This window comes from Miniphocaeibacter massiliensis, from assembly GCF_900232905.1.
Lineage (GTDB): Bacteria > Bacillota > Clostridia > Tissierellales > Peptoniphilaceae > Miniphocaeibacter > Miniphocaeibacter massiliensis.
Map to the genome: position 1 here is coordinate 1 of NZ_OCTQ01000007.1, position 47,211 is coordinate 47,211.

Annotated in this window: 47 protein-coding genes, 2 pseudogenes and 1 other annotated feature; of the genes and pseudogenes, 21 read left to right on the forward strand and 28 right to left on the reverse strand. The window is 28.1% G+C overall.

Features of this window, described 5'->3' with window-relative positions; all coding sequences use genetic code 11:
• From CS899_RS11180 to CS899_RS10160, 4 genes are all read left to right on the forward strand, one after another.
• Positions 1–158 (forward strand): cell wall-binding repeat-containing protein (locus tag CS899_RS11180; RefSeq protein WP_129582304.1); only part of this gene is annotated, 158 nt, incomplete at its 5' end.
• A gap of 492 nt (positions 159–650) precedes the next feature.
• Positions 651–1,127, forward strand: coding sequence for a MarR family winged helix-turn-helix transcriptional regulator (locus tag CS899_RS10150; protein WP_100066091.1), 477 nt, complete (start codon positions 651–653; stop codon positions 1,125–1,127).
• 13 nt (positions 1,128–1,140) lie between these two features.
• Entirely contained in the window at positions 1,141–1,872 is a 732-nt protein-coding gene (locus tag CS899_RS10155; RefSeq protein WP_100066092.1) for an ABC transporter ATP-binding protein, read from the forward strand.
• Positions 1,873–1,874: 2 nt separating this feature from the next.
• Complete coding sequence (locus CS899_RS10160; protein ID WP_100066093.1) at positions 1,875–2,792, forward strand: SufB/SufD family protein; 918 nt, start codon at positions 1,875–1,877, stop codon at positions 2,790–2,792.
• 165 nt (positions 2,793–2,957) lie between these two features.
• On the opposite strand, the gene CS899_RS10165 is transcribed toward CS899_RS10160, so the two are convergent.
• The 11 genes from CS899_RS10165 to CS899_RS10215 all read right to left on the reverse strand — a co-directional run bounded on the left by CS899_RS10165 (position 2,958) and on the right by CS899_RS10215 (position 13,063).
• Entirely contained in the window at positions 2,958–3,182 is a 225-nt protein-coding gene (locus CS899_RS10165; RefSeq protein WP_100066094.1) for a DUF951 domain-containing protein, read from the reverse strand.
• Between the two features lie 23 nt (positions 3,183–3,205).
• Positions 3,206–4,045 (reverse strand): mechanosensitive ion channel family protein, encoded by an 840-nt coding sequence (locus CS899_RS10170; protein WP_100066095.1) that lies wholly within the window; start codon positions 4,043–4,045, stop codon positions 3,206–3,208.
• Between the two features lies 1 nt (position 4,046).
• Positions 4,047–4,298, reverse strand: coding sequence for a putative Se/S carrier protein (locus CS899_RS10175; RefSeq protein WP_100066096.1), 252 nt, complete (start codon positions 4,296–4,298; stop codon positions 4,047–4,049).
• Positions 4,298–4,891 carry a sulfurtransferase-like selenium metabolism protein YedF gene (yedF, locus tag CS899_RS10180; protein ID WP_100066097.1) on the reverse strand — a complete coding sequence of 198 codons (594 nt, stop codon included), beginning with the start codon at positions 4,889–4,891 and terminating at the stop codon, positions 4,298–4,300. The genes CS899_RS10175 and yedF overlap by 1 nt, the downstream gene beginning before the upstream one ends.
• On the reverse strand, positions 4,878–5,942 hold the full coding sequence (locus CS899_RS10185) for a DUF5711 family protein (protein WP_100066098.1): 1,065 nt from the start codon (positions 5,940–5,942) through the stop codon (positions 4,878–4,880). Before CS899_RS10185 ends, yedF begins: the two co-directional genes overlap by 14 nt.
• Positions 5,943–6,086: 144 nt before the next feature.
• A complete protein-coding gene (locus CS899_RS10190) occupies positions 6,087–6,929 on the reverse strand; it encodes an AraC family transcriptional regulator (RefSeq protein ID WP_100066099.1) in 843 nt (280 codons plus the stop codon).
• 153 nt (positions 6,930–7,082) lie between these two features.
• Positions 7,083–7,667, reverse strand: coding sequence for a rubrerythrin (gene rbr / locus CS899_RS10195; protein ID WP_100066130.1), 585 nt, complete (start codon positions 7,665–7,667; stop codon positions 7,083–7,085).
• Positions 7,668–7,783: 116 nt separating this feature from the next.
• Positions 7,784–9,526: an NADH-dependent [FeFe] hydrogenase, group A6 gene (locus CS899_RS10200; RefSeq protein WP_340637869.1), complete on the reverse strand. Its 1,743-nt coding sequence runs from the start codon at positions 9,524–9,526 to the stop codon at positions 7,784–7,786.
• 13 nt (positions 9,527–9,539) lie between these two features.
• Positions 9,540–11,024, reverse strand: a complete 1,485-nt coding sequence (gene nuoF / locus CS899_RS10205; RefSeq protein WP_242491904.1) for an NADH-quinone oxidoreductase subunit NuoF — start codon at positions 11,022–11,024, stop codon at positions 9,540–9,542.
• Between the two features lie 386 nt (positions 11,025–11,410).
• Positions 11,411–11,911, reverse strand: a complete 501-nt coding sequence (nuoE, locus tag CS899_RS10210; RefSeq protein ID WP_100066101.1) for an NADH-quinone oxidoreductase subunit NuoE — start codon at positions 11,909–11,911, stop codon at positions 11,411–11,413.
• A 444-nt stretch (positions 11,912–12,355) separates the two neighbouring features.
• Positions 12,356–13,063 (reverse strand): Crp/Fnr family transcriptional regulator, encoded by a 708-nt coding sequence (locus CS899_RS10215; protein WP_164995914.1) that lies wholly within the window; start codon positions 13,061–13,063, stop codon positions 12,356–12,358.
• Between the two features lie 226 nt (positions 13,064–13,289).
• Between CS899_RS10215 and CS899_RS10220 the strand changes: the two genes are divergently transcribed.
• Entirely contained in the window at positions 13,290–14,123 is an 834-nt protein-coding gene (locus tag CS899_RS10220; protein WP_100066103.1) for a prephenate dehydratase, read from the forward strand.
• On the opposite strand, the gene CS899_RS10225 is transcribed toward CS899_RS10220, so the two are convergent.
• On the reverse strand, positions 14,124–14,996 hold the full coding sequence (locus CS899_RS10225; protein WP_207204785.1) for a prephenate dehydrogenase: 873 nt from the start codon (positions 14,994–14,996) through the stop codon (positions 14,124–14,126).
• Between the two features lie 162 nt (positions 14,997–15,158).
• Here CS899_RS10225 and vanR point away from each other — a divergent pair, with 162 nt between their 5' ends.
• From vanR to alr, 6 genes and pseudogenes are all read left to right on the forward strand, one after another.
• A complete protein-coding gene (gene vanR / locus CS899_RS10230) occupies positions 15,159–15,851 on the forward strand; it encodes a VanR-ABDEGLN family response regulator transcription factor (RefSeq protein ID WP_100066104.1) in 693 nt (230 codons plus the stop codon).
• 76 nt (positions 15,852–15,927) lie between these two features.
• On the forward strand, positions 15,928–16,767 hold the full coding sequence (locus CS899_RS11185) for a sensor histidine kinase (protein ID WP_479724605.1): 840 nt from the start codon (positions 15,928–15,930) through the stop codon (positions 16,765–16,767).
• Positions 16,746–16,937 (forward strand): annotated as a pseudogene (locus tag CS899_RS11190) (ATP-binding protein); the annotation flags it as partial. The gene CS899_RS11185 and the pseudogene CS899_RS11190, both read left to right, overlap by 22 nt.
• A gap of 123 nt (positions 16,938–17,060) precedes the next feature.
• Complete coding sequence (locus CS899_RS10240; protein WP_100066105.1) at positions 17,061–18,095, forward strand: D-alanine--D-alanine ligase family protein; 1,035 nt, start codon at positions 17,061–17,063, stop codon at positions 18,093–18,095.
• A gap of 1 nt (position 18,096) precedes the next feature.
• A complete protein-coding gene (locus tag CS899_RS10245) occupies positions 18,097–18,888 on the forward strand; it encodes a D-alanyl-D-alanine carboxypeptidase family protein (protein WP_100066106.1) in 792 nt (263 codons plus the stop codon).
• Positions 18,875–20,005, forward strand: coding sequence for an alanine racemase (gene alr, locus CS899_RS10250; protein ID WP_100066107.1), 1,131 nt, complete (start codon positions 18,875–18,877; stop codon positions 20,003–20,005). Before CS899_RS10245 ends, alr begins: the two co-directional genes overlap by 14 nt.
• Positions 20,006–20,185: 180 nt before the next feature.
• Here the strand turns inward: alr and ileS are convergent, their stop codons facing one another.
• The 10 genes from ileS to ilvA all read right to left on the reverse strand — a co-directional run bounded on the left by ileS (position 20,186) and on the right by ilvA (position 33,268).
• On the reverse strand, positions 20,186–23,284 hold the full coding sequence (gene ileS / locus CS899_RS10255) for an isoleucine--tRNA ligase (RefSeq protein ID WP_100066108.1): 3,099 nt from the start codon (positions 23,282–23,284) through the stop codon (positions 20,186–20,188).
• 61 nt (positions 23,285–23,345) lie between these two features.
• Positions 23,346–23,552: a binding site (T-box leader), on the reverse strand.
• A gap of 192 nt (positions 23,553–23,744) precedes the next feature.
• The gene (locus CS899_RS10260) at positions 23,745–24,200 is read right to left on the reverse strand and encodes a YehR family lipoprotein (RefSeq protein WP_100066109.1); all 456 of its coding nucleotides are present in this window, start codon (positions 24,198–24,200) and stop codon (positions 23,745–23,747) included.
• A 203-nt stretch (positions 24,201–24,403) separates the two neighbouring features.
• Positions 24,404–24,868 carry a GAF domain-containing protein gene (locus tag CS899_RS10265; protein ID WP_100066110.1) on the reverse strand — a complete coding sequence of 155 codons (465 nt, stop codon included), beginning with the start codon at positions 24,866–24,868 and terminating at the stop codon, positions 24,404–24,406.
• Between the two features lie 8 nt (positions 24,869–24,876).
• Positions 24,877–26,169, reverse strand: a complete 1,293-nt coding sequence (locus tag CS899_RS10270) for an NAD(P)H-dependent oxidoreductase (RefSeq protein WP_100066111.1) — start codon at positions 26,167–26,169, stop codon at positions 24,877–24,879.
• A gap of 10 nt (positions 26,170–26,179) precedes the next feature.
• Positions 26,180–27,394, reverse strand: coding sequence for a BaiN/RdsA family NAD(P)/FAD-dependent oxidoreductase (locus CS899_RS10275; RefSeq protein ID WP_100066112.1), 1,215 nt, complete (start codon positions 27,392–27,394; stop codon positions 26,180–26,182).
• 240 nt (positions 27,395–27,634) lie between these two features.
• Positions 27,635–29,089 (reverse strand): ABC transporter ATP-binding protein, encoded by a 1,455-nt coding sequence (locus tag CS899_RS10280; RefSeq protein WP_100066113.1) that lies wholly within the window; start codon positions 29,087–29,089, stop codon positions 27,635–27,637.
• Positions 29,089–29,778, reverse strand: a complete 690-nt coding sequence (locus CS899_RS10285) for a CbiQ family ECF transporter T component (RefSeq protein ID WP_100066114.1) — start codon at positions 29,776–29,778, stop codon at positions 29,089–29,091. The genes CS899_RS10280 and CS899_RS10285 overlap by 1 nt, the downstream gene beginning before the upstream one ends.
• An 8-nt stretch (positions 29,779–29,786) precedes the next feature.
• Positions 29,787–30,335, reverse strand: a complete 549-nt coding sequence (locus CS899_RS10290) for an MptD family putative ECF transporter S component (RefSeq protein ID WP_100066115.1) — start codon at positions 30,333–30,335, stop codon at positions 29,787–29,789.
• A gap of 237 nt (positions 30,336–30,572) precedes the next feature.
• On the reverse strand, positions 30,573–32,033 hold the full coding sequence (locus CS899_RS10295) for a UDP-N-acetylmuramoyl-L-alanyl-D-glutamate--2,6-diaminopimelate ligase (RefSeq protein ID WP_100066116.1): 1,461 nt from the start codon (positions 32,031–32,033) through the stop codon (positions 30,573–30,575).
• 8 nt (positions 32,034–32,041) lie between these two features.
• Entirely contained in the window at positions 32,042–33,268 is a 1,227-nt protein-coding gene (gene ilvA, locus CS899_RS10300) for a threonine ammonia-lyase (RefSeq protein WP_207204786.1), read from the reverse strand.
• 163 nt (positions 33,269–33,431) lie between these two features.
• On the opposite strand from ilvA, the gene CS899_RS10305 reads away from it, so the two are divergent.
• Both CS899_RS10305 and CS899_RS10310 read left to right on the forward strand, forming a co-directional pair.
• Complete coding sequence (locus CS899_RS10305; protein WP_100066117.1) at positions 33,432–33,677, forward strand: glutaredoxin family protein; 246 nt, start codon at positions 33,432–33,434, stop codon at positions 33,675–33,677.
• Positions 33,678–33,694: 17 nt separating this feature from the next.
• Positions 33,695–33,937, forward strand: coding sequence for a glutaredoxin family protein (locus CS899_RS10310; RefSeq protein ID WP_100066118.1), 243 nt, complete (start codon positions 33,695–33,697; stop codon positions 33,935–33,937).
• Positions 33,938–33,960: 23 nt separating this feature from the next.
• Here CS899_RS10310 and CS899_RS10315 read toward each other — a convergent pair whose 3' ends face one another.
• Genes CS899_RS10315 through CS899_RS10320 form a run of 3 tightly spaced genes read right to left on the reverse strand, consistent with a single transcriptional unit; the run spans position 33,961 to position 35,346 of the window.
• The gene (locus CS899_RS10315) at positions 33,961–34,173 is read right to left on the reverse strand and encodes a hypothetical protein (RefSeq protein WP_100066119.1); all 213 of its coding nucleotides are present in this window, start codon (positions 34,171–34,173) and stop codon (positions 33,961–33,963) included.
• Between the two features lie 32 nt (positions 34,174–34,205).
• Positions 34,206–34,337 carry a hypothetical protein gene (locus tag CS899_RS11095; protein WP_277985540.1) on the reverse strand — a complete coding sequence of 44 codons (132 nt, stop codon included), beginning with the start codon at positions 34,335–34,337 and terminating at the stop codon, positions 34,206–34,208.
• A 7-nt stretch (positions 34,338–34,344) separates the two neighbouring features.
• Positions 34,345–35,346, reverse strand: a complete 1,002-nt coding sequence (locus CS899_RS10320; RefSeq protein WP_100066120.1) for a pyridoxal-phosphate dependent enzyme — start codon at positions 35,344–35,346, stop codon at positions 34,345–34,347.
• Positions 35,347–35,609: 263 nt separating this feature from the next.
• On the opposite strand from CS899_RS10320, the gene CS899_RS10325 reads away from it, so the two are divergent.
• The 3 genes from CS899_RS10325 (at position 35,610) to CS899_RS10335 (ending at position 39,107) form a co-directional block, all read left to right on the forward strand.
• Complete coding sequence (locus tag CS899_RS10325) at positions 35,610–36,659, forward strand: DNA polymerase IV (RefSeq protein ID WP_100066121.1); 1,050 nt, start codon at positions 35,610–35,612, stop codon at positions 36,657–36,659.
• A gap of 147 nt (positions 36,660–36,806) precedes the next feature.
• Positions 36,807–38,189: an NCS2 family permease gene (locus CS899_RS10330; protein ID WP_100066122.1), complete on the forward strand. Its 1,383-nt coding sequence runs from the start codon at positions 36,807–36,809 to the stop codon at positions 38,187–38,189.
• A 159-nt stretch (positions 38,190–38,348) separates the two neighbouring features.
• On the forward strand, positions 38,349–39,107 hold the full coding sequence (locus tag CS899_RS10335; protein ID WP_207204787.1) for a copper homeostasis protein CutC: 759 nt from the start codon (positions 38,349–38,351) through the stop codon (positions 39,105–39,107).
• Between the two features lie 57 nt (positions 39,108–39,164).
• On the opposite strand, the gene abc-f is transcribed toward CS899_RS10335, so the two are convergent.
• Entirely contained in the window at positions 39,165–40,652 is a 1,488-nt protein-coding gene (abc-f, locus tag CS899_RS10340; protein ID WP_100066123.1) for a ribosomal protection-like ABC-F family protein, read from the reverse strand.
• A 521-nt stretch (positions 40,653–41,173) separates the two neighbouring features.
• Here abc-f and CS899_RS11100 point away from each other — a divergent pair.
• The 5 genes and pseudogenes from CS899_RS11100 to CS899_RS10365 form a co-directional block, all read left to right on the forward strand.
• Positions 41,174–41,572 (forward strand): annotated as a pseudogene (locus tag CS899_RS11100) (M81 family metallopeptidase); the annotation flags it as partial.
• 5 nt (positions 41,573–41,577) lie between these two features.
• Entirely contained in the window at positions 41,578–42,174 is a 597-nt protein-coding gene (locus tag CS899_RS11105; protein WP_100066125.1) for an MlrC C-terminal domain-containing protein, read from the forward strand.
• Positions 42,175–42,185: 11 nt separating this feature from the next.
• Positions 42,186–42,458: an MlrC C-terminal domain-containing protein gene (locus CS899_RS11110; RefSeq protein ID WP_100066126.1), complete on the forward strand. Its 273-nt coding sequence runs from the start codon at positions 42,186–42,188 to the stop codon at positions 42,456–42,458.
• A 199-nt stretch (positions 42,459–42,657) separates the two neighbouring features.
• Positions 42,658–44,142, forward strand: a complete 1,485-nt coding sequence (locus CS899_RS10360; RefSeq protein ID WP_100066127.1) for a M81 family metallopeptidase — start codon at positions 42,658–42,660, stop codon at positions 44,140–44,142.
• 139 nt (positions 44,143–44,281) lie between these two features.
• Positions 44,282–44,857 (forward strand): TetR/AcrR family transcriptional regulator, encoded by a 576-nt coding sequence (locus CS899_RS10365; RefSeq protein WP_100066128.1) that lies wholly within the window; start codon positions 44,282–44,284, stop codon positions 44,855–44,857.
• A 37-nt stretch (positions 44,858–44,894) separates the two neighbouring features.
• Here the strand turns inward: CS899_RS10365 and CS899_RS10370 are convergent, their stop codons facing one another.
• Both CS899_RS10370 and CS899_RS10375 read right to left on the reverse strand, forming a co-directional pair.
• On the reverse strand, positions 44,895–45,800 hold the full coding sequence (locus CS899_RS10370; protein WP_100066129.1) for a YitT family protein: 906 nt from the start codon (positions 45,798–45,800) through the stop codon (positions 44,895–44,897).
• 148 nt (positions 45,801–45,948) lie between these two features.
• Positions 45,949–47,211, reverse strand: a 1,263-nt coding sequence (locus CS899_RS10375; protein ID WP_129582305.1) for a cell wall-binding repeat-containing protein, incomplete at its 5' end; no start/stop codon positions are given.

Here is a 47,211-nt window from a genome sequence, read left to right on the forward strand (position 1 = left end):
ACCCTAATCATGTAGTAGTAGCAAGAGGAGATATGTTCCCAGATGCAATAGTAGGAGCACCATATGCAGCTAAGAACAAATATCCAATAGTATTATCTAGACCAACAGAAGTACCTAAAGTAGTTTTGGATTATATTAATGTTGCACTATCAAAATAAAAATAAAAAAAGCAATTTAGAAATTTCTAAATTGCTTTTTTATTTATCTAAACATTTACTTTTTCTTTCTAAATTGAAATGCTCCCAATCATATAATTCCCTTTAATAATACACTTAGTTCAAATATTGCAACTATTCAAGCTTTAGATAAATTATAATTTTCTGGTTCTGTTGTAGATACTGGTAATGTAAGTTTACCATTCTCACTATACCTGTTTTTATTTTATAGTATATACTATTTTTTCATAATTTATATTTTCTAAGTTATCAAATTTATAGATAAAGTACTAAATAAATAAAAAATAGTTACTTAATTAAGTTTTATTTATTTTACAAGAATAATCTTTTAATATTCTAAAATTAAATGAACTTCTACTAAAATATACTTTTAAACTATTTTCTGTATTATATACTGTGTTAATTTGTTTAGTTGCTAAACAATCTTGACTTATTTCTATTATATAGCTATACTTTTTAAATGGGGGAAATTATATGCAATGTGAAATAATAGATAAATTTTTTATTACTTTCGATAAAATTTTAGAAAATGATAAACTTCCTAAAGACTATGGTTTAGGAGTTTTATTGCACAATTCAGAATTAAATTTCTTGTATACTATCAACCAAAATCCTGATGCTAATGTAAAAGATTTATCCAATATATTAAATATAACTAAGGGTGCTGTTACTCAGTTTGGAAATAAGCTAGAAAATAAAGGATTGATTTTACGTTATTTTAAAAACGGAAATAAGAAAGAAAAATTTTTTAAACTTACTGAGCTTGGAGAAAGTATAAGTATTAAACATATTAGTTTTCGCAATGATGCAAATAGAAAAGTATGTAGTTATTTATCAACTTTATCTGTACATGAGCGAGAAACTATTTCAAAATTTTTAGATAAAATATCTATGCTTCCTATTAGTAGGTTTGAATGTGAATGTGGTTGTTACTATACAACCACGCTTTAAAAAGGGGGAAATAATGCTAGAACTTAAAAATATAAGTTTTGACGCTATAGAAGATAGCGGTAGTGTAGAAAAAGAAATCTTAAGAAATGTTAATTTAACTGTTGATACAAATAGTTTTGTTGTTATAACAGGACCTAATGGTAGTGGAAAATCAACTTTAGCAAAAATAATTATGGGATTAAAAAAACCTACAAGTGGGCAAATACTATTAGATGGTATAGATATAACTAATTATAGTATTACAGAAAGAGCAAAAGTTGGAGTTGGATTCGCTTTTCAACAGCCTGTACGTTTTAAAGGTCTTACTGTTAGAGATTTATTAAATTTCTCTTCAGGTAAAAAACTAGATACTCATTTAGCTTGTAATTATTTAGCAGAGGTTGGTCTTTGTGCTGCTGATTATATAAATAGAGAATTAAATGATAGCCTTTCTGGTGGTGAAATGAAAAGAATTGAAATTGCTATGTTAATGGCTAGAAAAGTTAAACTTTCAATTTTTGATGAACCTGAAGCTGGCATTGATTTATGGAGTTTTAACAATTTAATAGATGTTTTTAAAAAATTAAGAATTGAAACTAATGGTTCCATAATAATTATTTCTCACCAAGAACGTATTTTGGATATTGCTGACAAAGTAGTTGTCCTTGACAATGGTACTGTTACTAGCGTTGGTACTAAAGAAGAAATTTTGCCAGATTTATTAGGTGCTCCAGATTTATGTGAATTTTACAAGGAGAGAGTGTAGTTATGGATAATACAAAAAAAAGCTTGTTAAATACAGTAGCTGATATAAATGAAAAACCAGAAGGTGCTTATAATATAAGAGTTAATGGAAAAAGTGAAGGAAGAGCTAGTACAAAAAATATTAGAATTGAAAGTCGTGATGATGGAAAAGGAATTAATATTTTTGTAGCACCCGGTACAAAAAACGAATTTGCTCATATTCCTGTTGTTATTGATAATAGTGGACTTATAGATGAAGTATATAATGATTTTTATATTGGAGAAAACTGTGATATTCAAATAGTTGCAGGTTGTGGTATACACAATGATGGTGAGCACTTAACCCAACACGATGGTATTCATACATTCCATATTGGAGAAAACTCAAAAGTTAAATACATTGAGAAACATTATGGTGAAGGTGGTGGAAGCGGAGAAAATATCCTAAATCCAATTACTATTCTACACCTAAAAAAGGGAAGCTTTTTAGAAATGGAATCTATGCAAATAGAAGGAGTTAACTCTACTAAAAGAGTTACTCAAGCAGATATTGCCGATGATGCTTCATTAGTTATAAAAGAAATTATAATGACTAGCGGTAAGCAAACTGCTATTACTGACTTTAAAGTTGACTTAAATGGCGAAAACTCAAGTGCTACTGTTGCTTCAAGATCTGTCGCAAAAGATGATTCAAAACAATATTTTTATTCGGAAATTTCTGGAAATAATGCTTGTACTGGTCACTCAGAATGTGATGCCATCATTATGGATAATGCCATGGTTAAAGCCGTTCCAGATGTTACTGCAAACCATGTAGATGCTTCATTAATTCATGAAGCTGCCATTGGAAAAATAGCTGGGGCTCAGATAACAAAATTAATGACTTTAGGATTAACTGAAGAAGAAGCTGAAAAAGAAATAGTAAGTGGATTTTTAAGATAAATTAAAAGAAGCATATGTAAAATATATGATTCTTTTTTAATAACATATTATTGTATATCCTATTACTCTAATGTTATTTATATCATTTTCTTTTCATATTTTTACCTTTCTAATTATTCCCGATAATTTTGTTTACAAATTTAAAAAGAGGCTATTTTTAGCCTCTTAGTTTTCTTCAGGTTCATAATGTATTATCGATATAAATTTACCTTCGTTAGTCTTTATTCTTCTTATTCTTTTTTCAAAATCTACTCTAGACAACCACACAACTCTATTACAGCCCTGACACTCTAATTTTATATCTAATCCCGTTCTTAATATCTTCCAACTATTTTCTCCACAAGGATGACCTTTTTTTAAAGTTACTATATCATCTACTTTATATTTCATATAATCTCTCCAAAATACTTCTTCTAATTTTCTACTTCTATTTCTTTTTTTAATGCTTCTTTTATAAATAATTCTCTGATTTGAATTTCCACAGTTGCTTGTTTTCCTGGTTTTGTCCAAGCTATTATAGCTATTTTTATACTATTTGAAATCCCAATATCTGTTATTCCTAATAAGTATGGTTTTACAGTTACGTTTTTATCTTTTCCAATTTTTTCAGTAATACTATTTACAATATTTTCAACTTCATTAATATCTTTAAACTCTGGTACAGTTATTTCTACATATGCTCTCTGATTTCCTTTTGACATATTTTTTACTGTAGTTATATTTCCATTCCCTATTGTTGTAATGGATCCGTCAAATCCTTTGATTTTAGTAGTTTTCATTCCAAATTCTACTACATTTCCAGATATTATATTATTGATTAAAATATTATCTCCTATTTCATACTGCCCTTCAAAAATTATAAATATACCTGATATAACATCTTTTACTAAAGATTGAGCTCCAAAACCAAGAGCTACCCCTCCTATTCCTGCTGCTCCTACTATATATCCTGTATTAAACCCAAATTTATCTAGTACTTGCATAATTGCAAAAAAATAAATTATATATTTTAAAGCATTATTTATTACTGATGTGATTGTCATACTTTTTTTCACATCTATTAATTTATTTTCCAATTTACTTGAATTTTTTTCTAGAACTTTTTTAAATACTTTATGAATTAATTTAACTATAATAGTTGCGATAATAAAAACAACTAGAGCATATGTCAATTTCCCAAAAATATTTAGAGTATTATTTTCAGTATAAAATATACTTTTTATCTTCTCTATTATTGTAATAATTTTTTCCATATTAATATGCTCTTTCTACTTCAACAATTCCTTCTTCTTTCTTGTATTTCCAAATATATCCTATTGGAAGCTCTTTTTTTAATTCAATCATTTCTTCTAAGAATTCTTTATTAAGCATTATAGAAAGTCCACAGCTCCTACTTATTTCTCTGGGAGTTGGTATAGTCTTTATTGTATATCCTTTTTCTATTAATTTACTTTCTGTCATCATTGTATAATTTACAGAATCAAATGTTAATAATATTACATCCATTATCTTATTATCACATTCCTTGAAGCTTCTTTCAATTTTTCATAAATAGTGTACATATTTGAAATTTCTCCAACTTTTAATTTATCTTTTAAATTATAGAAATCTAAACATGTTCCACATGAATATATTTCTACTCCTTGTTCTGATAATTTTTGCAAATCATCTAATACTGGTGAATTTTCACAAGTTAAAAATACTCCACTATTGTAAAATATCAAAGTATTTGGTAAAGGCTTTGTTTCTGTGACTGTGTATATGTATGATTTCATAAGAATTTCTCCTAATTTATCATCTCCACCACCCATTTTGTTTGAAGCTATAGCTAAGGTCAATTCTCCATTATCTATTATTGTCAATTCTTTTCCATTATCTTCTACTGCAACTTTTTTAATAGTTACATCAAACTCATTATCTGAAATAGTCTTTACACTATATTCAAAGCCTTGACCTTTTGCCAATTTTGATAAGTTTTCTACTGCAATTTTATTATCCACTTTAACTTCAACTTCACCTTCATTTAATTTGTCCAATTCATTTTTTGTTAATATCACAGGTTTTGGACACGTTAATCCCATTGCATTAATTTTCTTCATTATTTCCTCCTACGCTTAATTTTGCCTTAGTAACTGTATCTGTATGCAATAAATATAAACCATTATTGTTTATAATATACCCTTGTATATCTTCTACACTATACAGTTCACTTATTTTATCACCTTTATGTTTATAATAACCATAGTTGTTACCACCTATTAATGCCGCCTTATTTCCTTCTGCATAAATGTTCTTAAAGTCTGATTCTAATTCTACTGATGTTTCTATTTTTAAATCAAAATCATATACATTTAATATATCACCTTTAAGAACAAATATATTAGAGTCTGAAATTGATATATCTTTAAAATCATCAATCATTATTTTATTTATTATTTGAAAGTTTTCAAATACAATTATTTGTTTATTGCTAACTGTTAAATATCTTTCATCATCTACGAATTCTGAATGCATTATTACTTCATCTAAAAATGTTTGTTTTATTTCTTTATTTTCTTCTATATCTTTCAAATAAATATTCGATTTAAAATTATCTTCTGTTGATGATAGAGATGTAACTACTAAGTTAGTTTTCTCACTTGACACAGATATTGTGCTTATTGCATCTTCTATTTCACCTTTTGTAATTAATTCACCTTCAAAATCATAACATTCATAATTGTCTTCTCCTACTATGTATATAATTTCTTTTTTTAAATTAACATATTCTATTTCAAAGGGAATCTCCAGCTTTTTTAATATTTTTGCCTCAGAATCTAAGATATACATATTCTTATTATCATAAACAAATAATTTATTTGATTCTCCTATTATTTTTGCATCATTAATAGGTATTGTTGATGATATTTTATCTTTTCCTTCTTTATCATATGATTTTATATTATTTCCATTTAATATATATATTTCTTCATCCAAAATAGCAATGTTCTTATAATTTCCATTAAATGGAATATTTTTCATATCTCCTACCACTTTGTTCCCAAATCTAATTTTCAAAAAAACTAATGTTACTACAATTATAAGAGTAAGAACTATAAATATAATTTTTATTTTTTTATTTTTCATTTTCTTGTCTTTATTATTTTCCAATTATATCTTCCTCTGTAACTGTTTATTTTTTGTTTCCAATACAATTATTTTACCATATGATCTAAACTATTCGTATATTAAATTACTTATTGTAAAATATAACAAAAAAAGACCACTTTAAGTGGTCTTTTTTATTATTTATTTTTACTTCTTCACTATTGGCAACCAAACTTCGTATTTTGTATTTTGGGGATTAGGATCATAATAAACTTCTAAGTCTGGTAAATTCGCATATTCGTACCCTGAATTGGGCAACCATTCTGTAAAAACTTTTTGCATCAAATTTTGAATAGATATTCCTGTACCTTCTCCTTCAAATATAGCCCATGTTGCTTCTGGAATTATATATTCTTCAAATTCTTCATTTTCTATTGAACTTGCAACTGCTATAAAGTATCTCCAATTATCTTCTTCATTACACACATTAACACCTAATAATGCTTTTGTATCTTCATTCATAATATTAACTAGTTTATCAATAGTTCCATCTTCCATACATTTTGTCCATATTGAAGGAATTTTCATCATATTTTTTTCCATGTCTTTTTCTAATGGTACTGATACACCTAATATTCTCATTTCTTTCTTTTGTTCAATTTTATAGTTCATTTCTTCTACCCCTTTAATTATTATTTGAAAACTTAATGGTGGATAAGACTTTATAATAACCCCATCTTCTTTAACTTTTGATGGAGCAATTCCATGTATAGATTTGAATGCTCTATTAAAAGATGTTGGAGAATTATATCCATATTTTAATGCAACATCTAATATTTTATTCCCCATCTGTAAGTCAATTACTGCTAATGACATTTTTCTTCTTCTAATATACTCCGACAATGTTACATTTGCCATATACGAAAACATCCTTTGAAAATTATATTGTGAACAATAGCATATTTTAGCTATTTTTTCATAATCTATATCTCCAGTGATATTTTCCTCTATATATTCTAAAGCTTTGTTTAAACTCTTAACCCAATCCATTTAAGTTCTCCCTGTAATTAAAGTATATGCTCATTATATATTATATACCTCTCTTTTATTGCACAATTTAGATAGCTCTCAAAATAAAAAGAGATATTACCTAAATAATACCTCTTTTCCCCCTATTTTTGTATAACCCCTTGTGATTGAATATTAATAAGTTTCTTTAAATACTTCAAAATAAGCTTGAGGGTGAGCACAAGCTGGACAAGTTTCTGGTGCAGATGCTCCTGTGTGAACATATCCACAATTATTGCATTTCCACTCCACTACTTCTTCCTTTTTAAATACTTCACCATTTTCTATATTAGCTAATAATTTTCTAAATCTTCTTTCATGTCTATCTTCTACTTCGGCTATTTCTCTCCAAACATGAGCTATTTCTTTAAATCCTTCTTCTTCAGCAATTTTAGCAAACTCTGGATACATGTCGACAAACTCTTCATGCTCACCATTTGCAGATTCTAGTAAATTTTCTGCTGTAGTACCTAATTCTACTGGATAGTTCCACTCTACTTCTACAGTCTCACCTTTTAAATCTTTGTTCAAAAATTTAAAAAATCTTTTACCATGTTCTTTCTCATTCCTTGCTGTTTCTTCAAATATATTTGATATTTGTACATATCCCTCTTTTTTTGCTATGGATGCATAATATGTATATCTCATAGTAGCTTGAGACTCACCTGCAAAAGAAATCATTAAATTTTTTGCTGTTTTAGTTCCTTTTAAACTCATAATATCTCCTTTTATATTTATAATATTTTTATAATCATTACAATTACAGTGTAACAATTAAAATTATGATTGTCAATTTTTTATTATTAAACTTTACCTTTTTGATATTAATTATCAATCTATAATCTTGGTCTAGCTTTATACTTAGTGTGCAATAATTCTTCAGATTTTTCTGATCCTGGTCTTTCTAAAAATTCTTCATATAATTCTTTTATCATAGGATTTTCATGAGCTTTTCTTATCTTTTTATCCCTGTCTACTTTGTATATTCCCTCAGCTCTTTTTCTTAAAATAGATAAATCTCCATAATGATATGGTTGTCCTGCACCTCCTATACATCCTCCAGGGCACGCCATAACTTCAATTGCATCAAAATGTACTTCTTTCTTTTTAATTTTTTCTAATAGCCTTCTTGTATTTCCCAATCCATTTGCCACTGCAATCTTTATTAATCTACCTTCTATTTCAAGTTCTGTTGTCTTTATTCCTTTTATCCCTCTAAGTTCAGTAAATTCCATATATCCTAATTCTTTTCCTGTTAACCACTCATATGCAGTTCTAACTGTAGCTTCTATTACACCACCTGTTGATCCAAATACAGCTCCAGCTCCTGAAGATTCTCCCATTATGTTATCAAATTCGTCTTCATTTAAAAGCTCAAAATTAATACCAGATTCTTTTATCATAATTCCTAGTTCTCGTGTAGTTATGACAATATCAACATCTCTAGTACCATTGTTCATTAATTCTTCCCTTGCTGATTCATATTTTTTTGCTACACAAGGCATTACTGAAACTACTACAATATCTTCTGGATTTATCCCTTCTTTTTCTGCAAAATATGTTTTTGCAACTGCTCCAAACATTTCATGAGGTGATTTACATGATGAAGGTATATCTAACATATCTGGGAATTGTTGTTCCATAAAATTTACCCAAGAAGGGCAACAACTAGTTAATATAGGAATTTTACCTCCATTTTTCAATCTATCTGCAAATTCATGAGCCTCTTCCATAACAGTTAAATCTGCTGCAAAATTTGTATCAAATACCTTTGAAAATCCTAAATTTCTTAATGCTGATACCATTTTCCCCGTCAGATTTTCCCCTGGTTCAAAACCAAATTCTTCTCCTATTGCAACCCTTATTGCTGGAGCTGTCTGTACTATTACATACTTGCTGTTGTCGTGCAAAACGTTCCATAATTCTCCAATATTATTTATTTCTGTCAATGCTCCAGTAGGGCACACCGCAACGCATTGCCCACAAAATGTACATACCGTATTATGCATAGATCTATCAAAAGTTGATCCAACATAAGTATTAAATCCTCTACCTATTGTCGCAAGTGCTCCAACTGTTTGGGTTTCATTACATGCTGTTTCACATCTCTTACATAATATACATTTGTTTGGATCTCTTTTTATAGAAAGACTATCTACATCTATCTTAAAATTATTTTTTTCTCCACTATAATGTATTTTTCTTATTCCTAAATCTGCTGCTAATTTTTGTAATTCACAATTCATATTTTTTGCACAAGTTAGGCATTCTGTTGGATGATTTGAAAGTAATAGTTCAACAATAGCCCTTCTAGCTTTTATAGCTTTAGCAGACTCTGTTTTTATTTCCATACCTTCATATACTGGAGTTGCACAGGCAGCTACCAATCTTCCCGTATTAACAACTTCTACCATACAAACTCTACAAGAAGCTCTCTTGTTTTCTAATTCTATTTCATGTAAATTTAAATGACATAATGTAGGAATTTTAATTTTCAGCCTTTTTGCTGCTGAGAGAATTGTTGTCCCTTCTTCAACAGATAAGCTATTTTCATTTATTTTTATATTAACCATTTTCATATTTTAGGGTCTCCTATTCTTTAATTATTGCATTTACTGGACAGCCATTATAACATGCTCCACATTTTATACATTTTGAATTATCTATAACATGGACTTCTCTAACTTTTCCAGATATACAATGTGTAGGGCATAATTTTGCACATTTTGTACAACCTATACAACTATCTATTATTGAATAATTAATCAAAGAATTACAAACTTTAGCTGGGCAATGTTTATTTAAAACATGATCTTCATACTCTTTCCTAAATCTACTTAGTGTTGATAAAACAGGATTAGGAGCTGATTGCCCTAAAGCACATAGAGATGTATCTTTTATAATTTCCGCTAAATTTTCTAAATCTCCTAAATCTTTCTCCTCCGCTTTTCCTTCAGTAATCTTAACTAATATTTCTTGAAGTCTTTTATTACCTATTCTACAAGGTGTGCATTTACCACAAGATTCCTCCAATGTGAACTCTAAATAGAACTTTGCAATATCTACCATGCAACTATCTTCTGACATCACTATCATTCCACCTGATCCCATCATAGATCCTTTTTCTATCAATGAATCATAGTCTATAGGAGTATCCAAATCTTCTGCTGTTATGCACCCTCCTGATGGGCCACCTGTCTGTACTGCTTTAAATTGCTTACCACCCGGAATTCCACCACCTATTTCATAAATTATTTCTCTTAAAGTTATTCCCATAGGAACTTCAATAATACCTGGCCTATTTATCTCTCCACCTAGTGTAAATACTTTCGTACCTTTTGATTTTTCAGTTCCTATAGAACTAAACCATTTAGAGCCATCTAAAATAATTCTAGTTATATTTGCATATGTTTCAACATTATTTATTAAAGTTGGTTTACCATAAAGTCCAGATTCTGCTGGATAAGGTGGTTTAGGGTTTGGCTCACCCCTTTTTCCTTCTATTGAGTTCATTAGTGCTGTTTCTTCTCCACAAACAAAAGCACCAGCTCCTAATTTTAATTTAATATTAAATGAAAAGTCTGTCCCAAAAATATTCTTTCCTAAAACCCCCATTTTCTCAGCTTCATCTATACTCTTATTTAACCTATCTACCGCTGAAGGATATTCAGCTCTTATATAAATAAAGCCTTCATCAGCACCTATTGCATATCCTGCAATAGCCATTGCTTCTAGAACTGAATGAGGATCTCCCTCCAATATAGATCTATCCATAAAAGCTCCTGGATCTCCTTCATCTGCATTGCATATTACATATTTTTTATCACTTAAACTTTTCCTAGTTAATTCCCACTTAAATCCTGTTGGAAAACCTCCTCCTCCTCTACCTCTTAATCCGCTATCAATTATCTCTTTAGTAACTTCTTCAGGTGTCATTTCTGAAATAACTTTATCTAAAGCAAAATATCCATCAGCCGCTATGTATTCTTCTATTGAACTTGGATCAATATATCCACAATTCTTATGTGCTATTTTAAGCTGTTTTTTATAGTATGACACTTCATATATAGATTTCATTATATCTTCTGATATAGCTTCTTCGTAAATAAGATCTTTTACTGTTTTATTCCCTATCAAATCTTCTTCTATTATTCTTTTAGCGTCACCAATTTTTAAAGATGCGTAAAATTTCCCTCCAGGATGTACAACAGCAATAGGTCCTGCTGCACAAAGCCCAAAACATCCAACTCTTACAATACTAATTACTTTTTCTAATCCTTTATTTCTTAGCTCTTCTCTAAATTCTTTTTCTATAATGTTACTCTTTGATGATCTGCAACCTGTATCTCCACAAATTAACACTTGTTTATTGTAAATGCTATACACATTTTCTAGTTCTTTTTTCCTTAAAGACATCTTTGGCAAAGTTTGTTCTTTTATTTTTATTAAATCATTCCTTTTAATCATACTCTCACCTCTTTACGATGTTCTTTAAGTATTTTTTCTATATCAGATGATTTTACTTTTCCATATACTTCTCCATTTATAACCATTACTGGTGCTAGTCCACACGCTCCTATGCATCTTACTCCTTCAATAGAATACTCTCCATCTTCACTTGTTTCTCCACTTTTTATACCCAGTTGATTAGTTAATTCTACCAATATATCGTTCGCTCCTTTTACATAACAAGCTGTTCCTGTACAAACAGATATATCCATCTCCCCTTTTGGTATAAATCTGAATTGGGAATAAAAAGTTGCTACTCCAAAAATCTCAGAAGAATGTACTTCTAATTCTAGAGCTATAATATCCACTATTGCCTCTGGTATAAAGCCATACTCTTGTTGAGCTTTCTGCAAAGCTGGCATAATAGCTCCTTGATCATTTTTAATTGTTTTTAGATAATTTGTAAACTCCCTTAGTTTAGGCATATCTTTTTCAATGTCATAATTATACTCCATAAAAACCCCCTAATTGATATTTTTATATCTATATTATATACTTTAATGCATTTTATAGCTAATTGATAAACTTTGTTTTTTATTTGCATTTTTGTATTTTTATAATTTTTTTATCCTTTTTAATTAATAAAATGATGTTTATTAGTATATTTATATATATTTTTTTATATCTTATAGATTTTTTAAATTATCATTTTTTGTAAATTTTTTATAATATTAAACTTTCCTTAACATTTCTTACTTTAGGATCATTTTTGACCCTATTATATATTCTAATTATTCTTTTCTGTTAATATATTTAAAAGATAAAAATTGTGAATATCAATTATATTTTTGTCTTCTTAGTTTTTTGATATAATTTTATACATTATAATATCTTATATATCATTTTTTTATTTTCCCAAATAAAAAAGCATAAACCGTTAAGTTTATGCTTCGTTTAAATTAATATTCTCCTGCTAAATCTTCTAAAACTTCCATATTATATATAAGAATTTTTTTATTACCAAGTATATCTATATATCCTTTTTCTTTAAATTGATGTAATTTTCTAGTAATAGTTTCTCTACTAGTACCTGCAAAACTAGCCATTTCCTCACGACTTATAGGAAAAGCTAACAACACACCATCTACAGTTCTGGTTCCAAATATATCTGCTAAATCTAATAAAAGACTAGCTACTTTTCCATCTGCAGTACCTGCGAATAATCTTTTTACCAATCCCTCTGCCCATCTTATTCTCTCATCTGATTTTTCAAGTATTCTTCTAAGAGTTATTGGATTATTTAAAGCTATCTCTTCAAATTTTTCTTTAGATAAAGTGACTATTATTCCTTCTTCTAATGCCTTGCCTATATATCTATATTCATCATCTTGTAATATATTAAGTCCGCCTACAAAGTCTCCTGGAGAATAAATATATAAAATCTGTTCTCTTCCATCTAATAAATTATTATATATCTTTATTCTTCCTTCAACTATTATATATAATCTACTTGCAGAATCTCCTGTTTCAAAAATTATATCTCCATTTTTTACTTCAAAAAATTTTACACCTTCAAATATTATATTTTTTTCGTCTTTACTTAATCCATCAAAAAAAGGTATTTCTTCTAATAATTTTTCATAATTTAAATTGTCGCATTCTCTCATGCCAATCATCCTTTTATAAATAATTTAAAATCTTTCCCTTTTACTATTATACCACTATTTTTGATATTAAATCTATCACTTTACAATTCTAATAAAAGTATATATTTAATTAGACTTATAAAATAATATTTATAATGAATTTGTAACTCAAAAATCTTAGATACAATACTCTACTTTAATATATTAATATGATATAATATACAAAATAACTTTATAGGAGATAAATATGAAAATAGGGTATCAAGGTGTTCCTGGTGCATACAGCGAGGTAGCTACAATAAATTTTTTCGGAAAAGATGGATATGAAGCAATTGGTTATGATAGTTTTAGACCTTTAATAAGAGATTTGTCTAACAATTCTTTAGATTATGCAGTTCTTCCCATTGAGAATTCAACAACCGGCATAATTTATCGAACCATGGACTTGATAAGACATAATAATATTTTTGCTGTTGGAGAAGTATTTGTTCCAATACACCATCAGCTTATAGGTTTTCCTGAAGCAACGTTTGAAGATATTACTGATGTTTATTCTCATCCTGAAGCCCTTAGTCAATGTAACTACTTTTTTGAATACAACGAGCAACTTAATCCAATCTCTTGGAAAGACACTTCTGAAAGTGTAGATTATATAAAAAGAAACAATTTAAAAACTTCTGCTGCCTTAGCTAGTAAAAGAGCTGCTGAAATATATGGCATGAAAATTATTAGAGAAAATGTTCAAGACATATCTTATAATACAACAAGATTTTTAATTTTTAGAAATGCTATAAAAGTTCCTGAAAATGCAAATAAAACCACTATGTACTTTCAAGTAAAACATACAGCTGGAGCATTATTGTCAGCTCTTCAATGTTTTGCCGATGAAAATCTAAATTTAATAAATTTAAATTCAAGACCTCTCGGAAATGAAAACATATTTCAATATGGTTTCTTCTTAGAAATTGATGAAAGTTTAAATAGTGAAGCAATGAAAAAAACAATTGAAGCTATCAAACCACATGTAACTTTAACAAATATAATAGGAAGCTACCCTAAAGGTGAACTTCCCTTTAAATAATTAAATTTCTCTTGAACGTTTTTGACGACTTTGCTCTAGGATATTCCATATTTTATCGTATTCGGAATTTTCTAGAGCATTTTTTAATTTAGAAAATTCTTCTAAAAATTTATCCATTTCTTTTAATAAATCCTCTTTTGACTCTAAAAATGCATCAGTCCACAAGTCAGGATTAATTCTTGCCACTCTAGTAATATCTTTAAAACTTCCACCTACAAAATATTCTACCTGATCATCATAAGATGGTGAATTAGTTATTGCTACAGAAATAGCATGTACAAGTTGACTTGCATATGCTATTTTTTGATCATGGGTTTCTATATCTGTTATTTCTACAGATTTACACTTAATTGCAAATGCTAAATCTCTTATTAAATCAATATTCTCTTTTTTATTATTTTCAGTTGGAGTTAAAATATAGTTTGCATTATTAAAAATTGCTTTATCGGCATATAAAAAACCTCTATATTCATTCCCTGCCATAGGATGACCCGGTATATAATCAACATCTTTTCTTAAGAAAGAAAATATTTCGGGAACTAACTTTTTTTTAGTACCTGCAAGATCTGTAATAACAGTCCCTTCTTTCAAATACTTCTGATTTTTTTTAAGAAAATCTACAACCCCTGATGGATACATCGAAAGAATCAAGAGGTCAGTATCTCCTAATATTTTTTCAGTTTCTATTGAACCTTTATCTATTGCTCCTAAAGCTTCTGCTGCTGTTACAGTACTTTTAGTTCTCGAAATACCATATAAAATATTAGGTCTTATCCATTCCTTAATAGCTAAAGCCATTGAACCGCCTTCCATTCCAAGTCCAGCTACTGTTATATTCATATTAGATAATTTTTCTAAATACTTTTTATTCATTTTATATTTCCTTTACTATTTTTATTAATTCTTATTACTAAGTATATAACAATATTGTATAAACCTTAAGAAATTATTACAATTTACTAAAATATACTTCTTTAAAGCTTTTAACATCAATTTGTAATATAATTAAATTAGCAATTCATTAGGAGTAAATATATGAAAGAAAATATTTTAATAGTTGATGATGAAAAAGAAATTACCGATTTAGTAGAAATATACCTCAAAAATGAAGGATTCAATGTTTTTAAATTTTACAATGGAAAAGATGCAATAAACTGTATTAAAAACGAAAATCTAGATTTAGCTGTTTTAGATATAATGTTACCTGATATCGATGGTTTTAGTCTATGTCAAAGTATAAGAAAGGAATATCTATTCCCTGTAATTTTTTTAACAGCTAAAATAGAAGATGGTGATAAAATAATGGGTCTAACTTTTGGAGCAGACGATTATATGACCAAACCGTTTAACCCCTTAGAATTAGTTGCTCGAATAAAAACACAGCTGAGAAGATATAAACAATACAATAAAATTGATTTAAATAACGAAAAAAATATTTACGATAAAAACGGATTATTTATTGATTCAAATACTAGAAAAGTTAATTTAAATAATAAACCTTTAGATCTTACACCTATTGAATTTGATATTCTTTGGCATTTAGCTAAAAATAGCGGTAAAGTTGTAAGTTCAGAAGACCTTTTTGAAAAAGTCTGGAAAGAAAAGTATTTAAACAATAACAATACAGTTATGACTCATATTGCAAGACTTAGAGAAAAAATGAAGGAACCTTCTCGAAAACCAAAATATATAAAAACTGTTTGGGGAGTGGGATATACAATTGAATAAAAAAACAAAAAATAAACTATACAAAAATTTAAGCAAAGAAATACTTTTTAATATATTTCTAAAACCCCTTGCCACTATGATAGCATTAGTAATTTTAGAGTTTGTAATTTATGTAATAGGTTTTCAAATTTATTGGTATGCTGATGACCCTATATATATTTTTTTAATTTGGATATTAAATCACTTAGTTCAAATAAACATTGTAATAGCAATTGGATTTTTTATTTACTTTTTCTTTAAATCTTTAAGTATAATTAATACTTATCTTTTAGAAATAACTAATGCTGCTACTGAAATCACATCAGAAGATTCAAATTTCATTAAATTATCTCCTCCTTTGGAACCACTTGAAAATTTCTTAAATAAAAGTAAGCAAAGTTATAAAAAGAATCAAGAAATCGCTAAAGAATCTGAGCAAAGAAAGAATGATTTAATAATGTATTTAGCTCATGACCTTAAAACACCTCTTACTTCTGTTATAGGGTATCTTACTTTAATAGAAGATGAAAAGGAAATATCAAAAGAATTGAAAGAAAAGTACAATTCAATTGCTTTAGATAAAGCTCTTAGACTAGAAGATTTAATAAATGATTTCTTTGATATAACAAGGTTTAATCTAGCAAGCATAGAATTAGAAAAGTCTGAGGTTAATCTTTCTGTTATGCTAGAGCAAATAACCTATGAATTCCTACCTATTCTAAAAGAAAAAAACCTTTCTTTCGACTTGAATATTGAAAATGATGTTAACTATATTTGTGATATACAAAAAATGGAAAGAGTATTTGATAACCTAATAAGAAATGCTATTAATTACAGCTATGAAAATAATAAAATTAATATACTATTAAAACAAAAAAATAGTGAAATAATAATAAAGTTTACAAATAATGGATTACAATATCTGAAGAAAAGTTAAATAGACTTTTCGAGCAATTCTTTAGAGCAGATTCATCAAGATCTTCTCGTTCAGGAGGTTCTGGTTTAGGTTTAGCTATTTCTAAAGAAATAGTAGAACTGCATGGTGGAAAAATCAAAGCTGAAAGTCATGACAATATAATAAGTTTTACCATATTTTTGCCATTGTAAGTAATTCGTAAGAATTTCCTCATAAAATCGTATGTTTTTAGTTAGTAAAAATACAAATACAAACATCTTTATTTTGATAAATTAATAGTATCAAAATAAAGATGTTTTTTAATTGGAGGAAAAATGAAGAAAAAAATTTTAATTATTTTTGGGGGAAATTCTACTGAATATAAAGTATCCCTACAATCTGCTTATAGTATCTTAACAAATATTGATACTAAAAAATTTGAACCCATATCTATTGGTATAACAGAATCTGGTCAATGGTATTTGTACAAAGGTGATTATGAAAATATTCTAAATGATAAATGGATTAATGATTACGACAATCTAATCAAGGTAATATTAGTACCTAAAAAAGATTGCCAATGTAAACTTCTAGTATTAAATAGTAACCCATTGTCTTTTGATATAGCATTTCCTGTTATTCACGGAAAAAATGGAGAAGATGGAACAATTCAAGGACTATTTGAAATATATAAAATCCCATATATTGGTTGTAATGTAATATCTTCTGCTCTATGTATGGATAAATATATATCACATGCTGTAGTAAAAAACTTTAGTATAAAAATTCCTAAAGGATTTAAAGTAACTAAAAATTATAATTTTTCAGATATTTTAAATAAGTCTAGAAAATTAAATTATCCTCAATATATAAAACCAATAAATGGTGGTTCTTCTATTGGAATATCAAAAATAAACAATGAAACAAAATTAGAAAAAGCTTTAAATGAAGCTTTCAAATACGATAATGAAATTATTGTAGAAGAAAATATAGAAGGAACAGAGGTCGGTTGTTCAATTATAGGAAAAGAAAATTTAATAACTGGTGTTATTGATGAAATAAATTCTTCTGGTCACTTTTTTAACTATGATGAAAAATACTCTGATTCAGATGTAATAATACACACACCTGCAAAATTTTCTAAAGAACTTCACGAAGAAATTAAAGAAACTGCATTGAAAATATATAAAGCATTAAAATGTTCTGGATTTGCAAGAGTTGATATGTTCCTTACTCCAAGTAACGAAATAATATTCAACGAAGTTAATACTATACCTGGATTAACTCCAAATAGCAGATTTCCAAGAATGATGAAATTTAACGGAATTAGCTTTAAAGAACTTATAACTAAAATAATAGAGGTGAACTAATATGAATTTAGCATATAAATACAATGAAACTAACACTATAAGTTTAAATTTTGAAGATATTTATGTTGGTTCTCTAATTCTGGTTAACTATAACCATCAACTAAACAATATTGCTATTGAAAAAAATATTAATCTAATTAATTTAAATGACGAAATAAAACTAGAAAAAACTTCTATAAACAATTTACTTGAACTAGTAAAAGTTTCTAAAATTCAAAATAAATTGGCCTTTGTTAGTGGATTTAGGAACTATAAAGAACAACGAGAAATTTATACAAATTCTTTAAAAGGTAAAGGTTTTGAATTTACAAGTAAATATGTAGCTTTTCCTAATCATAGCGAGCATCAGACAGGACTTGCAATAGATATAGGAGAAAAAAGGAAATTCATAGATTTTATAAGACCTTTTTTACCATATGATGGTATATTTGAAAAATTTAGAAAAAATGCTTCTTTGTATGGATTTATAGAAAGATATAAAAAAAACAAAACTCATATAACTAATATCGCTGCTGAACCATGGCATTATCGTTATGTAGGATTTCCCCACTCTCATATAATATATGAGAAAGATTTATGCTTAGAGGAGTACATTGAACTTATTAAAAATTATAAATTTAATATTAATCCATTTGTACTTAAATATAAATGCTTTGAAATAGAAATCAGTTATTTGAAATATGATTCAAATAATTTAGAAATTAATACAAATAATATTCCCACTACAGTATCAGGAAATAATATTGATGGTTTTATAATCACTCAATGGAGAAATTGTAATGGAAATCTTTAAGAATAAAAAAAGAGCTTGGTTAGAAATTGACCTTAGTGCAATAAAACACAACATTGAACATCTATCAAAAAATCTAGATAAAAACTGTAATATTATGGCTGTATTAAAAGCAAATGCCTATAACTTTGATTCTGTAGAAATAGCCAAATACTTAAACAAATTAAATATTTACAATTTTGCCGTAGCCACAATAGATGAAGCTATAGAACTAAGACAAGCTAATATAATTGGAGAAATACTAGTTCTAGGATATACAGAATTTAATGATTTATACAAGCTGCATATGTATGACTTAACACAAACTATAGTGGATATTTCTTATTTTGAATTATTGAAAAAATCTAAATTAAGAATAAAGACGCATATTGCTATAGATACTGGTATGCACCGTCTTGGAGTAGATTATATCAACAAAGATGAACTATTAGAAATGTTTTCTTGTAAAAATTTAACAATAACTGGAATTTATACACATCTTTGCACTTCTGACGGATTTTCTAAAGAATTTGAAAATTTTGTTAAATATCAATTGGATAATTTTAACTCTGTTATAAATTTTTTAGAAAAAAACAGCATTAAAATACCTAAAAAACATGTTCAAGCAAGTACTGGCGTTTTAAATTATCCTAAGTTTAAAAGTGACTTTGCAAGACTTGGTGTCGCTATATTTGGAGTTTTATGTTCAGACAAAACTCTTTCCAATAACTCTAAAGAATTAAAAGAAGCTATTTCTCTAAAATCAAAAATTATTTCCACAAAAAATGTAAAAAAGGAAGACTATATAGGTTATAGTCAAGTTTATAAAGCAAAAAAGGACATGAGAATAGCAACCGTTTCTATAGGTTACTGTGATGGCTACTCTAGAAGTTTTTCAAATGGTATTGGAACAGTGCTAGTAAATGGACAAAAAACAAATACAGTAGGCTTAATATGTATGGATCTTTTAATGATAGATATAACAAATATAAATGCTAATGTTGGAGATATTGTTACACTACTAGGTAAAGATGGGAAAGAAGAAATTTCACTTTATGAATTAGCTAATAAATCTAGTACCATAACAATAGAAGTGTTAAATCATTTTGGAGAAAGACTCAAAAAAATATATTTTGAATAATTTTCTTCTATAATCCACATTAACTTTAATTCAGCTATTTCTAATATTAAAGATAGTCTTTTTATATCTGTATTTTAATATACCACTATATGCTTTTATAGCTTGAATATAAATTTCAAATTCTTTCATTTTATTCTCCATAAAAATAAAAAAGACATAGTTTTCACTATGTCTTTTACTTTATACTCTTTCAAGTTTTATTACTACTTCTTCTCCATTTAAATCCACAGTTTCACTGTCTAAACTATCAACTGCAATTATTTCTACTGCTAATGTTTCATCTTTTATAAAGTTTTCATATTCTGTAACAGCTTCTTTTATAGCTTCTGTTGGTACATATGTTATTTTTATATTATCTAAAACATCATAGTCATTAGCTTTTCTCATTTGCTGAACTTTAGATATAAATTCTCTAGCATATCCTTCCGCTTTTAATTCTGGTGTTATTGTAGTGTCTAAAATAACAAATAAATTATTTTCCATTATTACATCAAAGCCTTCTTTTGCTGATACTCTAACATCAATATATTCTCTTTTAATTTCTACTTTTTCTCCACCTAGAGTAATTTTTTTATCTGCTTCTTCTAGCTCTGCAACAAATGCTTTAGCATCTATGTCTTTTAAATAGTTTTGGAATTCTTTTATATTTTTCCCTAAAATTCTTCCTGCTACTTTAAAGTCTGGCTTTAATTCATAATTCATAAATTCAGATAAGTCAGCTTCAAATTTAACATTCTTAATATTTAATTCTTCTTTAATTAAAGGAATTAAATCCCCAACTAAATCTTCATACTTAGCATCTACAACTATTTCCTTTAGTGGTTGCCTTACTTTAATATTAACTTCTTCTCTAGAAGCTCTTCCAAGTGCAACTAAGTTTCTAACCACTTCCATTTTTTCTTCTAATTTTTCGTCAATTAAAGACTCTTCAAGTTCTGGAATATAGTCTAAATGTACGGATGCTTTGTCTGTTAAATTTCTGTATATTTCCTCTGCCATAAATGGTGTAAATGGTGCTACAAGTTTTGCCACTCCTAGAAGAATTTCGTAGGTTGTATTGTAAACTGCCTTTTTATCATCATCTATTTCAGTTTTCCAGAATCTTCTTCTATTTCTTCTTATATACCAGTTTGATACATCTTCTATTACAAAGTCAGAAATTGCTCTTACTACTTTTGTAACTTCAAATATTTCCATACTTTCATTATATAGCTTTACTAAATTGTTAAACCTAGAAAGTATCCATCTATCTATTTCTGGTCTATCTTTTGGATCTATATAAAAATCTCTAGGGTCAATTTCATCTGTATTTGCGTATAATTGGAAGAAATTATACGTATTTTTAAATGATCTAAAGAATTTACTATCTACTTCTCTTAAACCATCTGTATCAAACTTTGTAGGTACCCAAGGAGGTGATACATATAATGAATAAAATCTTACAACATCTGCACCATATTTATCAAAAAGCTCTATAGGGTTCAATGTGTTCCCTCTAGATTTACTCATTTTCTTTCCTTCTTTATCTAGTATTAAATCATTTACAAGCACATTTTTATATGGTGCTTTTCCTGTTATTAACACAGATATTGCGAGTAGTGAGTAGAACCAGCCTCTTGTTTGGTCAATACCTTCATTTATAAAGTCTGCTGGAAACATTTCATCAAAGAAATTTTCTTTATTTTCAAATGGGTAATGTTGTTGTGCAAAAGGCATTGCCCCAGAGTCAAACCAAACATCTATAACGTCTTTTTCCCTAGTCATAGTCTTTCCACATTTTTCGCATTTTAAATGAACATCGTCAACATACGGTCTGTGTAGTTCTATGTCTTCTGAAATTTCTTCAATAGCTCTTTCTTTTAACTCTTTTCTTGAACCAACTGAATCAGTATGTCCACATTCACATTTCCACACAGGGAATGGTGTTCCCCAATATCTTGAACGTGTTATTGCCCAGTCGTTTAAGTTTTCTAACCAGTTTCCAAATCTTTTTTCTCCAATAAAATCTGGATACCAATTTACTTTGTTATTCTCATCTATAAACTGCTCTTTTAACTTAGTTACTTCTATATACCATGATGGTTTAGAATAGTATATCAAAGGAGTTCCACATCTCCAGCAGTGAGGGTAGTTGTGTTCAATTTTTTGCTTTTTAAACGCTTTTCCATGGTCAAATAGATAATGGATAATATCGTGGTCTGCTTCCATAACATTTTGTCCATCCCAAGGTGACCCTATAAATTTACCTTCTTCATTAACTGGATTTATTAAAGGTAGATTATATCTTCTTCCTGTTTGATAGTCATCTTCTCCAAATGCTGGTGCGGTATGAACTATACCAGTACCATCTGATGTTGAAACGTAATCTGCAGTTGTTACAAAGAAAGCTTTTTTATCTACTGTAAAGAATGGAAGTAATTGTTCATATTCCATATATTCCATATCTTTACCTTTAAGTTCTTTTAAAACCCTGTAGTCTTCTCCTAGAACTTTATCTGCTAAATCTTTTGCAATATAGTATTTGTTTCCATCTAGTTCAGCTAATATATAGTCAATATCAGCTCCAACTGTTAGTGCAACATTAGATAATAAAGTCCAAGGTGTTGTTGTCCATGCTAAGAAATATTCGTCAGAATCTTTTCTTTTAAAAGCAACATAAACTGTTTGAGTTTTTATCATTTTATAGCCTTGAGCTACTTCGTGTGAAGCAAGACCGGTACCACATCTTGGACAGTAAGGAAGTATTTTAGCTCCTTCGTAGACTAATCCCTTTTTGAACATTTGGTCAAGTAACCACCAAACTGTTTCAATATAGTTATTGTCTAAAGTTATATAAGGATTGTCCATGTCTGCCATAAAAGCCATTCTATCAGACATTTCTCTCCAAGCTTGCTCATAAGTGAATACAGAATTTTTACATTCTTTATTAAATGCTTCAACCCCATACTCTTCTATTTCTTTTTTACTCTTGAGTCCAAGTCTTTTTTCCACTTCTATTTCAACAGGTAAACCATGAGTATCCCACCCTGCTTTTTTCTTAACTCTATAACCTTTCATTGTCTTATAACGACAATTCATATCCTTTAAAGTCCTAGAAATAACATGATGTATTCCTGGTTTTCCATTTGCTGTAGGCGGACCGTCATAGAATATATAATTTTTATCTTCTAGTCTTTGATTTACTGTTTCGTGTAACAAATCTATATCTTTCCAATATTTAGAAATTTCAATTTCTCTTTCTTTTACTGGTAATTTAGAAAGATCTTTAAATTTAGCCATATTTTCTCCTTTCAATATATCTTTTAATAATTTTTATTTAATAAAAAAGAAGCCCCCTATATAATAGGACGCTTTTAACCGTGTTACCACCTAAATTGCATAGAAAATTCTATGCCTCTTAAAATGCTTAACGCGCACAACGTAATATCTTAATTTAGTTCAGATATCAAACTCAAAGATGATTTTTTCTTAAATTCCATTAGCTCATTTCACCAAACTGAACCTCTCTAAAATTTCCTTTAAGAAACTGTCTTTTCATAGTCTATAATCTTTTATATTTTATATTTTACCTGAATTTTTGTCAAGTTCGTAATATTCTATTTAATAGCAATTTTTAATAATTTATTTATATATTCTTCAGTTTTTAAATTAAATATTAATACTACAAAAAACAATTCGAATTGTTAATAAACTCACAAATTAAAAATTCACATAAACATCTGATTACTAAAATTGTTTTTTATTCTTCCTTTTTAAATCCCTGTTTTTCTATTATCTCAGCAGTTTTCTTTAAACTTACACCATTTTTAAAGTCTCCCTTTAACATAATTCCAGGTATATTTTTAGCTTTATCAAAATCTAGTTTTTTATAATTCACCTCTAAACTCTCAAAAACTTTATCTTCTTGATAATCCATTTTATGAGTTATGCCTTCAACTCCTTGATATTGTTCAACCAATTCACTCAAAGCTTGCTCGGCTTCTTCTTTAGTTGCTAATCCCATTGCAGAATAAGCCCATTCATTCGTAGCAGTCTGCTTCTCTACTTTATCTCCATAATGATAAAATGTAAGTTTTGTTTTTACCCCATTTATATCATTTGTGTAAGTAGTTTCTTCTAGTTTTTTTGCTTTATTACAAGAAACTAATAACAGACTTAAAGTTAATAAAATCATTATTTTAGCAATTTTTTTCATATTCTCACTCCATTTTTTTGTAATGCTTACATAATTATAATAAATAATAATTTGTTTTACTATCAAAACTAATGATTAAATTTCTATTTTAAAATGATATTTATTACTACGATAATATCTCGTCAGATTTCCTTTGCCTTTTTACTCTTATCATTTAAATTTTATATAATTTTCCTACAACTAAAATTTTTTAATTTCTTCTGTTATTTGAAATCTATTGAAGTTATTAAAATATCTCTTACTCTTTCAACAAAGTCCTGATCTTCCACTGTAAAATTACCTAGCCTATCACTGTCTAAATCTATTACTCCATAAACAACATCGTTTTTTACAATTGGAACTACTAATTCAGATTTTGCATTTTCATCACAAACTATATGTCCTGGAAACTTACTAACATCATAAACTTTTTTAGTTTCCATTAACAAAGCTGAGGTTCCACAAACTCCTGCTCCTAACTCAATTTTTATACATGCTGGTTCTCCCACATATGGGGCAAGTATTAAATCTCCATCTTCATTTATTAGGTAAAATCCTGCCCATATTACATTTGGTACATTATCAATTAATATTTTTGATACTACTTTTAATTTATCTTCTTTTGTTTTTTCTATCATTAATACATCTATTAATGATTCTAGTATTTCTTCATATTTTAAATTAGACATGATCCCTCCTATAATCCAAGTTCATCTTGTTTTTTTCTAAGTCTAGTAATTATTTGATCATCTTCAAGTTCTACCATATCATAAGTTATTAAATCATCTTTTTTTACATCTACTTTCAACTTTGTTTTCTTAGTTATTAATGCAATAGGAAGAAGTTTCTTGTTTCTTTGATTTATATGACTTGTTATTTTACCAAAAACATCTTTACCACCTATGCCTTCTAAATATTGTCCAGCTTTCAAGTCTCTTTTTGCTACTGTAATAGTATCTGAAACCTGTCCTTTTTCAGGAACTATTGTTGGATCCTTTTCAACTATTGCATCGTAAATAGTTATTGGTGTTTCCAAACTTGTTAAATGATATGGTCTATATAAAACATAATTTGGACCTTGTCCCATAGATAAATATCCCATCAAATCATGAACCTCTTCTGTATCATGTGTTACTACTGCAAACACACCTGGCGCTATTCCAAAACTGTAATCTACTATTCTATAATTATTTAATATTCCACCTTGCTCTTTTAAAGAAAAAAGCTTCGGAATATCATCTATTTTAGCTGTTACTCCATGTCCTCCAAGTACATCTGGAGTAAAGCCTAGTGCATTAGCAACAGAAGTCAATTCGATCATAGTATTCGTTCCATCTACAAATGCTGTTAGAATTTTTGGATACAGTCCTTTAGAGATTGCTTCTTCTCTCAAATCATCTTCTGTTGCGTAATTATTTAAAGGATTATTTTTACCTTTCCCTACAGCTAATAAATTAAAACCTGCTCCGACTGCAAAGTTTGCAAGCTCCATTATAGCTCCTGGTTCGTCCCCTGCTGAGCCTGTATATACTACATTGTTTTTTTTAGCATGATCATAAATTATAGGTCCTACAACTGCATCGCACTCTACATTTAGCATTATTATATTTTTGTAATTATCTATTGACTCCATAGCTAATTGTGCTCCAAAAGGAGGATTTCCAGTTGCATCAACTACGCCTTGAATTTTATTTAATTTATAAGACAATGTATAATCATCTGATATTACAAATTTATTTTTTGACAATGCTAGTTCTGCTTGTTTTAATGATGTAGTATTAACTATATCTTCGTCTTTTATACCTGCAGATTTAAATGCATGACAAGCTTTATCTAATTTTTCGTCAATTATTATAGAAGTAGACATTCCTTTTATTCTAGAAATTTGATTAACTAATCCAGTTCCCATTTTCCCAGCTCCAACTAAAGCTACCCTAACTTCTTCTCCTCTATTTACAAGTTCATCTAATTTTCTTTTCATTCTAAACATAATATTCTCCTTAATTTAAGGAATTAGCACAAGCATTTGCACTGGCCCATGCCCAATGAAGATTATATCCTCCACAATCTCCATCAATATCCATAATTTCTCCTATTATATACAAATTTTTTTGAATTTTTGATTCCATAGTTTTTGGATCTATTTCTTTTGTTGAAATACCTCCACATGTAACTTGACCATCTTTTTCAGATTTATATCCTGTTACCTCTACCCTAAAATCTTTTAAAGCTTTTGAAATATTAAATATATTTTCTTTACTTAAATTCGAAACTGCTATATCTTCATATTTCAAATAATTAATTATAACTTTTATTAACTTATCATTTATTATTCCAACTAAAGCCTCTGACAAATATTTAAATCCATTTTCTTTAAAATTAATTTTCAAATATTTAAATAACTCATCTTCCTTTATATATGAAAGTAAGTCTAAAGATATTATTATTTCTTTCCCTGAAAGCATTCCTCTGATAACTTCTCCAGATATTTGCAAAACCCCAGGTCCTGAAACACCATAATCTGTAAATAATATATCAGAAAATTGTTCATATGTCTTTTTATTTTTATCTATTAAGTAAATATAGCCTGGAATTTTAGTGCCTGATATCTTCTTTAAATCATAATTTTCTAATCTTAGTTGAACTATTCCTGGATGTGTTTGAACTATACTATGTCCTAAATTTTCAAGTAATTTATATCCATTACCATCTGAACCACTTTTTTCCATAGCTCTACCGCCAGTTGCAACAATAATATTATCCGCTTCAAATTCTACATTATCATATAATACGACTTTATTTTTTTTTGAAAATTCAATTCTTTTTACATAACTATTATAATAAAATTTAACTCCTAATTTCTCTGCTTCCAAATTCATTTGTTTAACAACTGAACTTGCCTGCAAACTCATAGGATATACTTTTCCATTTTCTAGTTCTAGCTCTTTTATACCAATTCCATTAAAAAATTTTATAGCTTCTTCATATCCAAAATTTTTTATAGCTGACATAACAAATTTTTTATTTTCACCATGATAATTTTTATATTCAATATTTCTATTAGTAAAATTACATCTTCCATTTCCTGTAGCATAAATTTTTTTCATAGGCTTTTCATTTCTTTCAAACACCAAAACATCATGACCTTTTCTTTTTAAAATAATACTTGCCATTACTCCAGATGCTCCTGCACCTATAATTATTATTTTTGACATAATTCACCTCATAGTAACTATAATATTACATTTTGATTGATTTTGTATATTATTTCTAATAATTTTTTCGTAACTTTTTTGTAACTTTTTTGTAATTTATCTGTAACAAACTTTTAAAATAACTATGCTATTATATAGTTAGTTAATAAATATAGGTCAACTATTTTGTTCATCCTCCCAAATTATGAACCCTGCGACCTATATAATAAATAAAGTCCAGCTAACCACTGGACTATTTTTTTACTCTTTTTTATTATATTCTTCTAGTATTTCTATTCCACCTTTTTTATAAACTTTCCCATCTTTTATCCATAAAATTTTATTTCCTAGTAAATGTGCAATCCTAACATCATGAGTTATAGTTATAATAGTTTTATTCTTATAACCCAATTCCTCTAAAGCCTTAATTAACATTAGTAAACCTTCGTAATCCTGTCCTACGGTAGGTTCATCTAATAGTAAAACTTCTGGATCCATTGCTAATATAGAAGCTATCCCCACTTTTCTTTTTTGCCCCTCTGACAAAGAATAGGGGTGTTTATTTTTCAATTTTTCTAAATCAAATAGTTTCATTACTTTTTGGCTAAGATTTTTGTTTTTTGCAGAAGTTTCTATTTCTTGTTCTACTGTTGGCATATATAATTGGTAATTTGGATTTTGAAATACTATTCCAACTTTCTTGTACCACTCTTGCTTACCAACTCTCTTATTACTCACGATATTCTGTTTAAAATCTCCACTACTCTCTTTAATAAATCTTGATATGGTTTTCAATAATGTTGTTTTACCTGAGCCATTTTCCCCAATAATCAACCAATTATCACTTTTGTTAATATCAATATTAATATTTTTTAAAATTGTCTTTTCTTTTACTTTAAAACTCAAGTCTCTAAGTTCTAATAATTTAATACTATCACGAATTTCAGCCTTTTCTACCTTGTTTAATATATTGTTTTCTACCAAACCCTCTATTTTTTCCTTTTTCTTCTTCCAAAAAGCAGAAAAGTCAGCTACATTTCTAAAATCTTTTATTTCTGAATTTTCAAGCCATAATACTCTATCACTATACGGTAAAACTAAATCTAATCTATGTTCAATAAATATTATCGTATAATTTTTTTTAGCACATAAATATTTTAGATTTTCCAACAATTTTATACTAGCTTTATAGTCTAAATTAGCTAATGGCTCATCTAATATTAATATTCTTTGTTCCATGCACAAGGTACTAGCTGTTATAAGGCTTTGCTTTTCTCCACCTGATAATGTAGAGGTATCATCTTCTAAAGATATATTCATAAATTCAGATTTTTCTTTTATGATTTTTTCTATCTTATCAATTTTGTAATGTAAGTTTTCACAAGGAAAAGCTAATTCATCTTCTACTTTTTCAAAAATTATCTGTTCATCTGCATTTTGCAAAACTGTTCCTACTTGTTTTGATATCTCACTTGTTTTCTTTTCTTTTATATCTTCTGAATAAATTTTTACTGTTCCTTGTTTAATTCCTTTTTCTGAATTAGGAATACTTCCATTGCAACATTTTAAAAATGTAGATTTACCTCCTCCAGATGAACCTGCTAATAAAACGAATTCTCCAGAACTCAAGTGTAAATTAACATCCTTTAAAATAAACTCTTCCTCTTCATTATACTTAAATGAAATATGTTCGAATTCTAAAACTTTATCTTCCATTAATCACCTCTAAGAAACAAATATCCTATAATACATACCAAAAACATTAATATAATAGTATATATAGCATCTCTTATTGTAAACTTCACAACTTTGTACTTAGTAGCTTCTTTATCGTCTATAACAAAAGCTCTAGTTTCTAATGATAAGGATAATAAATCAGATATACTAATAATCCTAATTATTATTGGAAGTAATAATGCTCTATACATTACTTGAGGATTAAAAATACTCACTTTAACTCCTCTTGACTTCATAGCATTCCAAGTTTGTTTTATTTCTAATGCTAATATTGGTATAAATCTTATTGTTATTAAAATTGCTATACTTAAAACCCTTGAAACTTTTAGTTCATTTAAGTTCCTTACTAAATTAATTGGCGGTAAGCCCATTGATGGAATTGCCGCCATTATAAAACATATGAATCTAAAATATATTTGAATACTATTTTCAACTCCTCCTACTGGTATAGAAAGTGTTGCTGGTACTATACTTAATGGTATAAAAATACATAATAATTTAAAAGTTACTTCACCGTATGAAAATATTATATATACTACCATCAAGGCTATTAAAAAAATCAATAAAAATTTCGTCTTAGCTATTAACATTCCAAATATAAATACTACCAAACTAGATAATATACATAATAATGGATATAAAGGTTTTTTCGCCCTTAGTGTATTCATAATTTCTCCTATTTACTCACTTCCAATTTACCCGCTTTTTGTAATTCCTTAGCTAATTTAAATCCTAATTTTGCACCAATAATACCTAATATTATAGATAGTACTCCAAATGTTAATGCCATAGCTGGACTTTTAACTTTTTCAATTATAGAGATACCTTCCATCGTAGCTGTATAAATTAAACTCACTGGTATAGTAATAGGCATATATATCATTGATGCAAAAAATATAGCTTTATTAGAACTATATCCTTTAAAAATAACAACTATTAAAATTTCCGTTAAAATTGCTCCTACTATATTGTTAAAAAACATGATTGGTGACATCATTAGTAAAAACACACCTGTAAGTACTCCAATTATAGATAAACTACCTATTTTAGGAACTTTTATTAGTGCAATAGTAATAAAAATCGCAAATATTGGAGCAGCTAATACCTGTCTTAATGCAAATTGATTAGTAAACATTACTATTGGCATTATAATTCCTGAAACCAATATCAGTAAAGCAGAGGTTATCGCCAAAAAAACTATGTCTTTCATTTTAAATCTTTTCATTTAACCCTCCTTAATGTAAATTCATATTTTCTGCTACTTTCTAATTTAATATTTTCTTAACTTATATACAAATTACCTAGTGTAACCTTTTATATGCTTTGTTATATTTAATATAAAGTTCATTGATTTTTACTAGCTCTTTCTATGAATATATTTTTCTCATATATATTACTCCGATATAGATTATTATAATCATTTTACTCCATCAATTACAATTTAAATAAAAAAAGTACTTGTCTATATCTCACCAAGTACTTTTTTTATTTCTTCTATTTCATAATAATAATGCTCTACTCCACCTTTTTTAAGATATCTTTCATTACCTTTTCCAAGAAATAACACTATATCATCTTTAGTAGCCATTTTCACAGCTTTTTCTACAGCATCTTGCCTTTTTTCAAAGTATAAAAATTTTCCATTACTATTTTTTATACCATCAATAATAGGCTTTGATATATCATATACTGAATGATAGTAAACGTCATCTTCTGTTACTATAGATAAATCTGCATACTTTCCTGCTACTTCTCCTGCTAGATATCTTGTTTCAGTAGTTCTTGCACCATTTATCCCAAAAACTATCACTACTTTTTTGTCAAAACTACTTTTTACAAATTTCAATAATTTTTCTATAGCATCTGGTGTATGAGCAAAATCTATAACTAAATTTAACCCCTTATTATTTTTTACTATCTCATATCTTCCTTCAGGTCCTTCAAAGTCTGCTATTCCTTTTGAAATCTCTTCTAAGCTTATTCCCATTTCAGAAATTACTCCCATAGCTCCTAATGCATTGTACACATTAAAAAGTGCTGAAATAGGCATATTTATCTCTATATTACCTCTTGGTGTCTTAAAGGTAAACTTAGAACTACTCACATCCATATCTATATCTATAGCCATGTAGTCTGCTTGATTCTCTATTCCATAAGTTAATACTTCTTTGCCTTCTTCTTTTAATTCTTTTGCTAATCTTTTACCATATTCATCATCTATGTTTATTAAGTTAGCTTTAGAAGTCATGCAAAATAATTTTTTCTTTGCTTGATAGTAATTTTCCATATCACCATGTAAGTCTAAATGTTCTATAGTTAAATTTGTAAAAATTCCGTAGTCAAAATCTACTCCTTTTACCCTATTTAACTCTAAAGAATGTGAAGAAGCTTCCATAACACAATTTTTCACACCATCATTTAATAACTCTCTAAATATTTTTTGTAAAATATTAGCTTCTGGAGTTGTTTTTCCTAAAGCTGTGTTTCCATTTTTTGTTTTTAAGCCTATACTTCCTATAGATGCCGTACTTTCTCCACAGTTGTTTAATATACTTTCAACCATGTAAGTAGCTGTGGTTTTTCCGTTTGTTCCTGTAACTCCTATAATATTAAGCTCTTTACTTGGATATCCAAACAAAGCTTCTGAAACATCTGAAAGTCCTGACCTTGTGTCTTTTAATTTTACATAAACTATATTTTTATTGTAATTCTCTAAATCATTTTGATGAAATACAACCCTTGTTCCATTTTCAATAGCATTATCTATATATTTGTGTCCATCTGTAACAAACCCTTTAATAGCCATAAACGCTGTCTTTTCGTTTACATCTTTCGAATTAATAGATATATAATCTATTTCTATATTTGTATCTCCTTTTATAGCTAGAGTTTCTACCTTGGTTAATAACTCACTTATTAACATTAATCCTCCTAATTTGTAACTTTTACCTTATATCCTTCTTGGTAAAGTCTATCTACTATTTTTTCTATATGCTCATGTCCATTAGATTCAACTTGAACTTGTAATACTACGTCTGTAAGTCTATCTACTGTTTTAAATTGATCATGAGAAACTTCTACTACGTTGGCACCTTCATCAGCTAAAATTCTTGCAATATTCAATAATTCTCCTGGTCTATCTGGAAGTAACACTGTAAATCCAAATAATCTACCTTTAGATATTAAACCTTTTTGAACCATAGATGAAATAGTAACCATATCTATATTACCACCACTGATTATACATGCAACCTTTTTATTCCAAACTTTAAGTTTTTTAGCTGCTGCTATTGACATCGCTCCTGAAGATTCAGCCATTAATTTATGATTTTCCATTATTTCTATAAAACTTTCCATTATTTCATAGTCAGAAACAGAAATTATCTCATCGACATAATCTCTAACAATTTCATAAGTTGTTTCCCCAGGTTCTTTAACTGCAACACCATCAGCTATTGTATCCACTGTATCTAAACAAATTATATGTCCATCTTCTATAGAACAAGTCATAGACTTTGCACCTTCTGGCTCTACTCCAATAATCTTTATATTAGGATTAATTTGTTTTGCAGCTACTGCAATTCCTGATACTAATCCTCCTCCACCAATTGGCACTATTATAATATCCATATCTGGTTGTTCTTTTAATATTTCAATAGCTATTGTTCCTTGCCCCTCTATTACATCTATATCATCAAAAGGATGTACATATGCCAAGTTATTTTCCTTTGAAATTTCTATTGATTTATGAAATGCCTCATCAAAATTTTTACCATGCAAAACTACTTCAGCACCATATTTTCTTGTACCTTCTACTTTTATTAAAGGAGTTGTTGTCGGCATTACTATAGTAGCTTTTGCTCCTGCCTCTTTAGCCGAATATGCCACTCCTTGAGCATGATTTCCAGCTGAAGCTGTAATTATACCTTTTTCTTTCTCTTCTTCAGACATTTTGGCAATCTTATTATAGGCTCCTCTAATTTTAAATGCCCCTGTAACTTGTAAGTTTTCAGGTTTTAAATAAATATTATTTCCTATTTTCTTAGTAAAAGATTCACTATATATCAACCTCGTTGGATTTGTTACTCCATTAAGTCTATCTTTCGCTGCTTTAAAGTCCAATTTTTCTACCATCATTTCTATTTCCTTACAAGTCATTTTTATCCTCCCAAAATACTTATTAAATGTATATTATATCACTTTTTATATATGTTTTAATATTTATTTTACCACTTTACTTAGCTATAAGTAAATCTTTATTTTTTATTGAGTTAATAAATTTACTTTGGGTATTTATAATATGTGAAAGGTGGTTGATATTATGCCAGAATTAGAATTATTTATAAGTAATACTTGCCCTTATTGTCAGAAAGTATATCGATTTATAGATAAATATAATCTAAATGATAAAATAAAGTTTACAAATATAAATCAAAGTGCTGAAGACAAAGCTAGACTTGTTGAAGTAGGTGGAATGAATCAAGTTCCTTGCCTATTTATAGATGATAAGCCAATGTATGAATCTAGTGACATCATTGCTTATTTAAAAGAAAATATTGTAAAGTAAACTTATAGGAGGGTATTATGCCAAAATTAGAATTATATTATATGGATATTTGTCCATTTTCCCAAAAAGTTTTAAGATTTATGAGTGAAAATAATTTAAACGATAAAATCTTGTTAAAAGAAATTAGATTAAATGATTATGATAGAGAAACTCTTATTAATGTTGGTGGAAAAGAACAAGTTCCTTGCCTATTTATAGATGGTAAACCATTATATGAATCAGATGATATTATTGCTTATTTAAAAGAAAATATCTTATAAAAGAGTCTTAATAGACTCTTTTTTTATTTCTCATAAATCTTAATATATTTTAATTTTAACCATAAACTTATTTCATCATATCCCAATACTTCCTTACTTGGCATTTTATACAAAAATATATTTATATTTTGTTTATTTAAAATTTTTCTTATAACAGCATATGTAATCTCGGAAAAAGCCGCTGCTCCTATATATCCTTCTATATTGTCCTTATCTTCATTAAATAAAAATAACATTTCTGACTTTCCTATGTTTTCAAAAAATTCTCTTAATATTTCCGAATATTATTTGATAACTTTGGATAGTCAATAACTCTGTAACCTATTTCATTAAAATGCTCTATCCACTTTATATATTCCTCTTGAAATTTAGAACTTCCTGAAATGACACAATTATCCATTTACCCTCTACCTCAATATTTCTTTAATCATTCCATAACTATTTCTGCTACCATATGATGTCATTATTAAGACAACTTCTTCGTTTTTTGGTATTTTACCTTCTTTTACCAATTTTTTTATTCCACCGTAAACTATTGCTGATGAACCTTCTAAAAATATACCACTCTTTGATAGTTCCTTAGTATTTAAAATTGCTTCTTCCTGGCTTACAGACACTGCATATCCTTTACTTCTATTTAATGCTACTACCGATTGTCTAGTTACTGTATTTCCACCTACTGAAGGTGTTAATGAATATTTTCCTTCAAATAAATTATTTGTCTCAGCTTTGCTACTTAAAATTAATTCTAATCTTGGTATAGGTTCAACTGCTATAAGTTTAGGAATCTTTGAAATTATATTTAAAGAATTTAATTCTTTAAATCCTTCAAATATCCCAAATAACAAATCTCCTCTAGATGTAGGTATTGCTAGGTAATTTGGAATATTATCTCCAAAATATTCATAAATTTCATAGGATATAGTTTTATATCCTTGCACTCCAAAATAACTACTTCCAACTGGTGGGTTCATATAATTAGTCGCAGAAAACCAATTTACTTCTTCAACATGTTTTTTTATTATTTCCCATCTTTCAAATGCTGTTTTTGTAAATATTATTTCTGCTCCAGTTGCTAAGATAGCCTCTTTACAATTTGGTAAAATGTTATCTGTCGTAACTATTATGCATTTTATTCCTGCTCTTGCTGCATAAGCTGCTAAAGAGACTCCTTCATTACCACTAGAGGCTGCTACTACTATTTCTTTATTATTTTCTATTGCACGTTGTACTATAAAAGGATTCATTCTATCCTTATGAGTTCCTGTTGGATTTTGAAACTCATTTTTTAAATATACATTATTTAGACCTAATCTTTCTGCTAAATTTTTGTCTTCTAATAAAGGTGTTCCTCCTTCAACAATGGTTGGAAATTTATTGTATGGTAAATAATCTGTATATCGAAACATACCTCTTTTTTCCTTATAAATATTAAATTTATTATTATATTTTATAGATACACTTGAATTATTTCTATTATTTTTACAAACTTCGCAACCTTCTGAATAATCCCCTATTGAATATTCTTCTCCACAACTTATGCATATGCACTACTTATATTTTGATTTATCATAATATGCTCCTAATTTGTTAATATAGAATATTATACCATATTCAGAACGTATGTTTGCTAAATGTTAATTTACTGATATAATTATATTAGGTGAATTTTATGAAAGATGATTTGAATTTTTTACATATAGACTTAGATGCTTTTTTTGCTTCTGTTGAGGAATTAGATAACCCTTCCTTAAAGGGAAAACCTATGATTGTTGGTGGAAGAAGTCAAAGAGGCATTATTACAACTGCTAATTATGAAGCTCGTAAATTTGGGTTACATTCTGCTATGCCTATTTTTAAAGCAACCAAGCTATGTCCTCAAGTTATAATAGTCTCTCCTAGGCACAATAAATATTCCGAGATGAGCAAAAAAGTATTTTCAATAATTTCTAAATATTCAAATAATATAGAAAAAATGTCTATCGACGAAGGTGCTATAGATATCAGCCATATAAATTGTGAACCTATATCTTTAATAAAAAAAATTCAAAATGATGTTTACAAGAATACTGGTCTAACAGTTTCCATTGGTGTAAGTTATAATAAGTTTCTTGCAAAAATGGCTTCTGATTGGAATAAGCCAAATGGATATAAAATAATAACTAAAGATATGTTGCCAGAAATATTATTGGAACTTCCCATTGAAAAAATTGCAGGAATTGGTAAGAAGTCTGCCTCTAAGCTTAATACTATGGGTATTTATAAAGTTAAACAGTTGATGGATTTAAACCAAGATATTCTCCAGTATCATTTTGGCAAATTCGGTTTAATTATTTACGATAGGATTAGAGGAATAGATCATAGTGTAATCTCAAATTCTAGAGAAAGAAAAAGTATTGGAATAGAAAGAACATTTCCTAAAGATTTAGATTCCAAAATAGAAATTATAGATAAATTAGAAGAATTTTCATTGGAGCTTGCCAAAGATTTAAAAAAAAGAAATTTACTAGGTAGAACTATATCTATTAAATTAAAATTTGATGACTTTAAAACAATCACTAGAAATTTTAGCCTAGAACAACCTAGGAGGGATTTTGAAGAAATATTTAGCAAATCAAAATTTTTATTAGATAATGTTGACTTAAAAAAACCAATTCGGCTTTTAGGTGTTACTATGTCAAATTTACAAGATGATAATATATCACAATTATATTTTCTTTAAATTACTATGAATGCTTATTAAGTTTTAATAATATGTAATATAAATAATATCTTATATTTACTATTGATAATTTGCGTCTAAATATTGTAGCATATATAATAAATATAGGGAAGATACTACTTTAGTACTTTTTGAAAGGAGAATATTATGGAAAAACTTAATAATTTTTTTAAACTTAACGAAAGAAAAACCAGCGTTCGTACAGAGGTAATTGCGGGACTAACTACTTTTGTAACAATGGCGTACATATTACCAGTAAATATGAATATTCTTTCAGCCGCAGGATTAGATAGTGGAGCGGTATTCATGGCTACTGCTATTTCAGCAGTTATAGGTACTATGCTAATGGGACTATTTGCAGGCTTACCTTTTGCACAAGCTCCTGGAATGGGATTGAATGCATTTTTTGCATACACTGTCGTACTAACTATGGGATATGATCCTTCATTTGCACTAGCCGCAGTTTTAGTTGAAGGACTAATTTTTATTCTTTTAAGCGTAACAAACATAAGATCTCAATTAATGGAATCTATACCTAAACAGTTACGTTTATCTATTTCCGCGGGTATTGGATTATTTATAATGTTTATAGGTTTCCAAAATGCAAAAATTATAATCGGGGATCCTGCTACGCTAGTAGCTGTAAATCCAAATCTAACAGAAGCTGCAATAGCCTTGTCTATAATAGGAATAATAATAACTATTGTTTTGTGGGTTAAACAGGTGAAAGGAGCTTTGCTCATAGGTATTTTTGCAACATGGATACTTGGAATGATAGCTCAACTAGCTGGATGGTATCAAATCAACGTAGATTCAGGATTGTTTTCTTTATTCCCTTCAGGTGTGCTAAGCCTTCCACCTAGTATATCTCCTACTATTGGACTATGTTTTTCTGGTATAAAAACTGCTTTTTCAAGCCCTGGAAATATAATTCAATTCTTGATGGTAGTATTGACATTCTTATATGTTGATATATTTGATACCTTAGGAACTTTTGCTGGTGTTGCTACAAAAGCTAAACTAATAGATGAAAATGGAAATTTCCCAGGTTCTAAGAGAGCTTTTACATCCGATGCCATTGCAACTACTTGTGGTGCTATTTTAGGAACTTCAACTGTAACTACTTTTGTAGAATCAGCTTCTGGTGTAGAAGAAGGAGGTCGTACTGGTCTTACTGCAGTTACTACAGCAATATTATTTTTGCTAGCTATACCATTTTTCCCTATTATAAAGGCTATTCCAGGATTCGCTACAGCTCCAGCTTTAATAATGGTGGGAATTATGATGTGTGAGCCTATGAAAGAATTCCAATGGGACAAAGCCGATGTAATAATTCCTGGCGTTTTCTCTATTATCTTTATGGTAGTAGGTTACTCTATTTCAGCAGGTATTATGTGGGGAATTATGTCATACTTACTCGTAAAAACAATACAAGGCAGAGCTAAAGACCCTGGTATCATATTATGGGTATTAGGAGTATTATTCGTTATTAAATTATTTATTTTCCCTATTATAGAAACATATCTTTAATATAGTATATTCTTACTAAATTCAAAATAGATGAATAAGACATTAATTAGTTTTATTCATCTATTTTGTTTTTAACTAAGATTATATAATTAGAAGTATAAGTTAATTATTATGATATAGTGTTATTAAAAATTTGAGATATTGGAGTTTAAATTATATATGAACGAGAAAATTATAGAAATATGCTGTGGAAGTTATGAAGATGCTTACATTGCAAAAAAATCTGGTGCTGATCAAATTGAGTTGAATAGTGCTTTATTTTTAGGTGGGTTAACTCCATCTTACGGAACTACTAAATTAGTTCTTGATAATTTAAACATACCTACATTTGTTATGATTAGACCCAGACCTGGTGGTTTTTTATATAATAATTTTGAATATGAAAGTATAGTTAAAGATACTGAGCTTTTTCTTGATTTAAATATCGAAGGAATTGTTTTTGGTTTTCTTTCTAAAGATAATGAAATAGACTTGGATAAAACAAAAACTTTGGTGAATTTAATTCATTCAAAAGGAAAATTAGCAGTATTTCACAGAGCTTTTGATCAAGTTAACAACCCCATTAAATCTATTGAAGAATTAATATCTCTATCAGTAGATAGAATACTTACAAGCGGTCAAAAAAATAATGCATTAGATGGTATTGGGCTTTTAAATGAACTTCAAGAAAATTATAGTAATAAAATTGAGTTAATTGTAGGTAGTGGCGTAAATTCTGAGAATGTAAAAACTATATATGGAAAAACAAGTATAAGTAAATTTCACAGCACCTGCAAGGCTTGGCGAAAAGACCCTACTACAATAGCTAAAATAAGTTATTCTTATGCTGATAACGAACATAAGGACATGTATGATATAACCGATTTTGAAACAGCAAAAAATTTTGTTAAAACTATAAACAGCATAGTAAAAATCTAAATTTCTACTATGCTGTTTATTATATAAATGTTAAGAGTCTTTACAATATAATATATTTTATTTGCTTTTAATTATTTCTATATCTCTAGAACCTATATTTTCGATAAACTCTTCATCGTGTTCAACTAAGATCATAGTTGGTTTAAAGCATTTTATCATATGTTCTATTTGAAGTCTTGTAATAATGTCTAAATAATTAAGAGGTTCATCCCAAATATAAATATTTGCTTCTTCACAAAAACTTTTTGCTATAAGGACTTTCTTTTTTTGCCCACTACTGTAAGAAGCCATATCTTTGTCAAATTGATCCCTAGAAAAACCCATCTTCCTAAGTAATGTTAAAAATTTCGTTTTATCTATTTTGGAATCGTATATAAAATCTTCTATATTTCCTTTTAACCATTCAAAGTCTTGAGACAAATAAGATATTTTTAAATCACTTGCTAACTGTAATAATCCTTGTTTACCAATATTTGAATCTATAATCGATTTTAAAAAGCTACTTTTTCCAGCTCCATTTTCTCCTATTATAGTGACTATATCCTTATTTTTAACAGTAAAATTTATAGGTTTAAACACCTGGTATTGACCATAAAACACAGAATAATTCTCAGCTGTTATTAAGTATTTACTATGATGAGGAACAGACTCAAGTGATAAATCGTCTTCAAATTCAATATTGGTAAGTAAATCTTTTTTATCTCCTAAAACTTTATTATACCTCTTTTCTAAAGTTTTAGACTTTTTCATCATCTTTGCTGCTTTATGCCCTATATAGCCTTTGTCTGCCTTTAGCCCAGATATTTTTTTATTTTTAGTAGATTCTATCTTATCTGACCAAGTAGATTTTTCTCTTGAAGATTTTTCTAATCTTGTAATTTCTTTCTTCAATTTTTCATTTTTATTTCTATTGAATTCATCTTCTAGTATTTTATTCTGGCTCCATGTTTCATAATTTCCTTTTTGTAATACTATTTTTTTCTTTTCAATGGTTAGAATATGATCTATTGTTTCATTTAAAAATCTTCTATCATGTGAAATTAATATAAATCCATTTTTACTATTTAAATATTTTGCTAAAACACGTCTACCTTCTATATCAAGACTGTTAGTAGGTTCATCAATTAATAAAAATTCTCCTTCTTTAACAAACATTGAGGCTATTAACACCTTAGTTCTTTCTCCACCACTCAATGTATCAAATGGTCTGTATATAACATCTAGATTAACATTTAATAAATTTAATTCTTTTTCTAACCTCCATAACTCATAATCTCCTTTAATTTCTTCCACTACATCTATAGTCAAATAGTCTTCATTCTTTACTTCATATGGAAAATATTCAAAATTTAATTTACTAGTTATCTTTCCATCATACTCTAATCTTCCTCTTAAAATATCTAAAAATGTTGTTTTCCCATAACCATTTCTACCTATTAATCCTAATTTCCAACTTCCATCTAATTGTAAACTCAAATTATCAAATATAGGATCACTATCTCCACTGTAACTAAAATTCAAATTTTTTATATCTATTATTGACATTAATACTCCTTTCTATATTATTAGTTAATAATTTAGATTCTTCATTTTATCACCTCCTAAATAAAAAAAGACAAGGAATCATCCTTGTCTAATGTAATAGTAAAATATAAAGAGATTTCCTGCTAATTGGCACAACAAAAAAACATGTTGCCAGTTATTAAAATTTTAGCAAGAAATAATTAACATGCCTTCACCTCTTATTTAATATCTACATATTATCATAATAATTTAAATGCATCAATAATTACTAATTTGCAAACTACTTCCTCCAATAAAACTAGACAATTTTACCTTATTGTAACTTATATAAAATGAATCCAAAAATCTATACCTTTAAAATAATATTTCTGAATGTTAAAGTTACATTATACATAAAGGAGGAATTTAAAATGAATATTTTAGTTGGACATTTCGGACATGAAGCAAATAATTTTTGCACAAAGGATGTTACATATAATGAATTTATTGAATTTATATACTCAACAGGAGAAGATAGTTTATGACCATATAAAGAAGTTTCCCATTATTTTGGCGGAGTTATTAAAGCTACCGAAGAAGATGGTGTAAATTTAATTCCTACATTAGATTTAATTAATCCTATTGGTACTATGGAAAAAGAAGCTTTAGATAAAATAGTTGATGAAATACTAAGTTTAATAGAGCCTCATAAAAGCAATATTGATGGAGTTTTATTTTACTTACACGGTGCTGGACGTGCTAGAGATGTTGAAGATATTGAAAGCTATACCTTAGAAAAAATCAGAAGTATTTTACCTAATGATATACCTATAGTTTCAACTTTAGACCTTCACGCAAACGTTTCTAATGAAATGCTTGAGTTGTCAGATGGTCTTTTTGGTGGTTACGAATATCCTCATATAGATTTTTTTGATACTGGATACTTATCTATAAAACTTTAGTGCAAATGATTAATAAAAAAGTAAAATCAGTTATGGCTCTTAAAAACTTACCTATACTTTTACCACTATCTGGTGGTTTTACCCTTAGAGAGCCTATTATAACTTTAAATAATCACATTAAAAATTATATAAAAGAAAATAATTTAATAGACGCTACTTTCTTTCACGGTTTCCCTTATGCCGATACTTCTTATGGAAGTTCAAGTATTTTAGTATTAACAGACAATGATAAAGAATTAGCTGAATATGTTTGGGAATATAGAAAACATTTCTTACCTGAAATAATATCTGCAAAAGATGCTATGGACCAAGCAGAAGAATATACCGGAGATGGATATGTGTTAATAAGTGAAGTATCTGACAACCCTGGATGTGGTGCTCCTTGTGATGCTACACATTTACTAAGAGAAATATTAGATAGAAATTTACCTAAAACAATATTTAGTTTTATTTATGATAAAGAAGTTGTAGAATTTCTTCATAATCACAAAATTGGAGATGTTGTTAGCTTCACCTTAGGTGATAAAATAGAAAAAATTCATGGTGAACCTATAGAAATAAAAGACGCTCTTATTCAAACCTATCAAATTGAGAATATATAGATACCGCTCCTATGACAAAAGGTACTCTATCTACAATAAAAAATTCTGCAAAAGTAAAAGTTGGAAATGTTGAAATAATAATAGCCTCTCAAAGAGCTCAAACTTTAGATGACAGACCATTCCTTGTTACTGGAGCAGATGTAGAACAATACAAATACGTAGGTATAAAATCATCTAATCATTATAGAAGTTATTTTCAAGATAAAGTAGGTTTAATCATTCCTTGTGACATTCTTGGTATTATGAGTGGTGACTATCTATTTCTGAATTCAAGCATGCTATAATGCCAAAATATCCTTTAGATGTGAATACTGAATTCAAATAAAAGACAAGAATTTTTCTTGTCTTTTTTATTACTTTATTACTAATAACTTTACAATTTAAAAAAATGTAATCTTTATATTTCCATTTAATTAATATGCAACTTCAATATATATTATGCTACATGATATATTTTAATTATTAAACTAAAGGAGTGATTTAATGAATATTTTAGTAGGTCAATTTGGTCATGAAGCAAATAATTTTTGTACTAAAGACGTTACATATGAAGAGTTTATCTCTTTAAACTATTTTACTGGAGAAGATAGCTTATGGAGATACAAAAATGTCGAACATTTATTTGGTGGAATTATTAAAGCAGCTGAAGAACATGGTGACATTAACTTAATTCCTACAATGGATTTAATGAATCCTATAGGCAGAATGGAAAAAGAAGCCTTAGATAAAATTGTTGATAATATAATTTCTATGATAGAGCCTCATAAGAATGACTTAGATGGAGTTTTATTCTGCCTACATGGCGCTGGTAGGGCTGTTGGTGTCGAAGATATAGAAAGCTATACATTAGAAAAAATTAAAGCTATTTTACCTGATAATATCCCTATTATGTCTGCTTTAGATTTACATGCAAATGTTTCAAAAGAAATGGTTGAATTATCAGATGGATTATTTGGTGGCTATGAATATCCCCACATAGATTTCTTTAATACAGGTTATTTAGCTATGAAAACACTTATTAGCTCAATAGAAAATAGAGTAATACCTAAAATGTCTTTAAAAGCTATACCTTTGCTTTTACCACTATCTGGTGGATTTACACTAAGAGAACCTATTACTACATTAAACAACTATATTAAAAATTATATAAAAGAAAACAACTTAATAGACGCTACGTTCTTCCATGGCTTTCCTTACGCTGACACTTCTTATGCTAGTTCTACAATTTTAGTAATGACTAATAATGATCAAGAGCTAGCTGATAAATCTGCTCAAGAATTAGCTGAACATGTTTGGGAATATAGAGAATATTTTATACCAGAAATAATTTCCGCAAAAAAAGCTATGGATCAAGCAGAAGAATATTCTGGAGATGGATATGTATTAATAAGTGAAGTTTCTGACAATCCTGGAGGTGGTGCTCCTGGTGATGGGACTCATCTTCTTAAAGAAATGTTAGATAGAAATTTACCTAAAACAATCTTTGGTTTTATTTATGATAAAGATGTTGCTGAGTTTTTACATAACCATAGAGTAGGAGATAAAGTTACTTTTTCTTTAGGTGGAAAATGCGAAAAAATTCATGGTAATCCCATTGAAATTGTCAATGCTAAAATTAAAAATCTATCAAATGGCGAATATATAGCAACTGCTCCTATGATTAAAGGAGCAAAATTGAGCTTTGGCAAATCTGCTAGAGTTAAAGTTAAAAATGTAGAAATAATAATCACCTCTCAAAGAACTCAAACGCTTGATGATAGACCATTCCTAGTCACGGGAGCAGATGTAGCACAATATAAATATGTTGGTATAAAATCTTCTAATCATTATAGAAGTTTTTTCCAAGATAAAGCTGGACTTATAATCCCTTGTGATACACCTGGTGTTATGACTGGTGATTTGTCAGTTTTAGATTTTAAATATGTTAAAATGCCAAAATACCCTTTAGATTTAAATACCAAATTATAAAAACTCTGATAAATATCAGAGTTTTTATAATTTACATAATAATTTATCATATTTTTATAGCTTTCATCTAATAGAATACTCCAATACTATGAGGTATAATTATAGTAACTATTTTATATCATAATATAAGGAGTTATTTATGGATAAAAAATCAAATTCTAAAACAACTTTTGCTAATTCTTTTAAAGAACTAATGAAAACTAAACCAATATCAAAAATTACAGTATCTGACATTGTGAATTTCAGTAATTTGTCTAGACAGACATTTTATAGGTATTTTAATGATATAGACGACTTAATTTATTATATACATTATAAAAATATTTCACCTGTATATAAATTATCTAAAAGTTTGGATGATAATAGGATAATTTTTAAACTTTATTTAGACTTAATGCTGGAGAATAAAAAATTTTATCAGCAAATAATTTCTATTGATGGACATTCTTCCTTTACAAAATTATTTTATTTGAAAACTAAAGAAAATTTATACACATACATGTTTGGTGAATATAAAGACAAAATAGAAGAAGATCCAGAGCTTCTATTTGCTATGAATTTTTATACTTATGGTTTTACTATAACTCTATTAGAATGGTTGAAAAACAATAATTCAGTTACAACCGAATCCCTAACTAAATCCTTAATAGTAAATATGCCTGGAAAATTAAAAAAATTTATTCCTCCTATATATCAGACTTTAGATGATAATTGATTTATTAAAAAACAAGGATTTTAAAATCCCTGTTTTTTTAAATCTCTGCTGTTATAAATCCTTTACCTTTTACCTCATATGCATCTGAAATAGACATAAATGCGCTTGGATCAATTTCTGCAGTAATTTTCTTTAATAATGCTATTTGTCTAGTACTTACTACTGTATAAATTACTTTTTGATGTCTTTCTGTATAAGCTCCCTCTCCATTAAAAAAAGTTACTCCTCTATGAATCCTTTTTATTATCGCTTTAGATATTTTGTCACTTTCTTTTGAAATAATGAATACTTGTTTCTTTTCACCTAATCCCATCTGTATTTTATCTAATAAATTATAACCAACAACCATTGCTATTATAGTATATAGGCCTTTATCTAGTCCAAATATATAAGCAGCAAACAACACTATAACCATATTCATAGCAAGTAATCCATTTCCTATGTTTATATTAAATTTATTTTTAAATATCGCTGCTAAAATATCTAATCCTCCTTGACATGTGCCATGTCGGAAAAGAATACCCATACCTATGCCATTTACAGCTCCTCCAACAACAGCTACCAAAAATGGATCTTCTAGTATAAACGGATTTTTAATATAATCTAATATTACTAGGTAAAATGACATAACAAAGGCTGATATCATAGCATATGTGGTAAATATTTTACTTAAGAAAATATACCCTAAAAATACCAACGGAATATTTAAAATCAATATAGTAACTCCTGTAGGAATATCGAATAAAAACTTTAATAATAAACCTACTCCTCCAATACCTCCACTAAGTAATTCTTTTTGCTGAAAAAAGAAGCTCATTGCAAAGGAACATATCAAATCTCCTATTAATATCGAGCCTATTTTTAACTTTATATCATGTTTATTTCCAAAATATTTAGAAATTTTGGATAGATTAAAAGAATTTTCACTTATAGTATTATTCATTTTTGCTCCTCAAAATAAATTTAACTGTCCCTGAATATAACAATATTCATAAATTATATTGATAATTTACTTTCAATTTCATTAGTATTTTAACATATATGGATAAACAAAAAAAGATAGAATCTTTGTAGATTCTATCTTTTTTAAATTACTTATTCAAATATCCATTCACTGAATCTGGTATTGCATTTTGTTTTACTAATACTATTGGATATCCTTTATGAGCTGCTAATGGTGCTCCTACTACTGCATCTGCAAAATTTTCTCCACTTGCTATTACTATATTCTTTGCATCTAAGTTTAAGGCTCTTGCCACAGCTACAGAAGTTCCATATCTGTCTGCTCCCATAAATCTTTTTACAGTTATTCCTTTAGCTGTTAATTTTTTCTCTGCAGCTTTGGAAACCGCTACTTCTCCACCACCTATTTTTACATCTTTAACTTTCCATTCATTTACTAATTTTTCTGTATTAGAGTTTAATTTAGCTGGTTCTGTTAATAAAATAGGTATCTTTCTATCTACTGCATAACTAGTCATAGATATTGCATCTGGGAAGTTTGTTCCATTTACTAGTGCAACTTCACTTATTGTTCCTACTTCTTTTTGTATCTCTTTAGCTATTTTAACTGCTGTTGAATATCTATCTGCTCCCACAATTCTTCTAACACTACCTAATTTGCTTAGTCTGCTTTGTACTCCATTTGAGATTACTGCATCTCCACCAATTATGATTATGTTTTTAGCTCCCAATCTTTCTATTTCAGTTATAGTTTTTTGTGCTATACTACCTTTTTCTGTTAATAATATTGGCGCGTCAATTATGTTAGCATATACTGTTGCTGTTAATTCATCACTAAATTGTTGTCCACTAGCTATTACTACTGTTTTAGCTCCAGTTTTATACATTTCTTTACTAGCTGCTATTGCTGTTCCATATCTGTCTGCTCCAAATACTCTTCTAACTGTATCATATTTAGTTAATTTCCCTTGGACTTTATTAGATATTGCTGCTGTTCCACCCATTAATATAGCTTCATTTCCTTTAGATGGATTTACAACTATATTATTGATGTTGTCTATTGCAGTATCTTTTGCTTCTTCAACTTCTTCTTCTGTTGTTGAGTTATCTACTGCTTCTTTTCCTTTTTCTCTTTCTTCTTCGACTTTTTCTATAGCCTTTTCTTTTTCTTCGTCAGATACATCTGTTCTATCTGTTATTTCTTTTTTCTTCTCTTCTGCGGCTTCGTCGATTTCTTCTTTCGCTTTGTCTTTTGCTTCTTGTAACTCTTCTTCTATTGTCTTTGGAGTTACTTTGTTTATTTCTTCTATTGCTGTATCTTTTGCAGTTGTTACTTCTTCTTCTGTTGTTGAGTTATCTACTGCTGTGTGACCTTTTTCTCTTTCTTCTTC

Excerpts from the sequence above, each read along its gene's own strand:
- CS899_RS10270 (WP_100066111.1), bottom strand. The coding sequence starts at position 26,169 with ATGTTTAGAATGAAAAGAAAATTAGATGAACTTGTAAATAGAGGAGAA.
- ileS (WP_100066108.1), bottom strand. The coding sequence starts at position 23,284 with ATGGCTAAATTTAAAGATCTTTCTAAATTACCAGTAAAAGAAAGAGAA.
- nuoE (WP_100066101.1), bottom strand. The coding sequence starts at position 11,911 with ATGGAGTATAATTATGACATTGAAAAAGATATGCCTAAACTAAGGGAG.
- CS899_RS10325 (WP_100066121.1), top strand. The coding sequence starts at position 35,610 with ATGAAAGATGATTTGAATTTTTTACATATAGACTTAGATGCTTTTTTT.
- CS899_RS11105 (WP_100066125.1), top strand. The coding sequence starts at position 41,578 with ATGATTAATAAAAAAGTAAAATCAGTTATGGCTCTTAAAAACTTACCT.
- CS899_RS10265 (WP_100066110.1), bottom strand. The coding sequence starts at position 24,868 with ATGTCTAATTTAAAATATGAAGAAATACTAGAATCATTAATAGATGTA.
- CS899_RS10295 (WP_100066116.1), bottom strand. The coding sequence starts at position 32,033 with ATGTTAATAAGTGAGTTATTAACCAAGGTAGAAACTCTAGCTATAAAA.
- CS899_RS10310 (WP_100066118.1), top strand. The coding sequence starts at position 33,695 with ATGCCAAAATTAGAATTATATTATATGGATATTTGTCCATTTTCCCAA.
- CS899_RS10305 (WP_100066117.1), top strand. The coding sequence starts at position 33,432 with ATGCCAGAATTAGAATTATTTATAAGTAATACTTGCCCTTATTGTCAG.
- CS899_RS10360 (WP_100066127.1), top strand. The coding sequence starts at position 42,658 with ATGAATATTTTAGTAGGTCAATTTGGTCATGAAGCAAATAATTTTTGT.
- CS899_RS10225 (WP_207204785.1), bottom strand. The coding sequence starts at position 14,996 with ATGAATAAAAAGTATTTAGAAAAATTATCTAATATGAATATAACAGTA.
- CS899_RS10315 (WP_100066119.1), bottom strand. The coding sequence starts at position 34,173 with ATGTTATTTTTATTTAATGAAGATAAGGACAATATAGAAGGATATATA.
- ilvA (WP_207204786.1), bottom strand. The coding sequence starts at position 33,268 with ATGACTTGTAAGGAAATAGAAATGATGGTAGAAAAATTGGACTTTAAA.
- vanR (WP_100066104.1), top strand. The coding sequence starts at position 15,159 with ATGAAAGAAAATATTTTAATAGTTGATGATGAAAAAGAAATTACCGAT.
- CS899_RS10175 (WP_100066096.1), bottom strand. The coding sequence starts at position 4,298 with ATGGATGTAATATTATTAACATTTGATTCTGTAAATTATACAATGATG.
- CS899_RS10150 (WP_100066091.1), top strand. The coding sequence starts at position 651 with ATGCAATGTGAAATAATAGATAAATTTTTTATTACTTTCGATAAAATT.
- CS899_RS10260 (WP_100066109.1), bottom strand. The coding sequence starts at position 24,200 with ATGAAAAAAATTGCTAAAATAATGATTTTATTAACTTTAAGTCTGTTA.
- CS899_RS10275 (WP_100066112.1), bottom strand. The coding sequence starts at position 27,394 with ATGTCAAAAATAATAATTATAGGTGCAGGAGCATCTGGAGTAATGGCA.
- CS899_RS10330 (WP_100066122.1), top strand. The coding sequence starts at position 36,807 with ATGGAAAAACTTAATAATTTTTTTAAACTTAACGAAAGAAAAACCAGC.
- CS899_RS10200 (WP_340637869.1), bottom strand. The coding sequence starts at position 9,526 with ATGAAAATGGTTAATATAAAAATAAATGAAAATAGCTTATCTGTTGAA.
- CS899_RS10160 (WP_100066093.1), top strand. The coding sequence starts at position 1,875 with ATGGATAATACAAAAAAAAGCTTGTTAAATACAGTAGCTGATATAAAT.
- CS899_RS11095 (WP_277985540.1), bottom strand. The coding sequence starts at position 34,337 with ATGGATAATTGTGTCATTTCAGGAAGTTCTAAATTTCAAGAGGAATAT.
- CS899_RS10190 (WP_100066099.1), bottom strand. The coding sequence starts at position 6,929 with ATGGATTGGGTTAAGAGTTTAAACAAAGCTTTAGAATATATAGAGGAA.
- CS899_RS10370 (WP_100066129.1), bottom strand. The coding sequence starts at position 45,800 with ATGAATAATACTATAAGTGAAAATTCTTTTAATCTATCCAAAATTTCT.
- CS899_RS10155 (WP_100066092.1), top strand. The coding sequence starts at position 1,141 with ATGCTAGAACTTAAAAATATAAGTTTTGACGCTATAGAAGATAGCGGT.
- CS899_RS10290 (WP_100066115.1), bottom strand. The coding sequence starts at position 30,335 with ATGAAAAGATTTAAAATGAAAGACATAGTTTTTTTGGCGATAACCTCT.
- CS899_RS11185 (WP_479724605.1), top strand. The coding sequence starts at position 15,928 with ATGATAGCATTAGTAATTTTAGAGTTTGTAATTTATGTAATAGGTTTT.
- yedF (WP_100066097.1), bottom strand. The coding sequence starts at position 4,891 with ATGAAGAAAATTAATGCAATGGGATTAACGTGTCCAAAACCTGTGATA.
- CS899_RS10165 (WP_100066094.1), bottom strand. The coding sequence starts at position 3,182 with ATGAAATATAAAGTAGATGATATAGTAACTTTAAAAAAAGGTCATCCT.
- CS899_RS10240 (WP_100066105.1), top strand. The coding sequence starts at position 17,061 with ATGAAGAAAAAAATTTTAATTATTTTTGGGGGAAATTCTACTGAATAT.
- nuoF (WP_242491904.1), bottom strand. The coding sequence starts at position 11,024 with ATGAAATCTATATATGAAGTGTCATACTATAAAAAACAGCTTAAAATA.
- CS899_RS10365 (WP_100066128.1), top strand. The coding sequence starts at position 44,282 with ATGGATAAAAAATCAAATTCTAAAACAACTTTTGCTAATTCTTTTAAA.
- CS899_RS10320 (WP_100066120.1), bottom strand. The coding sequence starts at position 35,346 with ATGTTTCGATATACAGATTATTTACCATACAATAAATTTCCAACCATT.
- CS899_RS10245 (WP_100066106.1), top strand. The coding sequence starts at position 18,097 with ATGAATTTAGCATATAAATACAATGAAACTAACACTATAAGTTTAAAT.
- CS899_RS10280 (WP_100066113.1), bottom strand. The coding sequence starts at position 29,089 with ATGGAAGATAAAGTTTTAGAATTCGAACATATTTCATTTAAGTATAAT.
- alr (WP_100066107.1), top strand. The coding sequence starts at position 18,875 with ATGGAAATCTTTAAGAATAAAAAAAGAGCTTGGTTAGAAATTGACCTT.
- CS899_RS11110 (WP_100066126.1), top strand. The coding sequence starts at position 42,186 with ATGACAAAAGGTACTCTATCTACAATAAAAAATTCTGCAAAAGTAAAA.
- CS899_RS10335 (WP_207204787.1), top strand. The coding sequence starts at position 38,349 with ATGAACGAGAAAATTATAGAAATATGCTGTGGAAGTTATGAAGATGCT.
- CS899_RS10285 (WP_100066114.1), bottom strand. The coding sequence starts at position 29,778 with ATGAATACACTAAGGGCGAAAAAACCTTTATATCCATTATTATGTATA.
- CS899_RS10215 (WP_164995914.1), bottom strand. The coding sequence starts at position 13,063 with ATGAGAGAATGCGACAATTTAAATTATGAAAAATTATTAGAAGAAATA.
- CS899_RS10220 (WP_100066103.1), top strand. The coding sequence starts at position 13,290 with ATGAAAATAGGGTATCAAGGTGTTCCTGGTGCATACAGCGAGGTAGCT.
- CS899_RS10170 (WP_100066095.1), bottom strand. The coding sequence starts at position 4,045 with ATGGAAAAAATTATTACAATAATAGAGAAGATAAAAAGTATATTTTAT.
- abc-f (WP_100066123.1), bottom strand. The coding sequence starts at position 40,652 with ATGTCAATAATAGATATAAAAAATTTGAATTTTAGTTACAGTGGAGAT.